The organism is Pseudohaliea sp., assembly GCF_054552115.1.
The window spans coordinates 1-54,064 of sequence record NZ_JBTOLW010000028.1 but is presented as its reverse complement, the minus strand read 5'-3'; the positions used below and the strand labels follow the sequence as shown (position 1 = coordinate 54,064).

Below are 54,064 nucleotides of genomic sequence, written 5' to 3'. Positions count from 1 at the left end.
GGGCGGATGGTGGGGGGTGCCCCCACCAAGCGTGTATCGGGGAGCGACTGGGGGTACCCCCCACCATCCGCCCCGGCAAGCCAGAAAGGGCCTGTTACACGAAGGGCCTGCTACACGAAGGGCCTGTTAAAAGGCGTGTCTCAAGCGGGTTCTTCCGCAAGCGGCTGCACCAGCACCCAGGGTGCGGCGACCACGGCCCAGAGCGTAGCGCCCGTCGCTTCCCAGTCCCGCGCGTCGTCGTCCGTGGCCGGGCGCACCTCGCCCGCCTCGGTCCAGGCCTGGAACCGGGCGACGTTATCGAGACCCAGCTGCACCGCCACCTCCACCAGATCCAGGGCCGGCGCGACACGGATCACGCGGCCGCCGGCAAAGTGCACGGCGAGGTCCTCCCAGGGAATGCGCGCCGTCTGGCCAAGGTAGGCGGCACGCAGCTCGGCGGCCCGCTCGTCGGCGGTACCTTGCTCGTCAGCCATAGCGGGGGTCGGCGACAAAGGGGTTGCTCTGGCGCTCGTGCCCGAGGGTCGAGGTGGGGCCATGGCCGGGGATGAAGGTCACGTCGTCACCGAGCGGGAAGAGCTTGTCGCGGATGCTGCTGATGAGCTGGTCGTGGTTGCCGCGGGGGAAATCCGTGCGGCCGATGGAGCCCTGGAAGAGCACGTCCCCGACCCAGGCCAGGCGCTGGCCGCGGTGGAAGAGCACGACGTGGCCCGGGGTGTGGCCCGGGCAGTGCAGCACTTCCAGTTCCTGGGCGCCGACCGTCACCCGGTCACCGTCTTCCAGCCAGCGGTCCGGCTCGAAGGCCTCGGCCCGGGGAAAGCCCGCCATCTGGCACCACTCGGGCAGCTTCTCGAGCCAGAAATCATCGCCCCGGCCCGGCCCCTCGATGGGCAGCCCCAGTTCCTCCCGGAGCTCGCCGGCGAGGGCGCAGTGATCCATGTGGGCGTGGGTCAGAATGATCTTTTCCAGTTCCACACCCAGCTGGTCCACGGCAGCGAGGATGCGCTCGCGGTCGCCGCCAGGGTCGAACAGCGCGCCGCGGCCCGTCTCCTCGCATTTCAGCAGGGAGCAGTTCTGCTGGTAGGGCGTTACCGGGACGATGGATACCTTGATGCTCACGCGACCTCCCGTTCCGTTGTTCCCTCGTCACGGTCCGGGTAGCGGTCCGCGTTCGGGTCCATGTACACATGCTCGTCCAGCTGGCCCTCGGAACTCGCCACCACCACGGACACGGTGGCGTCCCCGGTGACGTTGACCGCCGTGCGGACCATGTCGAGGAGCCGGTCGATGCCGATGATAAGGCCGATGCCCTCCACGGGGAGGCCCGCCTGCTTGAGCACCATGGCCAGGGTGATCAGCCCGACGCCCGGTACCGCAGCGGTACCGATGGAGGCGAGCGTCGCCGTGAGGATCACCGTGAGATAGGCCGTCAGGCTGAGGTCGAAGCCGTAGACCTCGGCGATGAACACCGTGGCCACGCCCTGCATGATCGCGGTGCCGTCCATGTTGATGGTAGCGCCCAGCGGCACGGTGAAGCCCGCAACGGAATTGTTCACGCCGAGGCGCTTCTCGACGGTACGCAGGGTGATCGGCAGTGTCGCTCCCGAGGAGGCGGTGCTGAAGGCAAAGGCCCAGACCGAGCGCATCTTGTTCAGGAGCATGGCCGGGGAGCGCCGGGCGAGTAACTTTAGAATGAGGCTGTAGACCACGAGCCCGTGGAACAGCAGCACCGCCAGCAGGGTGAAGAAGTACTTGGCGAGATCGGCGATGGCCGAAAGCCCCATGTCGGCGAAAAGCATGCCGAGGAGCGCGAACACGCCGTAGGGCGCAAGGCCCATGAGGATGCCCACCATGCGCATGACCACGGCCTCGAGGTCGCTGAAGAAGGCCGCGATGCGGCGTCCGGCCTCTCCCGCATGGGAAATCGCATAGCCGAAAAGCAGGGCGAAGACGATGATCTGCAGCATCTCGCCCTCGGCCATGGCCGCTATGGGGTTCGACGGGAAGATGTTGACGATCACGTCCTTGAGCGGCGGCGGCTCGGTGGGTTCGAAGGTGGCGCTGGTATCCAGGCTGACGCCGGAACCCGGCTCCACCACCACCGCCACGAACAGGGCGGTCGTCACCGCGACCGCCGTGGTGCACAGGTAGAAGAGCACGGTCTTGCCGGCAATGGGCCCCATGCGCGCGCTGTCACCGAGGGAACTCGCGCCGCAGATCAGCGATACCAGCACCAGTGGCACCACCAGCAGCTGCAGGGAAGCGACGAAGACACGGCCCACCACGTCGAAAAGCCCGTTCACGAGGTAGGTGCTGATGCCTTCGCGGACGATCTCCGGCGTGGCCCCGCTGCCCACGAGCAGGTTGAGCAGGGAGCCGACGAGGACCCCGGCGACCATGGCGAGAAGGATTCGGTTGGTCAGACTCAAGGCGGGTCTCCTGCGAACATCGGCGCCACCGGCCGGTGGCAGGCTTGAGGGCAGGCCATCAGCGGCCGCCGGCGCTGCCGCCGTCCTCGCAGGCCCCCGGCGCCCAGGCGGCGACGGCGTCATCCGCGCAGGCGTTACAGGGCGATGCGTAGTCGGCGCGGCCGCCGGCGATCAGCGTGGCGCAGACCGGGTCGTACACCATGGTGCAGACCTGCGGACGCGGCGCCGTGCAGGCGGTGACCGTGTCACCGGCGGGCGCTTTGCTCCCGGTGCCCGCGCAGGCCCCCAGGGCCAGTGCCAGTGCCGCGATGCCTGCGCGCTTCATGCCGCCTGTTCCTGCCCGTCGTCGAAGCGCGCAAGGATACCACTTCGCTATGGGCGCGTGCAGGCGCGCCCCGTTGGGGCGCGATCAGTCGAGGCGCAATCAGTCGAGGAAGGTGCCATCCCGGTACTGGGCGAGGGCCTGCTCGATTTCCTCCCGGGTGTTCATGACGAAGGGGCCGTAATGGACGACGGGCTCCCGGAGCGGGCGACCGCGCAGCACCAGTAGCCCCGCGCCCGCGGGACCCGCCTCCAGGGGCCAGCCACCGTCGCCGGCCGCCACCAGCAGGTGACCCCGGGAAACGCCCTCGGGCCCGATACCGGCCAGCTCGCCCTCGTAGAGATAGGCAACGACGTTCTCGCCCGCCTCGCTGGTCACGGTGACCGTCGCACCGGGGGCGAGGGAGAGGTCCGCAAGGGACGCCTGCGGGGACAGCTCCTCCAGCGCGCCGCTACCGCTCACACCACCGAGGCACCAGTCTCCGGCCAGCAGCGCGGCCTCGAAGCCCTCGCCCGCGAGCCGGGGCAGCGCTGCCCTCTCGATATCACGGTAGCGCGGCGCTCCGAGCTTCTCTGCCGCCGGCAGGTTTACCCAGAGCTGGAAGCCATGCAGGCCCGCGCTGTCCTGGGTCGGCATCTCGGCGTGGATGATACCGCGCCCGGCGGACATCCACTGCAGGCCGCCGTCGCGGATCTCGCCGCGGTTGCCCTGGCTGTCCTCGTGCGCGATACCGCCGTGCTTCATGTAAGTCAGCGTTTGCATACCCCGATGCGGGTGCGGCGGAAAGCCGGCGGCGAAGTCCTCGCGGTGCTCGGAGCGCAGTTCGTCGAGCATGAGCAACGGGTCGAGTGCGGCGTCGCCGAAGCCCGCCACCCGCTGGATGGCGACACCGGCACCGTCGCTGGTAGCCTGGGCACGCCGAAGCGCTGTGACCTGTCTTGGCATGATGATGCGCCTCCCTGTTCGTAATGACCTGAGCATAAGGTCGATATTATCGGTAGAAAAGCGCAAAATATCGGCCCAAATATTCGAACTTAGAGGACATCAGGGTGAGCAAGGCAACACTCGAGCAGTGGCGCATGCTCCGCGCCGTGGTCGACCACGGCGGCTTCGCCCAGGCCGCCAGGGCCATTCACAAGAGCCAGTCGAGCATCAATCACGCGGTGCACAAGCTGCAGGACCACCTCGGCCTGCCGCTTTTCGAGGTGGTCGGGCGCAAGGCCGTGCTCACGGACGCCGGGCGCCTCATCCTGAAACGCGCGGAACAGCTGCTCGACCAGGCGGACGCGCTGGAGGCGGTCGCCGACGGGCTTTCCACGGGCGTCGAGGCGGAGCTGCGCATTGCCGTCGACGGGGTCTTCCCCAGCGGCTGCCTCGCCGACAGTCTCGCCACGCTCGCCCGCGAGTACCCGCACACGCGCGTCGAGCTGCGCGAAACCGTGCTCTCCGGGGGCGCCGAGCTGCTCAAGGCGGGCGAGGTCGACCTCCTCGTGGCACAGCAGCTGCCGGAGGGCGTCCTCGGCGAGCGCGTGCTCGACACGGAGTTCGTGGCCGTCGCCCACCCCTCGCATCCGCTACACGCCCTGAACCGCCCCCTGGACTTCCGCGACCTCGCCGGGCACAGGCAGATCGTCGTGCGCGACTCCGCCCGCGGCCCGCGCACGGACGCCGGCTGGCTCGGCGCGGAGCAGCGCTGGACCGTCACCCAGCTCGCCACCTCCGTGGACATGATCTGCCGCGGCCTCGGTTTCGCGTGGCTGCCCCTCACCCGCATCGCGCCGCAGCTCGAGGCCGGCAGGCTGCGGGAGCTGCCCCTGGAGCGCGGCAGCCGGCGCCCGGTGACACTGCAGCTGGCCCGCTCCGACAGCGCCAGCGCCGGCCCGGCCCTGGCACGCCTTGCCGAGCTGCTACGGACCGCATAATTTCTACTATTTAGAATAAATTAGCCGTATTTTTGCGCTTTTCGATTCATAAAATAGAACTTACTGTGGCGCTCAGTCAGGACAGGTATCAACACGACAGGGGAGCTGCCCGATGGGACTACTGATCGACGGCCGGTGGCACGACCGCTGGTACGACACAAAGAAGAGCGGCGGGCGCTTCGAGCGCGAGGATGCCCGCTTCCGCCGCTGGGTCACGGCAGACGGGGCGCCCGGCCCCGATGGCGAAGGCGGCTTCGCCGCTGCGCCGGGGCGCTACCACCTGTATGTGTCCCTCGCCTGTCCCTGGGCGCACCGGACCCTGATCGTCCGTGCCCTGAAGGGGCTGGAGGATCTCATCGATGTCTCGGTAGTCAGCCCCCTCATGCTGGAAAACGGCTGGACCTTCGACGAGGCAGAGGGCTCTACCGGTGACCGGGTCGGCGGCCGCACCTTCATGCACGAGGTCTACACGGCAGCGCGGGCGGACTACACCGGCCGGGTCACGGTACCGGTGCTCTGGGACCGGGAACGCGCGACAGTCGTCAGCAACGAGTCCGCGGACATTATCCGCATGCTGAACACGGCCTTCGACGGCCTCACCGGCAGCACGCTGGACCTCTGCCCGGAGGACCTGCGCGCCGCCATCGACGAATGGAATGCACGCATCTACCCGCGGGTGAACAACGGTGTCTACCGGGCCGGCTTCGCCACCACCCAGGCCGCCTACGAGGAGGCCTTCGGCGAACTGTTCGCGGAGCTCGATGCCATTGATGCCCACCTGGCCGAGCACCGCTTCCTCGCCGGTGACCGCTTCACGGAAGCGGACGTGCGCCTGTTCACAACCCTGGTGCGCTTCGACGCGGTGTACCACGGGCACTTCAAGTGCAACCGGCAGCGCCTCGAGGAGTTCGCGCACCTGCCCGGCTACCTGCGCGAGCTCTACCAGCTCCCGGGTATTGCCGGGACCGTGGATTTCACACACATCAAGGGGCACTACTACCGCTCACACCCCACCATCAACCCGACGGGGGTGGTGCCCGCGGGGCCGGCGCTGGACTACGAACGCCCCCACGGCCGCGACCACTGACCCTTCCCGTCCCCTGCGCCCCGGTGCTGGCCCGTCCATGGCGGGCCCGTTTATACTCCGCAGCCAGCTCGAACTGCATCGCCAGCGACACAGGAAACCGCCATGCTCCGCTCCGTCAGCCTGCGTGACTACATGCTGCGCCACCCGGCCACCGTCAGGAGCGACGCCACGATCCGCGAGGCCATGCAGGTGATCGTGGACAACAAGATTTCCGGGCTTTGCGTGGTCGACGAAGCGGGGCAGCTGGTCGGCATCCTCTCGGAGCTGGACTGCCTGCGCGCCATCCTGGGCGCGGCCTATACCGAGTCCGACCCGGGCCGGGTGGCCGACGTGATGGCGAAGGACAACCTCGTCGTGGCCCACCCCGACGAGGATATCGTCGATGTCGCCCAGGACATGCTGATCAAGAACAAGCGCCGGCGCCCGGTGGTCGAGAACGGCAGGCTCATCGGCCAGATCACCTGCCGCCAGCTGCTCGAGGCCGTCAGCCAGTTCCAGCGCACGCCCTGAGCAGCCGCCCCGCTCAACACCCCTTTCCCAGTTTTCCAGGAGCGCCCATGACCATCGCCCAGCGCCTGGCGACGGAGCTATCCGTTCGCGAAGCCCAGGTGAGCGCCACGCTCGCCCTCCTCGAGGACGGCGCCACCGTCCCCTTCATCGCCCGCTACCGCAAGGAGGTGACCGGCGGTCTCGACGACAGTCAGCTGCGCGAGCTGGAGGAGCGGCACCGCTACCTCGCGGAACTCGAGGCGCGCCGCGAGACGATCCTCGACTCGATCCGCGAGCAGGGCAAGCTCACCGAGGCCCTGGAGGCGCAGCTGCGGGCCGCCGACAGCAAGGGCCGCCTCGAGGACCTGTACCTGCCCTACAAGCCGAAGCGGCGCACCAAGGCGCAGATCGCGCGCGAGGCCGGCCTCGAGCCGCTGGCGGAGGCCCTCTGGCAGGACCCGGCGCAGGAGCCCGCGGCCGCCGCGGCGGCCTACCTCAACGCCGACGCCGGCATCGCCAGCGCCGACGACGCCCTGGACGGCGCCAGGCAGATTCTCATGGAACGCTGGTCCGAGGATGCGGACCTGGTCGCGCGGCTGCGCGCCTTTCTCGCCGACAACGCCCTGCTGCGCTCCGCCGCCGCACCCGGGGCGGCCGAGGACACCGAGGCGGCCAAGTTCCGCGACTATTTCGAGCACTGTGAACCCCTCGCCGGCGTCCCCTCGCACCGTGCCCTGGCCATGTTCCGCGGCCGCAACGCCGGCTTCCTGCAACTGGCGCTGGTCATGGACCCGGAAGAGAAAGCGGGCGACGCCCACCCCTGCGAAGCGATGCTTGCCGATCACTGGGCGGTGAAGGACGAGGGCCGCGCCGCCGACGGCTGGCTGGGCACGACGCTGCGCTGGACCTGGCGCGTCAAGCTGCTCACTCGCCTGCAGACGGACCTCCTCGGCGACCTGCGCGAACGCGCAGAGACCGAGGCGATCGCCGTGTTCGCCCGCAACCTCAAGGACCTGCTGCTGGCCGCGCCCGCCGGGCCGCGGCCGACCATGGGGCTCGACCCGGGCCTCAGGACCGGCGTGAAGGTGGCCGTCGTCGACGGCACCGGCAAGCTCGTGGACCACGCCACGATCTTCCCGCACGCGCCGCAGAAGCGGGAAGCGGAGGCCGCGGCCACCGTGGCGGCGCTGGCCCGGCGCCACGGCGTGGAGCTCATCGCTATCGGCAACGGCACCGCCAGCCGGGAAACAGACGCCTTTGTCGGCCGCCTGCTGGGGGCGGAGCCGGCCCTCGCGGCCACGCGGGTCACCGTGTCGGAGGCCGGGGCCTCCGTCTACTCCGCCTCACAGCTGGCAGCCGAGGAGTTTCCCGACCTCGACGTGACCTTCCGCGGTGCCGTCTCCATCGCCCGGCGCCTGCAGGACCCGCTGGCCGAGCTGGTGAAGATCGAGCCCAAGGCCATCGGCGTGGGCCAGTACCAGCACGACGTCAGCCAGGTCGCGCTGGCCCGGCAGCTCGACGCGGTGGTGGAAGACTGCGTGAATGCCGTGGGCGTGGACGTGAACATGGCCTCGGCGGCCCTGCTCACCCGGGTTGCCGGCCTGTCCGCGAGCCTGGCGGCGGCCATCGTTGCCCACCGCGACGGCCACGGTGCCTTCGCCAGCCGGCAGGCACTGCTGGCCGTGCCGCGCTTCGGCGCCCGCACCTTCGAACAGGCCGCGGGCTTCCTCCGGGTGAACGGCGGCGAGAACCCGCTGGACGCCTCCGCCGTGCACCCGGAGTCCTACCCCGTCGCCGAGGCCATCGCCGCCAGCGCGGGCCGGTCGCTCAGCGCGGTGATCGGCGACAGCGCCTTCCTGAAGGGCCTGGAAGCGACGGCCTTCGTCACCGCCGAACGCGGCCTGCCGACCGTGCGCGACATCATCGCCGAGCTGGAAAAGCCGGGCCGGGACCCGCGGCCGGCCTTCCAGACCGCGAAGCTCCGCGACGACGTGCAGACGATGGCGGACCTCGTCCCGGACATGGTGCTCGAGGGCACGGTGACCAACGTCACCAACTTCGGGGCCTTTGTGGATATCGGCGTGCACCAGGACGGCCTCGTGCACATCTCCCGCCTCGCTGACCGCTTCATCAAGGACCCGCACAGCGTGGTCAGGGCCGGTGACATCGTCACCGTGAAGGTGCTCGCCGTGGACGCCCCGCGCAAGCGCATCAGCCTGACCATGCGTCTCTCCGACAACGCCGCCGATGCCGAAGAGGGCAAGGCCGCCGCAGACAGTCCCCGGGGCGGTCGCGGGCGCCGCGGCGACCGGCACGACAGTGGTCGGGGCAGGCAGGGAAAGGGCAGCAAGAGCGGCAAGGCCGGCGACAAGCGGCGGCAGCAGCCCGCCGGTGGCGGCGCCATGGCCGCGGCCTTCGCAAAGGCGCGGCGCGGAGACTCGTAGGCTTTCCCGCGCGCCCGCAGGCTCCAGCGGAAAGCCGGGTCAGTACGCGGCGACGGTGCCGTCCTTGCGCTTCTCCGTGGCGCCGGCGTAGGCGCCATTGGGCAGGCGCATGATCGCCTGGTAACCGCCGAAGCGGACGCCGTCCTCGATCACCTCGACGCGGTGGCCCATGGCCTCCAGCCGCTCGATGGTCACCGCCGGCACGCCCGGCTCCACCGCCAGCGTGCCGAGCGGATCGCCGTGCACGCCGGTGGGGTGGCGCCCGCCGTCGTGGTTGAAGCGGGCGGCGTCACCGGCCTCCTGCACGTTCATGCCGTAATCGATCAGATTGACCAGCACCTGCACATGACCCTGGGGCTGCATGGAGCCACCCATGAGGCCGAAGCTCAGCCAGGGCTCGCCGTCCTTCATCACGAAGGCCGGGATGATCGTGTGGAAGGGGCGCTTGCCCGGGGCGTAGGCGTTCGGATGCGCCGGGTCGAGGGAGAAGAGCTCGCCGCGGTCCTGGAACATGAAGCCGAGGCCGTCGGCGACCAACCCCGTGCCCATGCCGCGGTAATTGGACTGGATCATCGAGACCATCATGCCGTCACCGTCGGCGACCGTGAGGTAAGTGGTGTCGCCGTCGCTCTCCAGCCTGGGCTCGCCGGGGCCGAAGGCCGCTGTCGCGCGCGCCGGATCGATAAGCGCGAAGCGTTCGCGGCCGTAGTCTTCCGCGAGCAGCCCGGCCAGGGGCACGTCGGCAACCGCCGGGTCGGCGTAGTAGCGGGCCACGTCCTCGAAGGCAAGGCGCTTGGCCTCGACCAGGTAGTGGAAGACCTCGGCCGAGGCCCGCGGCCACTGCGCGAGATCGACGTTCCTGAGGATGTTCAGCATCTGCAGCGCCGCGAAGCCCTGGCCGTTCGGCGGCAGCTCAAAGACATCGTAACCCCGGTACTCCACGTGGCCCGGTTCCACCCACTCGCCGCGATGGCTGGCGAAGTCTTCGTAGCGCAGATCGCCGCCGATGCGCTTGAAGTAGGCGTCCATAGTGCGCGCAAGCTCCCCCCTGTAGAAGGCGTCCCGCCCTTCGCGGCCGAGGGTCTCGAGCGTGTTCGCAAGGTCCGGGTTGCGGAAGAGTTCCCCGGCCTGCGGCGCGCCGCCGGCGAAGTACGTGGCCCGGGCGTTGTCGAACTCCTCGATCATCGCCGCACGCGACTCGAAGCCGGCCAGGTTGCGCTGGAAGTAATAGGCGATCACCGGCGACACCGGGAAGCCCTCGCGGGCATAGCGCACCGCCGGCGCCAGCACCTCGGCCATGGGCAGGCGGCCGAAGCGGTCGTGGGCGGCAAACCAGCCGTCCACGGTGCCGGGCACGGTCACCGGCAGGGAGCCGTGGGAGGGAATGCCCTCGAGATCTTCCGGTACGGCCCCCGCGGCCTTGAGCCCGGCAATACGCGCCTTGAGCTCATCGAGGCTGCGCCCCCGCGGTGCGCGGCCGGAGCCGTTGTAGCCGTAGAGCTGCTTCGTCTGCGGGTCCCAGATGATGAAAAAGATATCGCCGCCGATACCGTTGCCCGTGGGCTCCATGAGGCCCAGCGCCGCGTTGGCGGCAATCGCCGCGTCGACCGCGCTGCCGCCGGCCTTGAGCACATCGATGGCCACCTGGGAGGCCAGCGGCTGCGCGGTCGCCGCCATGCCGCCGGCGCCGTAGACCGGGCTGCGGCTCCAGGGTTCGCCTACCGGGCGGCCCCCCGCGCCAAGCCCGGCCGCGGCAGCGCGCTCCTCGACCTGTTCCATGGTTCGAACCACCTCCGCGGGCCCCGCGGCACAGGCGGCGAGCCCCAGGGAGAAAGACAGGCAGAGAAACACGGCAAGGACAGGACGGCAAGACATGGCAATTCCCCCGGGACGAAAACTGCCCATTGTAGAAGCGACCCGCCGCCGCGGCCACCCGGGTGCAGGGCCTGCCGGCGCGGGGCTTTCTTTCCCCAGGCTTGCCCCGGGCTTGCCACAGCAGCTGTACCACGCCGGGGAGCCTTCCCTTAGAATGGCGGTGCGAATAACCATAAGGAAGTACCATGCGCTACCGCCTCGCCCTGCCCGCCGTGGGCGTACTCTGCCTACTCGCCGCCTGCAGCCGCGAGCAGCCCCCGGAAGCCCCGGGCCGTGTTACCGCCACAGCCGCACCGGATGTCGAGTGGCGCCAGCACGGCCTCGACAACGCCGAGACCCGGCACAGCCCGCTGGCGCAGATCGACACGGACAACGTCGCGGACCTCGGCCTCGCCTGGTACTTCGACTACCCGACGGCCCGGGGCAAGGAAGCGACGCCGCTGGTCATCGACGGCACGATCTACACCACCGGCTCCTGGAGCCACGTGTTCGCCCACGATGCCCGGACCGGCGAACTGAAGTGGTTCTACGACCCCGAGGTGCCGCGGGACTGGGCCGTGCACCTGTGCTGCGACGTCGTCAACCGGGGAGTTGCCCACAAGGACGGTCTCCTGTTCTTCGGCACCCTGGACGGCCGGCTGATCAGCCTCAATGCCGCCGACGGCAGCGTGCGCTGGGAAGTGCAGACCACGGACCGCAGCAAGCCCTACTCGATCACCGGCGCGCCGCGCATCATCGACGACAAGGTCATCATCGGCAACGGTGGCGCCGAGCTCGGCGTGCGCGGCTACGTGAGCGCCTACGATGTCGACGACGGCAGCCTGCGCTGGCGCTTCTACACGGTCCCCGGCGACCCGGCGGAAGGCTTCGAAAGCCCGGCCCTCGCACGCGCCGCCGAAACCTGGGGCGGCGGCCCCTGGTGGGAGATCGGCGGCGGCGGCACGGTCTGGGATTCCATGGCCTACGACCCGGCGCTCAACCTGCTCTACATCGGCGTCGGCAATGGCGCCCCCTGGAACCGGCAGCTGCGCAGCCCGGACGGCGGCGACAACCTCTACCTGTCCTCCATTGTCGCCCTCAACCCCGATGACGGCAGCTATGTGTGGCACTACCAGACCACCCCCGGTGACAGCTGGGACTACACCGCGACGCAGCACATGATCCTTGCCGACCTGGTGATCGACGGCGAGGAGCGTCCGGTGATCATGCAGGCACCGAAGAACGGTTTCTTCTACGTCCTCGACCGGCGCACCGGTGAGTTCCTCGCCGCCGAACCCTACGCCACGGTCACCTGGGCGTCCCATGTGGACCCGGAGACGGGCCGCCCGGTGGTCGCCGAGGGCGCGCGCTACGAAGACGGCCCCACCGGCCTGCAGCTGCCCGGCCCTATCGGCGGCCATAACTGGCACCCGATGAGCTACCACCCGGAGCACGGCCTCGTTTACATCCCCCGCCAGGACGTGGGCTGGGTCTATGCCGCCGACGAAGCGTTCGAGCACCGGCCCGGCTACTGGAACACCGGCACCGACTCGCGCCCCGCCGCCCTGCCCGACGACCCGGCCACGAAAGAAGCGGTGCTCAAGACCGTACGCGGCACCATCGTCGCCTGGGACCCGGTGGCCATGGCGCCGCGCTGGGAGGTGGAACACGCGGGCCCCTGGAACGGCGGCATGCTCTCGACCGGCGGCAACCTGCTCTTCCAGGGCAATGCCGAAGGCGAACTGGTGGCCTACCGTGCGGATAATGGTGGGGAACTCTGGTCCTTTGATGCGCAGACGGGCATCGTTGCACCACCGGTGACCTACCGCCTCGACGGTGAACAATACGTCGCCGTGGTAGCCGGCTGGGGCGGTTCCCTGCCCCTGGTCGGCGGCGAGGCACTGACCGCGGGCCCGATACCCAACCGCAGCCGGCTCCTCGTGTTCAAGCTGGGTGGTGACGCCGCCCTGCCGCCCGCCGAACGCGGCGAGCTGGTCATCGACCCGCCGCCGCAGACGGTGGACGCGGAAACAGTGGCCGACGGTAAGCAGCTCTACCTCCAGTACTGCGTCTTCTGCCACGGCGACGGCGCCGTGAGCGGCGGCGTGACCCCGGACCTGCGCGCTCTCACGGCGGAGAAGCACGCGCAGTTCCAGGCCATCGTCCGCGGCGGGCTGCACTGGGAAAAGGGTATGGTCGGCTTCAGCGACGAGCTCGGCGAAGCGGACGTGGAGGCGATCCGCGCCTACCTCATCGACCGGGCTCACTACGCCCTGGCCAGCGAGGGCGGCGACGCGGCCGACTAGCGTTCAGTAGTGATAGCGGTAGCGGCGGACCACGTTGCTGGCCGCGACCACTTCGCCGTCGCGCAGCAGCGGGCGGAAACGATAATTCTTGAGTAACTGGTAGAGCGCCGAGCGCGCTCCCGGCGCGTCGTCCGGCTCCAGTTCGAGGAACTCGATGCCGCGCACCTCGCCGAGGCGCGACACCTCGAAGCGCACCAGGGCCCGGGCCGGCTGCTGGTAGGGGTCCGGGGCGCGTCCCGTGGAAAAGGCATCCGCATCCGGCAGCTCCCGCGGGCCGGGGAAGAGCGCCGCCGGGTCCGTCGCAGGGTCGCCGTCGCCCTCATAGAGCACCCAGGCCTCCCGGTAGTTCGCCAGCGCCCGGCCCCGCTTGTGCCACCACAGGTACCAGTCGCCGAGGGCGATCTTTGCCGCGGCGAGGGCCTCGGTATCCTGCTCCCGCTGCGCTTCCAGGACCGCGATGATGCGCTCGAGGATTTGCCGGCCGTTGCGGAAATTGTGCTTCCGCAGGCGCCGGAAGCGGTCGGCATCGAGGTCGGTCGCGCTCTGGTAGTCCGCGAGGCCGACGCCCCCGGAGTGCACGTGCGTGACCGGTGAATTCTCGCCGGCATAGGTTGAGACGAGGTACTCCGCCTCGAGGCGATGGTAGAGATGCGGCACCTCGGCCAGCCCGTCTTCACCCTCGGCACGCAATGCGGCCAGGGCATCCTCGTGAACGTCGATCATGGCCAGCAGGGAGCGGTAACCGGCGGTGCCACCTGCGTCCAGGTAGCGCTCGCGTTTCCAATCGCTGTAGGCCGTGGCCGCGGCAAGACGTTCCGCCGGCCCGGCGGCGTGGTGCAGGCGCAGACGGTAGAGGTTGTCGTGGGTGGCGTCGGCAGCCTGCCGCAGTCCCAGGGCGAGCTGGCTCTCGAGCACCCGCTGCAGGAGACGGACCTGCGCCGGCGTGTCCAGGCCTTCGTTGATGCGCTTGAGGTGAATCGCGCGGCGATAGCCGCGCAGCGCTTCCCGATGCCTGCCCGCCGCCTGCCGGGCCTCGGCCTCTGCCAGCACGGCTTCCACGCGGACCGGGTCGTAGGCGGAGAGCACCCTGTCGGCAGTCGCACACGGCGAGGCCGCGGCCAGCATGGGCAGCAGAAGACAGCCGGGCAGCGCAGTCCGTAAGCGGCGCACGTTCCCTCCTCGCAATCCGCGCCCCGATGATAATCAAAGCCGCTGCGACGACGAAGTGGCTGCGGCCTGTCGGCCAGCTATACTCCGGGTAATGCACCGTGCAAGGAAGCGGGGATGCGAGCAGCGTGACCGAGACGGCGGCTAGCGACAGCGCCATCGTCCCCGTACTGTCGGGGGGCGGCGGACGCCTCAGCGCGCACGTCGGCGTCCTCCGCGCTATTGCCGATGTCGGCATCGGCTACGACACCCTCGTCGGCGTGTCCGGCGGCGGCATCGTCGGCGCCCTGCTTGCCGCCGGGCGTCCCATCGACGAGATTCACGATCTCGCTCGCCAGACGGACTTCAGCCAGTTCGCCACGCAGAACGTGGTCTCCCTGCTGCGCACCGGCGGGCTCTCCAGCGGCGACGCGTTCCAGCGCTGGATGGACCGGGAACTCGGCGGGCGCACCTTCAACGACCTGGAGCGGGATCTCCGCGTGGTAGCGACGGATGTGCGTAGCGGCGGCCCCGTGGTCTTCGACCGCGAGCAGCACGGCGAGATGCCCGTGGCGGAAGCCGTGCGTTACTCCATGTCCGTGCCGATACTGTTCAGCTTCAAGGAGTTTGAGCAGAAGCTGCTGGTGGACGGCAGCATTCTTTCCGAGGATGCCCTCATCCGGGACTGGACCGGCCGTGGCACACCGGTGGTCGTGTTCCGCCTGCGCAGTACCCACACGACCGCGGAACCGGCGCACGCCTTCCCTCCCGCGCGCGCCTACCTCGAGCTGCTCGTGCGCGCCTTCCTGACCACCCTGTCGCGCGAATACGTGAACGACGACTTCTGGCTGTCGACGATCGTGATCGATGCGGGCACGACCTCACCCATGGACCTGTCACTGCCCCCGGAGCGGAAGGAAGAACTCTACCGCGTAGCCTACGAGACGACCCGGGAGATCCTGCCGCGGAAGCTGGCGCAGCGGTTCGGCAAGGCGGGCGCGGCGTCCTGACAACCGGCTTTCGCGGGTCAGTGCGAGTCTCCGGGCCTCATCGTCAGCTCCGGGTGTCCTGTGGCGGGATCCATCCGCCGACCAAGGCGAGTACCGGCCAGCGGCAGCAGCGCGATTTCAGCCGTGGTCGCGACCGTGCAACCGGCACAGACATGGCCACCGCAGACGCCGCCGGCGGCGTCCGCAACCACCGCGTGAAGATGCGCGCCATCCACGGAGACCGTGCCGGCGAGGGAGAGCAGTTCCAGGGGGCCGGCGAGTGGTGACGGCGCCCCTGCCGCGGCAAAACGCAGCATGGCGACGTCGAGGCTGCCGATGCCGCTGATCAGGATCCAGCTCGCGGCTCGACGCAGGCTCTCTGCCTCGAGGGCCAGGCGCAGATCGTCGCCCGGATGCAGGCGCAGGACGAGGGGCTCGACCGGCGAGCCGGTGCTGGAGAGGGAATCGGCCACAGGAACAAGCTAGGCCGGTGACTCACGGCCGTCAACGGCTGTCGTCCGGGCAGCGGGAGGGAAACCCAGGGCGGCGGGCGCCCGCAGCAGCCAGCCACCGAAGAGCATGCCGGTCAGGAGATTCCCGGCTCGCCACGGCGGCGTCATGGCGCGAATGAAAGTGCAAATCACTTCGCCCGATGCATGGAATGCGTATACTCACGGAAAACGCCAGGATTCCCTCATGCCTCACGGTCGTCCCCGTCTTTGCCGGGCCGCTCCCCTTGCGCCCCACGCCGCCCTGCTGCCCCTGCTCGCCGCAACCTCGTCGGCCATTGCCGCCAGCGACGCGACCGCAGGCGCCCGGCTCGAAGAAGTGGTGGTGACGGCCAATCGCCGGGACCAGTCGCTGCAGGACGTCAGCGGCGCCGTCTCGGTGCTCAGCGGGGAGGAACTGGCGCTGCGCGGCTACGACCGTCTCGAGGACTACGTCGACAGCCAGCCCGGTATCACCCTGTTCCAGCCCCTGCAGAACCGGGCGACGATCACCACCCGGGGCATCAACACGGACATCGGCGACACGCAGCTGACCCAGGAGCCCACGGCGCTCTACGTCGATGAGATGCACGTGATGCCCCCCTACGCCGCCCTGGTAATGCCCGACCTGCGCATGTACGACATCGAGCGCGTGGAGGTACTGCGCGGGCCCCAGGGCACGCTCTACGGCTCCGGCTCCCTCGCCGGCGCGGTGCGTGTGATCACACGCAAGCCGGACGCGGGGCGCTTTGCCGCCAGCTTCCGCGCCGACGCGGCGGACGTAGCGCACGCCGGCCTGCGCCAGCGCTACAGCGGCATGGTCAATGTCCCGCTCGTGGACGAGCGCCTGGCTCTGCGCGCCGTGGCCTACCTCCGTGACGAGCCCGGCTGGGTGCGCAACATCGGCACCGGCGCCCGCAACAGCAACGATGACCGGGGCGGGCGCCTCGCCCTGCGTTGGCGCCCGGCGGAGCGCTGGCTGATCGATGCGATGGTGATGCACCAGGACAGCGAGCCGGAGGACGCCGATGCCTGGGACGCGGCCCTGGGCAAATTCATCCGCGACACGGACATCAACGAGGGACGCCAGGCGGAGCTTACCCAGGGTTCGCTGCGCATCGCCTGGGACACAGGCAGCGGGGACCTGGTCTCGGCAACGAACTTCCAGCGCACGAAGACGGGCTGGGTCGTGCAGGGCCCCGACTCCGGCCCCCTCGGCAGCCTGGTCAACCGGTCGACGCCCGCAAGCAGCGACATCCTCAGCCAGGAGCTCCGCCTGGTGGACCGCCGCGGCCGCTGGACCTGGACCGCCGGGGCCTTCGCCCAGACCGTGGACTACGACCTGCTATTCGACCTGGGTTTCACCAACCTCCAGGGGTTCGTGAACGGCATCGTGCCGGGGCTGCTCGACGGCAACAGCCTGCTGCGCGAGGTCTCGAAGACGGAGTCCGATGAGCAGGCGCTGTTCGCGGACGGCACCTACGCGCTCTCCGACAGCTGGTCCCTGACGGCCGGCATCCGCGCCTTCCGGACCGAGTCCAGCTTCCAGGCGGTCGACCGCTTCCTCTTTGACCTCGATACGCTGACACCGCTGGCGCTGCCACCCATCGACAACAGGACCACCGACGACGCCGTGAGCTGGCGCCTGGTCGCCGCCTGGCAACCGGACGAGCGCCGACACCTCTACCTGAACATCGCCCGCGGCTACCGCGTGGGCCAGGTCAACCCCTCTTTCGGGCCCAGCCCCGTGGACCCGGACGACGTGGTCATCCCCACCGGCTACGACCACGACAAGACGATCAACTACGAAGTCGGCTTCCGCACCCGCTGGCTCGACGAGCGCCTGGTGGTGAACGGCGCGCTCTACTACATCGACTGGCGCGACGTGCAGGTGGACGCACTCAGGCCCTCGGACCGGATCAACTTCATCGCCAACGCCGGCGACGCCGTGTCACAGGGCCTGGAGCTCGAACTCGCGCTGGCGGTCACGGCACGGCTGAACGTGAGCGCGAACATCGCCTTCCAGGACGCGGAGATCGAGTCGCAGACAGCGCGGCAGGCCTTCCTGAGCGGCGCCCTGGAGGGCGATACGCTGCCCGGCACCGCCGACGTGCTGGCGGCGGCGGCCCTTGACTACCGGCGTCCGCTCCCCGGCGGCCGCGAACTCAGCGCGCGCCTGGACCTGCGCTACCGCAGCGACAGCCCGAACCGCTTCAGCAACGCGCCCGGCACGGGGCTTGCGAACCCCAGCCTCGCGAAGAATGCCGACTACCTGGCCGTCAACGGCAGCCTGGGGCTTGCCAGCGGCCCCTGGCGGGCGACGCTCTACGTCGAGAACCTCACGGACAATGACGACGTGATCCTAGACACCGGCGCCGTCGCGACGGGCAACGCGCGCAACACGCAGGTGACCCTCACGCCTCGGACCGTCGGCCTGCGGCTGGATTATCGTTTCTAAAACAGGCGCTTACGTCTAGAAGAGGGGTTCCCCGCGCCGGGCCTCGAAGCGGCGCCGCTGTTCGGCCATGCGTATTTCCAGGCTGTCGATGACCGCAGCCAGGCGGGGGCTGTCGTGAAGCGGCGCCAGGCTCGGCGCGATCACGAACCAGCGCCAGGCGAAGGCCCAGCCATCGGCGACCAGCGTTTCAAGGGCGGACAGGGCGCCCGCCCCGTCGCCGCGCAGGGCGAGGACCTCCACCGACTCCATGCCCGTGAAGTAGCCCCCGCCGACCCGGGGCCGGTGCCGGGCGAGCCCCGCCTCGATCCGGTCGAGCAGGTCGCCGCAGAGCGGGCGGCGCTCGAGCCGGCAGGCGGCCGTCGCGCCCATGGTAGCGGCCCATACATTCAGGCTGTCAATCTCTGCATCGGAGAGCAGGCGCGGAAAACCGTCATCGAGCGCCTCGAGCACGCCGTCGTCATCCCCCGCGTAAAGCAGGAAATTGGCAAGCTGCATGACGCGGTAGCGATTGCCGGGATCCTCCGCAACCGACGCGCGGAAAACGGGCACGGCGGCCGCAAGCCCTCCGTCGGCCATGGCCGCATTCCGCCGCGCCGTGATCGATTCCGGGTGAGCGGCGGCGAACGCCGCGTAGCACTGCGCGGTCTCCGGCGCCTGGCCGAGCATCTCGCGGTAGAAACACTCGCCACCGAATTCGCCCCAGTGCGAAGGGCTCGCGGGGTCGAGACGACGCAGGGCCAGGGTCCAGCGCAGGGCCTCGTCGATCCGCCCGGCCTGCATCTCCCAGCGCGCCATGATCTTGTAGTTCGTCGGGTAGCCGGGATCGTCGCGCAGGTAGTCCAGCAGCTGCGCCCGGGCACGTTCCGCCAGCCCCACGGACCAGAGGGCTCTTGCATGCAGGGAGCGCAAGCGGGGAGATAGCGGGTCGAGTGCCAGCCCGTCCTCGACCACGTCCAGGGCACGATCAAACTCGCCGGCACGCAGCACCAGGAAGTTCGCGTACCAGTAATAGCTGTCGGCATGATTCGGCGCGAGGGCCAGCGCCTCGCGGAAGCGCTTGTCGGCCAGGTCCAGCGACGGGGTTGCGTAGGCCAGCAATGCCTTGGCCTCGCCGGAAGCCGGGTCGAGGCGCAGCGCCTCCTTCAGCAGCGGCACGATCGCGTCCCGCGTCCGCAGCGAGGGCAGGCCGGAATAGCTGTCCTGCAGGCCGAGGGCAATCTGATCCTGCAGGATCAGCGTTTCCGCGAGATAGGTACGCACCAGGGGATAGTCGGGCGCGAGATCCATGGCCTCGCCGAAAAGTCGGCCGGCCACTTCCAGGGAGCGCACGGTCTTGCGCTGGAGCTGTTCGCGCCCCCGGACAATGCGTTCGAAGGCCGCCAGCCCGGGCGCCCGGACGGCCGGCAGCGTCACACCGGCATCGCCGGCGGGCATGGAGGCAAGCACCGCGCGGGCCACCGACTCCTGCAGCGCGAACACCTCTTGCGTGCTGCCCCGGAAAGTCTTCGACCAGAGGTGGCTGCCGTTCACACCATCGATGAGCTGGGCAATGATGCGCACATCATCGCCGGCCTGTTGCACGCTGCCCTCGAGCACCAGCGACACATCGAGTGCGCGGGCGATTTCCGGGACCGTGAGTTCCCGCTCGGCGGCAACCGCGGCAGACGTCCGCGCCGCGACCCGGATGCTTCGCACCTGCGCAAGGTGGTGAAGGATGGTGTCGGAGACGCCGACCGCCAGCCAGGGCTTGCCGCCATCCTCGCTGAGGTCGAGAAACGGCAGGACCGCCACGGACGGCCCGGCAGCGGCGCCTGCCGCGGCCGCGGGTGCTTCCCCTCCGCCTTTCAGTGACAACACGGCAGCGAGGGAGAGGACCAGGAGACCCAACGCGGCATAGGCCCAGGGGCGGCGCCGTCCTGCGGCCGGGGGCGAGGTCGGCGGCAAGTCGGCGGCCGGGGGATCATTCGGCGGCGGTTCGGCGGCGGCCGGGTCCAGGGCGGGTCCGGCGTCCGGCGGGGGTGAGGGTGGGAAATGGGTGATATAGCCCTTGCGCAGCACCGTCTCGATGAAGGCGTGGATGTCTCCCGGTGTCAGGGTCTGACGCAGGATGGAAATGGCACGATGGATCGCGTCATCGGACACCACCCGCCCTCCCCAGACGGTCTCGATGAGCCGCTCGCGGGTGATCAGCTCGTTTTGGTGATCAAGGAAGAACACCAGGAGGCGGGCCGTCTGCGGCGGAAGCCGCCGGGCCACCCCCGGACCGCTCAGGTCACCCGTGTCAGCGTCGAAGCGCCAGTCGCCGAAACGGCGGCTGCTCTGCATCCGCATACCCCTGCGAAACACTGCCTCGGGTAATCATACAGCGATGGAGGCAAGGGAGGCAGTGGTAGTGGCAGTGGCAGTGGGAGCTTAAAGAGCCGCCCCGGCGCCGGCCGGCTGTTTCCGCAGCCGGCCGCTCGCCCGCGGGACAAACCGCGGTGCCGTACGCTACAGGGGAAAGCTGGCCAACCCGCGCGGCGCCGTGACGGAAAACGTTCGCCTGCCGCGTAAGCGCGGCAGGCTTCATGGCTCAGGGACAGCCGTTGACGATCAGTACGTCCTCGGCCTCGATTTTGACCGTGTCATCGAAGCTGTAGCCGTAGAGTTCCATGCGCGTATCACCGCAGGTCGCTCCCGTCGCGCGGATATTGACCCGCACCATCAGGTCGCGGATGCCGTCGCCATTAAGGTCCGGACGGAACCACCCTGACGGCACGGCCTCGCCGCGCCCTACGCGCACCGTCCTGGGATCGATGCGGTCCATACCAATGCCGGAATTGCTGGTGACACCCATCCAGAACTCCCTGTCGGCGTTAAGAAAGACCACATTGTCATTGACGCCCGGACGCGCAAAGCCCTCTGCAAAGAACACACGGCGCACGGTGGCCGTGCTATTGCCGAAGTCGACGACCGCCTGGGTGGGATCAAAGGGCTCGAACTGGACAAATTTCTGGAGCATGCCGCAATCGACCGCGTCGAAGCCGGCGAGCTCACACTGGAACCCGTTGACCGTGAGTCCCTTCTGACCGATCGCCACGGAGTTCGGTCGGTCGAAGGGGGTGAGCACGTAGCCTTCGTTCTCGCCATCACCGATCACCGGGCCGCCTTCCAGGTCGTATGAAAAATGCGCAAATACCGTGAAGTAATTATTGAAGGCTGCGTACTCGGTCCGGTCCCAGGTGGCCTCGAAAGCGGGATAGACACTGCTGCCCGAGAACTGGACATCGATCTGCCAGACCTCGTCGGCCGGGCTGAGCGCGCCGCCCGTCGAGGCGATGAAGTCCGGTGTATCAGGCACCGCCGCCAGTACCCCGTCGCCGTTCTCGTCCTCGCCGTAAACCTGGATGCGCACGACAGCGTCTTCCGTGAAACCTTCGTGGATGATTTCGAGCTTGATAGGCTCGGCACCGGCTCCCATACCCACACCGGCGAGGGCGAGGGTGCAAAAACTGTTGCGAAAGGCAGCGCGCTTACGGAAGACACTGGCCGCACCGGCGAGGCTGTTCGAATCGGGTTGGAACTCACTCATGATTAATCCCCTGTTGTGTAGCGAAAGGCGGTGTGCCGCAAGGCACGGGGGAAGCATGGGCAGGCGCACCCGGCAACGCCCGGAGCGGGCGCTGATCTCTGCCTGACTTTTTCCTGACCTTATATTTTTATCTTTAGTTTCAATAACCTGGGATAGAGAGGGGAGGGCAGTTGAAGCCAGCCCGGGAACGGGCCCCTCAGGCCAAAGCTGCCACCGCAGGGGGAAGGCAGCGTCTAGGGGACGGCGGGACCGCCAATCGGCGGCAAAGCGAAAGAAGGCCCGGGCGGCGGGCGCCGCCCGGGGTTGAGCGATCAGAAGTCGTCCATGCCCGGGGACGGCATGGCCGATGCCTTCGGCTCGGGCCGGTCAGCGATCATGACCTCGGTGGTGAGGATCATGCCGGCGATGCTGCCCGCGTTCTGCAGCGCCGAGCGGGTCACCTTGGCCGGGTCGATGATGCCCATCTCGACCATGTCGCCGTAGGCTTCCGTCTGCGCGTTGTAGCCGTAGCTGCCGTCGTGCTCGCGCACCTTGCCGAGCACCACGCTCGGCTCGACGGCCGCGTTGGCCACGATCTGCCGGAAGGGCTCTTCCATGGCGCGCAGCGTCAGCGTGACGCCGATGGCCTGGTCCTGGTTGGCCGTCTCGACCTTGCCCTCGATGGCATCGGCAATGCGCACCAGCGTGACGCCGCCGCCGGGCACGATGCCCTCCTCCACGGCCGCGCGGGTCGCGTGCAGGGCGTCGTCGACCAGGTCCTTCCGCTCTTTCATCTCCACTTCCGTGGCCGCGCCGACCTTGATCACCGCGACGCCGCCGGCGAGCTTGGCAACCCGCTCCTGCAGCTTCTCGCGGTCATAATCGGAGGTCGAGTTCTCGATCTCGGCACGGATCTGGGAAACGCGGGCCTCGATGTCGGCCTTCGCGCCGGCCCCCTCGACCACCGTGGTGTCATCCTTGGTGATGACCACGCGTCCGGCGCTGCCAAGATCCTCGAGGCTCGCACCGTCGAGGGACAGGCCGACCTCCTCGGAGATCACCGTGCCGCCGGTGAGGACCGCGATGTCCTGCAGCATCGCCTTGCGCCGGTCGCCGAAGCCCGGGGCCTTCACGGCCGCGACCTTGAGGATGCCGCGGAGCGTGTTCACCACCAGGGTGGCGAGGGCCTCACCCTCAACGTCCTCGGCGACGATCAGCAGCGGCCGGCCGGCCTTCGAGACTTCCTCGAGGAGCGGGATCAGGTCGCGGATATTGCTGATCTTCTTGTCGAACAGGAGGACGTAGGGGTTGTCGAGCTCCACCTGCATCTTGTCCTTGTTCGTCACGAAGTACGGCGACAGGTAGCCGCGGTCGAACTGCATGCCCTCGACCACGTCCAGCTCGTTCTCGAGGGACTTGCCCTCCTCCACCGTGATCACGCCGTCACGGCCGACCTTCTCCATGGCCTCGGCGAGAATCTCGCCGATATCCGTGTTCCAGTTGGCGGAGACGGTAGCCACCTGGCCGATGGCCTTGTTGTCGTCACAGGGCCTGGCCAGCGTCTTCAGTTCCTCGACGGCGGCCCGGACCGTCGCGTCGATGCCGCGCTTGAGGTCCATGGGGTTGTAGCCGGCGGCGATGGCCTTATGACCCTCGCGCACCAGCGCCTGGGCCAGCACCGTGGCGGTGGTGGTGCCGTCACCGGCCACGTCGGCCGTCTTCGATGCCACTTCCTTGAGCATCTGGGCACCCATGTTCTCGAACTTGTCCTTGAGCTCGATTTCCTTGGCCACGGTGACGCCGTCCTTGGTGACCTTCGGCGCGCCGAAGCTCTTGTCGAGCACCACGTTGCGGCCCTTCGGTCCGAGGGTGGCGCGGACAGCGTTGGCGAGGATATTCACGCCGGAAAGCAGGCGCTCCCGGGCGTCGTGTGCAAACTGCAGTTCCTTGGCGCTCATGCGGCTTTCTCCACAGCTTCTTCCTGTTCGATCACGGCAAGGATGTCCGACTCGCGGACGATGAGCAGTTCCTCGCCATCAATGGTGTGCTCCGTGGACGCGTACTTGCCAAAGAGCACGCGGTCGCCAACGGCGACGGCGACCGGCTGGACGTCGCCATTGTCGAGGGTACGGCCGGGGCCGACGGCAATGACTTCGCCCTGATTGGGCTTTTCCGCAGCGCTGCCCGGCAGGATGATGCCGCCGCTGCTGGTGTTTTCCGCCTCGAGCTGACGCACGACAACCCGATCGGCAAGGGGTCGAATGCTCACAGTGTGTTCCTCCTGAAGTCATCACTACTGCAACCATGGGAAAAGCGGTTGGTGTCCAAAGCGACACCTACCGACGTGGCGATTTGGGCACGGGCGGCAACTTTTCAAGAGTCTCGGGAGAAAAGTTTTCGCACCGCGCCGAGAGGGGGAGGGAGCAGAGCGGGTTACCGCTGGTGCCACTAGCACGGAGGGAGTGCGGGACACTTCTCTCAGTCGCTTCATCCCAATTGCTCCACGCCCGGGCACAACAGCTCAGATCATCCCGGGACGGGTGCTGGAGATACCCCCAGTCGCTCCCCATTTCACGCTTTGTGGGGGCATCTCCAGCACCCGCCCCTACCGCTCCGGCAAAGCGGCGGGCTTGGGGGGTGCGCAGGGCGTGAGGGGTGAGTGCGGGATACTTCTCTCACAAAGCGTGTATCGGGGAGCGACTGAGAGAAGTATCCCGCACTCGCCCCGTACTCACTGGCGACCGAGGTGTTCCGAACCACAGGGACTTTACCAGGGCGGGGCTTTGACGACGGCGCCTCTTTGCCTATATTGCGCTTGGGTGGACGTCATACAGGAGGTGGCATGCACGATCGCGATGCCGGACTTTCCCTTCAGGAACCGTCACTCGCCGCCTACTTCCAGCGGCGCCTCGCGGACTGCGCGAGGGACATCGACCCGCCTCCCCAGGAAGACACCTGCTGGTACTTAAGCCAGCTCCTCGACCGTTTCGGCCGGGCCGACAGCCTCTTCAGCTGGGAGGATGGCAGCTACGACCTGCGCCCCCTGGCGCTGCTGTACGGCGACGCGGTCGAGGCGCCGGACGACCGCCAGCGCTGCCTGCTGCTGCAGCAGCTCGGCGACATGGCGCTCTTCCTCGGCGCCCTGTTCCCGGAGCGCTATGAACGCAAGGGCATCGGCCAGGACTACTTCGTCGGCATGGGCGGCAGCGCCTACGACTACCTGGCGGACAACGCCCGCCGGGGCCGGCACGTGTTCGCCGAGCTCTCGGCGGCCTTCGCCACCATGCTCGACCTCGTCGCCGATGCCTGCTCGAGCGACGCCCCGGCGGACGACGGCGATATCCTCGCCCTCTACCAGCGCTGGCTGGACACCCGCAGCCCGGCGCTGGCGCGGCGGCTGAAGATCCTCGGCATCGAACCGGAACAGCTTGCCCGGCCGCACTGAGCGGCCGCGGCCGGGCGCTCAGCAGCGCGCGGCCGTGTACACCTGGCGCATCTCACCGCTCTCGCAGACCGCGCAGGCGGCCCGCCAGTTGTCGACAAAGTGCGCCGCCTGCTCGTCACCCAGCAGCGCCCTGAGGCGTGGCAGGAGGGGTCCGGCCAGGTCGTCATACTCCCGCCGCACCTCGCGCCGGTACCAGGCGGAGGCATCGCTGACCACCGGGTCGACAAAGCCCGCCGCCCGGAGGAGCGCAGCCTGCTCCTCGGCGGTAACCATCGCGTAGGTCAGGCCCTCGAGCGCCAGCCATTCGCGCATCGCCCCGCTGTATTCCCCCTCCGTCTTCATCCAGTCGTAGGCACGGAGGGCGCCCCCGGGGCGCAGGACCCGCCGGCACTCGCGGAACATGCCGGCCTTGTCCTCGACCTGGGTGAAGGCGCCGGTGCTGAGCACTACGTCGAAGCTGCCGTCGTCGAAGCAGAGTGGCCCGGGCTGCACCTGCAGGAAGCTGACACGGTCGTCGAGGCCCTCGCGCCGGGCGCGCTCCCGGGCGCGCTCGACCAGGTGACCCTCGAGGTCCGTCCCGACTACCCGGGCGCCGTAGCGCGCCGCCAGGTAGCACGCCGGGCGGCCCTGGCCGCAGCCGATGTCGAGCACCCGCAGGCCGGGGAGTGACAGGCCGGCAACCAGCTTGTCCACGTGCCCCTCGCCGCCCGGCGCCATGAAACCCTCGCCCCAGATGAGGTTCATGGCGGCCAGCATGGCGGTATCGTATTCGTCGCTGTGTGCCATGCGGCCAGTATAGCCCCGCTCCCGGCGCCGGCTACCGCTGGCGGGCTCGCGGCAGCCGTGCCATGCTCAAGCCAGCGCGCCCAGGAGGATCGCCATGAGCCGAGACGCCCCGAGGGCGGAAGTCGCGTCCACCTTCCGCGCCGCCGTCTGCCCGCTGGATTGTGCGGACACCTGCAGCCTGTCCGTGGAAACGAACGGCGACCGGGTGCTGCGCGTCCGCGGCAGCCACGGCAACCCCTTCACCCGCGGCAAGATCTGCGCCAAGGTGGCCCAGGGCCTCGCGCCGCAGGTGCACGGCCCCGACCGGCTCACGGCACCGCTGCGCCGCGACGGCCCCCGGGGCGGGGGCGCCTTCCGGCGCGTCAGCTGGGAGGAAGCCCTGGACGCGGTCCACGAGGGCTTCGAGCGGGTACGCTCGCGCTTCGGGGCGGAGGCAATCGCCCCACTCTATTACGGCGGCCCCATGGGGCTCCTCGCCAATGGCTCCATGGACAAGCGCTTCTTCCACCGGCTCGGCGCCAGCCGGGTCGATGCCTCACCGCTCTGCGCCGGCGTGTCGAGCGCGGCCTGGGACAGCGTGTTCGGCGACGTCGGCGGCATTCCCTATACCGAGCTCGGCGACGCCCGGCTCATCGTCGTCTGGGGCAACAACATCACCACCTGCAACCTGCACCTGACGACGCTGATCCGCGAAGCCAGGGACCGCGGCGCCCGCCTCGTGGTCGTCGACCCGAAGCGCATCCGCATCGCCCGGGAGGCCGACCTGCACCTGCCCCTGCTGCCGGGCACGGATGTGGTACTCGCCTACGCGGTCGCCGCGGAGCTCGAGCGCATCGGCGGCCTGGACGAGGCCTTCATCCGCGACCAGGTGCTCGGCGCCGAGGCCTTCCTCGAGGCGGCAAGGGCCTACCCGGTGGAACGGGCCGCCCGGCTCTGCGGCCTGCCCTCCGACGCGATCCGCCGGTTCGCCCGCTGGTGGCGGGACCTCGCGCCCGCCGCCATGAGCATCGGCGTCGCCCCCGAGCGCAACCGCAACGGCGGCGCCGGGCTGCGCGCGGCCTATGCGCTGCCCGCGCTGACCGGGAACTTCGGGCCGCGGGGCGCCGGCATCTGCGATGTCTCGGGCTTTTTCCCGGTCAACGAGGACGCCCTGGCCCGCCCCGACCTTGCCCCCGGCCCCTTGCGTGAACTGAACGTCCTCGACATCCCGCGGCTGGTTCTCGATCCCGGCGGGGAGACACCGCTGCGGGCACTTTTCATCTACAATCACAACCCGGTGGCGGTGCATCCCGAGGCCCGGGCCATGCAGGCCGCCCTCCGGCACCCGGACCTGTTCGTCGTCGGTTCCGACGTGTCCATGACGGACTCCATGGCGCTGGCGGACGTGGTCCTGCCGGCGACGACGCATCTCGAATACGGCGACCTGTACACGGCCTACGGGCATGCCTTCCTGCAGCGCTCGGAACCGCTGTTGCCGCCCGTGGGGGAGGCGCTGCCGAACACCGAGCTGTTCCGCCGGCTGGCGGCCCGCTTCGGCTTCCCGGAGGCCTGCTTCCGGGACAGTGACGAAGCGCTCATGGACCAGGCCATCGACGCCGACCATCCGGCACTCGCCGGCCGCCGGCCCAGCGAGCTGCCGGTAGACGAAGCCCTGGACATGGCCCGGCAGGGCACGGCGGCGGTCGTGCGCGACCTGCCGCCGGCAACGCCGAGCGGACGCATCGAGCTGTACAGCGCGGCCCTGGATGCGGAGTGCGGCGAGGGGCTTCCCCGCTTCCGGCCCCTCTCGTCACCGCGCCGCTTCATCCTCGTGAGCCCGGCCTCGGAGCGGCGTATCAACTCGACCTTCGGGGGCCTGGCGGCCCACCGCGACGACCTCAGCTGCGAGATGCACCCCGCAGATGCCCGGAGCCTCTCGTTGCCGGACGGCTGCCGGGTGGTGCTCTACAACAGCCAGGGCGAAGTCCAGTTGCCCCTGGCAGTGACTGACGCCGTGCGGCCGGGCACGGTTTTCGTCCCCAAGGGCGCGTGGCTCGTCGACAGCCCCACCGGGCAGACGGTCAATGCGCTCATCCCCGGGCACCGCGCCGACCTCGCCGGCGGCGCCTGCTATTACGACTGCACCGTAGACGTGCGCGCCGCGAGCTGAGCGCGGGCAGTCCCGGCGTATAGGCACGGTAGTCGCCTCAGGAGGCCGCGCTTAGGCTGCATCTTCTCTTGAAAGCCGGGACGCGTCATCGCGTGGAGCGCTACGACACCGTCATCATCGGGGCCGGCCACAACGGCCTGACCTGCGCCGCCTACCTGGCGCGAAAGGGGCAGCGGGTACTGGTCCTCGAGGCCGCGGAGCAGGCCGGCGGCCTGGCCGCCAGCCGCGAGTTCCATCCGGGCTTCCACGCCTCCGTCGCGCACAGCGAGTACCAGTTCGCCCCGGCCATTGCCCGGGAGCTAAGCCTCGAGCGCCACGGCTATCGCGGCGACACAGCGGCGCTCGCCACTATCGGTCTTGGCGCTGCGGGCGAACACGTCACCCTTACCCCGGACACGGTCGACGGTGTCAGCGACGCCGATCGTGCCAGCTACCGGCGCTACCGCGATGCGCTGGAGACCTTCAGTAAGGCCCTCGCGCCCTTCTGGCTGCAGGCCATGCCGGCCATCGGCAGCCGCAGGCCCGGCGAACTGATGACCTTCGCCCGGCTCGGGCTGCGCCTGCGCCGCCTCGGCCGGGACGACATGCTCGAGTTCTTCCGCGTGGCCACGCTGCCCATGCGCGACCTCATGGACGAGCACTTCGAGAGCGACCGCCTGAAAGCCGCCCTGGCCTGGGACGGCGTGATCGGCGGGCGCCTCGCGCCGCGCTCACCGAACCAGTCCGTGCTGCAGCTCTTCTACCGCCATGCGGGCGGCCAGGGCGGCGCCCATCGCATCCCCGCCGGCGGCCTCGCCGGCCTCGCCGACGCGCTCGCCGGCGCAGCGCAGGAAGCCGGCGCGACGCTGCGCACGGGCGCGCCCGTCGAGCGCATCCTCATCGAGGGCGACGAGCAGGGGCAGCGCGTCACCGGCGTCGTGTTGACCGGCGGGGAGGAGATCAGCGCGGGCCGGGTTGTCTCCTCCGCCGACCCGCGGCGTACCTTCTTCGACCTCGTCGGCACGCGCCACCTCGACATCGAGTTCACCAACCGCATCCGCCGGCTGCGCTGTGAGGGCTACGTCGCCAAGCTGCACCTGGCGCTGGCGGGGGAACCGGCCTTCACGGGCCTCGACCGCGCCGACGGCCGGCTGCTCATCGCCCCGGACCTCGACGCCATCGAGTTCGCCTTCGACGATGCCAAGTACGGCGAGTGCTCGAAGGACCCGGTCATGGAGGTCGTGCTGCCGAGCCTGCACCAGCCGGGCCTCGCCCCGGACGGGCAGCACGTGCTCTCCGCCCATGTCATGTATGTGCCGGCCACGCTGAAGGGTGGCTGGAACGATGCCGCCCGGGCCGCGCTCATCGAACGCCTGCTGACCACGCTCGAAGGCTACGCACCGGGGCTGCGCGAACAGGTGCTGCACGCCGAGCTGCTGACCCCCGACGATCTCGCCCGCGAGTACCGCGTGACCGGCGGCCACTGGCACCACACGGAGTTCGCCATCGACCAGCTGCTGATGATGCGCCCCACCTACGGCGCGGCGCAGTACGCCACCCCGATTCCCGGCCTCTACCTCTGCGGCGCGGGCAGCCACCCCGGTGGCGGCATCACCGGCGCACCAGGGCACAACGCGGCCAAGGTGATCCTGTCGTGAAGCGCTACGACGCCATCGTCATCGGGGCCGGGCACAACGGCCTGACCAACGCGGCCTACCTCGCCCGCGCCGGCCTCGATGTCCTCGTGGTGGAGAAGAACGACTACATCGGGGGCGCGGCGGTCACCCGGGAGATGCACGAAGGCTGGCACTACTCGAGCTGCTCGTACGTCTGCAGCATGATGCGCCAGGCCATCCACCGGGACCTCGACCTGTCGCGCCACGGCCTGCTCCTCGTGCCCTACCTCGGCACCGTGGCCTTCGGCGACAACGGCGAAACTCTCATCGACTACCCGACCGAGGAAGCCAGCTACCTCGAGCTCAAGCGGCACTCGCCGCATGACGCCGATGCCATGTCGCGCTTCCAGGCTGACCTCGGCCGCTACGCGCAGCTGATCCGCAAGACCCTGCTGCGCACACCGCCGGACCCGGCCTCCTTCAAGCCCCGGGATATCGGCGAGCTGCTCTGGCTGGCACGGGAGTTCTGGAAGCTGGGCGAGAAGGAGCTGTACGAGTACATCCGCTTCTTCACCATGAGCGCCGCGGACTTCCTGGAGGACTACTTCGAGAACGACCTGGTGAAGGCCGCCATGGCCAGCCCGGGCATCATCGGCACGGCCCTCGGGGTCGAGTCCCCGGGCTCCGCCTACATCCTGCTGCACCACGTCATGGGCGACGTCGACGGCAACGTCGGTGCCTGGGGCCTCGCCCGCGGCGGTATGGGGGCCATCTCCCACGCCATCGCCGGCGCCCTGCACGAGGCCGGCGGCGAAATCCGCACCGGGGCCGGCGTCGAACGCATCCTGGTGAAGGACGGCGCAACCGTCGGCGTCGTGCTGCAAAACGGCGACGAGCTCTACGCCGACATCGTCGTCTCCAACCTGGATGCGAAGCGCACCTTCACGCGGCTGCTGGCGCCCCGGGACCTGCCCCCGCGCATCCTCGAGCGGGCGCGCAATTTCAAGATCCGGGGCTCCTCGGGCAAGGTCAATATCGCCCTGTCGGGCATGCCGCGCTTCACCGGCCTGCCCGACAACCCCTACATCAATCGCGGCGGCCAGGGTTTTGTCGGCTCCCTCGAGACCATGGAGCGGGCCTACGACGCCTGGAAGCGCGGCACCTGGTCCGAGGACCCGTTCATCGAATCGGTGATCCCGAGCGCCTGGGACCCGACCGTAGCCCCGGCCGGCAAGCACTGGATGTCGAACTTCATCCAGTACTGCCCGCCGGAGCTCGCCGACGGCCCCTGGACGCCGGAGAAGCGCGATGCCTTCGGCCAGACCGTGGTGAACAAGATCGAGCGCTACGCACCGGGCTTCAAGGACCTCATCGTGCACATGGAAGTGCGTACGCCGCACGAGATCGAGAACGAGATCGGCCTCACCCAGGGCAACATCTTCCAGGGCGAGCTGACCATCGACCAGCTGCTCTTCAACCGCCCGTTCCCGGGCTACGGCCAGTACCGCATGCCGCTGAAGAACTTCTGGATGTGCGGGTCCTCGACGCACCCGGGCGGCGGCGTCTCCTCGGCCTGCGGGGCAAACGCTGCGCGGGAGATCCTGCGGGACCTGAAGAAACCGGATATCGTTCCCGACGACGACTGCTACGACGAGTAGGCTATGGCGAACCCAGACCCCTTTGCCGGCGAGCGACTCAAGGAATCGCCCTTTCACCCGCGGCAGGCACCCCTGAACCTGCGCGACGCCTGGTCGTCCTGGAACGGCTTCAAGTTCGCGGATTACTACTACGACACCGTCTACGAATACTTCTGCATCCGCAACTTCTGCGCCACCTACGACATCTGCCCCATGCAGAAGTACCTCGTCAGCGGCGCCGACGCCCTCGCCATGCTCAACCGCATGGTCACCCGGGACCTCGAGAAGCTGAAGGTGGACCGGGTCACCTACTGCTGCTGGTGCACCGACGAGGGGCGCATGATCGACGACGGCACGATCTTCCGCCTTGCCCAGGACCGCTTCATGCTGACCTGCGGCAGCCCCTGCCTGGCCTGGCTGCGCAAGAGCGTGATCGGCTTCGACGACGTGGCCGTGCGCGACGTCACCGAGGAGACCGCCGGCCTCTCGCTGCAGGGGCCGACCGCCTGCACGGTACTGAAAGCGCTCGGGCTGGACGGCATCGAGGCGCTGAAACCCTTCGGTATCCGGTGCTACCCTTTCCACGGCGACACACTCATGGTCTCGCGCACGGGCTTTACCGGCGGCCTGGGCTATGAGCTGTGGCTGCCGGAAGCGCTGGCGCTGACCCTCTGGGATGCGCTCTACGCCGCCGGCGGGGACTACGGCATTCATCCCTATGGCGAAGCGGCGACCAACATGGCGCGCCTCGAGGCGGGCTTCATCATGCCGGACATGGAGTTCAGCGAAGCGCTGAAGACGGTCAACTTCCAGCATGACCAGTCGCCCTTCGAGCTCGGCCTCGACTGGCTGGTGGACTTCCGCAAGCCGCACTTCAACGGGCGCGCCGCCCTCCTAAAGGAGCGGGAGCGGGGGCCGCGCTACCGGCTGACCAAGCTGGATATCGAGGGCAACAAGGTGGCCGAGGACGCGATCCTCTACAACAACAAGCGCTGCAGCAAGCCGGTGGGCTACGTCACCTCCGCCATGTGGTCGCCGGCCGCCAAGGCCAACATCGCCCTCGCCATGATCGAGAGCCGCCACCTCGAGGGCGAGATCTGGGCGGAAATCTACTACCCGAAGGAGTTGCGCCCGATCCGCAAGATGGCCCGCTGCGCGGTGCGTGAGAAACCCTTCTGGAGCGGGCCGGGGGCGCGGCAGACACCACCACCCCGATACTAGGCGCCCGCCGGCGTCTCCTCGATCTCCTCGCGCCACTCCTCGAGATTCCCGTCGATGGCGATGAAGCCAAGAATCCACAGGGCCTCGTCCCAGGCGAAGACCCAGTGTCCCCGGTAGAGCCAGTAGGCGGCACAGAGCCAGAGCACCGTGTAGAGCCCCGCCTTGCCGATACGCGCCGCGCGAAACAGCGTGCCCTGCGTGATGCCGCGGTCCTGCAGGCGCACCGCCAGCTCGATGAAGAACAGGATCAGCAGCCAGGCCACGACCTCGATCACGTCGATCACGGCGAGCTGACGCTCGATGGCAAGGCCGGCGGCGTCGGTCACCAGGGTGTCCTGCTCGATGAGGAAAAAGGCGGAGGCATCGGACAGGTTACGGCAGTTCGCGGCATCGAGCGGCGTATAGGCGAGGTTGAAGGCCCAGGCGACCTCCCGCTCCGCGAAGGCGCAGAGTTCCGTGCCCGCCACGGGAACCTCGGCCAGCGCCAGCGCGTAATCCGCAAAGGCGTAGACCGTGTGCGCGATGAACAGGTAGCAGACCAGGCGCAGCCCGTGGAGGAGCAGCACCCGTGCCCGGGTGAAAGCCTCGTCCGACAACAGGTAGGTTTCCAGTTCGAACAGGAAGAGCAGCACGAACCAGGCGGCCTCGTCGAGGGTAGTGGCGAAAGCGCGGGCCCAGTCGAGGAACGTCCAGTCCGGGCGCGCGGTGTGCCTGGCGACGGTCCAGTCATTGCCCAGGTAGACGGTGAAGTTCACCAGCAGCAGACCGTAGATCACGACCTTCAGGAGCTGCCGGGGCGGCAGTCGCAGATAGGAGGTTAGCCCCCCGCGCTTGTCCACCGCTTCCCTGGCCACCCTGGTCACCGCTTGCGACGTTCTACTGCCCCTTCTACGACGCGACGCCAGCACGCGCTTCCGGGCCTACACGCTGGCAGGCGCTTGGTGTAGTCTCGGCCTGAGACCCAGCGGCCCGCGCCGGAGGGCACAGTGCATGCTGTCAGCAGATTTCGTCCGCAGCTACATCGACGCCTGGAACCAGCGCAGCCCCCGGCGCGTTGCGGCACACCTCGCGCGGGATGGCACCTACCACGACATGGGCGAGCTCAAGCAGGTCACCCGCAAGGACTTCATCGCCCACCTGGAGGATTATTTCAGCCGCGACAGCAATCGCTACGTGCTCGTCGGGGAGGTGCTCGAGGGGGAGAACAGCATCGCCTTCCAGTACCTCGCCTGCCCCACCGGTGACAGTGCCGACGACGGCGGCTGGATGGGCGCGGAGTTCATCACCCTGGATGGTGACGCGGCGACGCGTATCGAGGACTACTACCGCGACCCGGCCCTGGCCAGCCGCGAGCGCGGCGGCGACAGCGCAGCCCGCTATGCCAAGTCCGGGCTCAGCCCGGCCGCCATGGAGGCCGTGCTCTGCCGACTGACGGAAGCCATGCAGGACGACCGGGCCTACCTCAATTCGCACCTCTCGCTGCCGGAGCTCGCGGCCAGCCTGGGCTGCTCGGTGAATCACCTGTCCCAGGCGATCAACGAGGGCCATGGCGTCGGCTTCTTCGATTACGTGAACGGCTTCCGCGTGCGGGATGCCACGGCGCTCTTGACCGAGGCGGGCCCCCGGGCCCCCTCCATTCTCGACGTCGCCCTGTCCGTGGGGTTCAACTCAACCTCGACGTTTTACGCCGCTTTCAAGCGGATCACGGGCAAGACCCCGGCGCAGTTCCGCCGCGAGGCCCTCGCCGCCGTCCCGGGGCCGGATTGACACGCAGGAACCGCTTCGGCTGAATGTAGGGGCGTCCGAAGCGACCGGAACAACGTAAGCACCCCATGCACGAGGCCATCAGCCGCATTCCTCCGTTCATCGCCTGGAGCCACTGGGCCCGCACCCCCGCGGCCTGGCAGGACATCCCCGGCGGCGAGGACGCCGACCCGGCCCGATCTCCCTGAGCATCCACGAAGGTGCCGGCACCGCCGAGGCTGCCGGCTACTGCCCCCAGTTGCTGGAGATCGACCATGCTTGGACTTCAACGTACCCGTGACACGCGCGAACACGCAGGCTCCTATTACGCCGCCAGCGCGCACCCCGACAACCGCTACCCGACCCTCGAAGACGATCTCAGCGCGGATATCGTCGTCGTCGGCGCCGGCTTCACCGGTATCAACACAGCCCTGGAACTCGCCGAGCGCGGCTACGAGGTCGTGCTCCTGGAGGCCAACCGCATCGGCTGGGGCGCCTCCGGCCGCAACGGCGGCCAGATCATCGGCGGCATCGGCCACGATCCGGAGCGTTTCGAGCGCCACATCGGCAGTGACGGAGTGAAGCGCATCTATCGTCTCGGCATCGAGGCCCGGGACATCATCCGTGAACGGGTCGAGACGTACGACATCGACTGCGATTTGAAGTGGGGCTACTGCGACGTGGCCCTGAAGCCTCGCCACCTGCGCCAGTTCGCCGAGTGGAAGGCCCACGAGGAGGCGATCGGCAATCCGCACAGCTACCGGCTGCTGGACCGGGACGAATTGAAGGAGTTCGTCGCTTCAGAGGCCTACCTGGGCGGGCTCTACAATACGGGCAATGGCCACCTGCATCCCCTCAACCTGTGCCTGGGAGAGGCCCGGGCGGCGGCATCACTGGGCACACGGATCTTCGAGCAGTCGCGTGTCGTCGAACTGGTGCCGGGGCCGCGCCCGCGCGTGCGCACGGAGCGCGGCAGCGTGACCGCCCGACGCGTGCTGCTTTGCGGCAATGCCTACCTGGGCAACCTGGTGCCGCGGCTTGCCAGCCGCATCCTGCCCTCCGTGAGTGCGGTCATCGCGACCGAGCCCCTGGGCCCTGCGCAGGCGCGGGCGCTGATCCCCGGCGACGTGGCCGTCTGCGATCCGCGCACGGCCCTGGACTACTTCCGGCTCTCGGCGGACCAGCGCATGCTCTTCGGGGGCCTGTCCAACTACACCGGGCTCGAGCCCCGGGACCTGGTCGGCACGCTGCGGCGCAAGATGCTGCGGGTCTTCCCGTCCCTCGCCGATGCCCGGATCGATTACGCCTGGAGCGGACGCATCGGCATCGGCCTGAACCGCATGCCACAGCTCGGCCACATCGACGAACAGATCAGCTACATCCAGGCCTACTCCGGGCACGGCGTTGCCCCGACCCATGTCATGGCGCGCATCACCGCCGCCATGCTCGACGGCGAACCGGGAGACTTCGATATCTTTGCTCGCATCCCGCACTGGCCGTTCCCGGGGGGCAAGCTGCTCCGGCGCCCGGGCCTCGCCCTCGGCATGGCCTGGTTCAAGCTGCGCGATGCACTCTAGCGCCGGTCCTTGAGGATGCGCCGGGCCGCGTTGTAGCCCGGCGCACCGGTCACCCCGCCGCCCGGATGCGTCCCGGAGCCGCAGAGGTAGAGCCCGGGCATCGGCGTTGCGTACTGGGCTGCGTCGGGATGGGGCCGCATGCTGTAAAGCTGGTCCGGTTCCATGCGCCCGTGGCAGATATCGCCGCGGGGCAGGCCGAACTCCCGCTCCAGGTCCAGCGGAGTGAAACACTGGGTGGCCACCAGGATCTCCGGCAGGTTGGGGATGAAACGGCCGGCCCAGGCGAGGATATCGTCCAGCACCCGCGCTTTCTCCGAATCCCAGTCCCGGCCCCCGGACAGTTCATAGGGCATGTACTTGCAGAGCATGCTCATGACGTGGGTGCCGGGCGCATCCGTGAGGGAGTCGTCGATCACGCTCGGGATGACCGCCTCGATGATCGGCGGCGATGCCGGCTCTCCGGCCCGGGCGCTGCGGAAGGCGGCGTCGAGGTGGCCCTTGTGCTCCATGAACACAATGGTCGACTCGTGCGCCGGCCCGGGGCCAGTGCCCCCCAGGGCCGCGAACTCCGGCAGGCCGCTGAGCGCCAGGTTGATGCGCAGCGAGGCCGACTCCTGGCGGAAGGCGCGCAGGTCGCGCACAAAGGCGTCGGGCAGATGCTCCTCGCCGAGAAACTCGAGCAGCGTGCGCTTCGGCTCCGTGTTCGCCGCGACCACCGGCGCGGCAAGCTCCTCGCCGCTCTCCAGGCGCACGCCACGGACACGCCCGTCCGCCACCAGGATGCGCTCTACCGGCGCCTCCGTTCGGATTTCCACGCCGCGGTCCCGGGCGGAAGCCGCCATGGCCCGGGTGATGCCGCCCATGCCGCCGCGCACCAGGCCCCAGGCGCCCTTGCGGCCGTCGATCTCCCCCACCGCGTGGTGCAGCATGGCCAGGCTGGCGCCGGGCTGCGACAGCGGCGCGAAGTTCGCCGGCATGAGGTGTGCCGCGATCATGGCCTTGACCTTGTCGCTCTCGAACCAGCGGTCGATGATCGACTCCGGCGCCCCGAGGAAGAACTGCATCAGCCGCCAGCGCCCCTCGGCGTCCAGCTTGCGCGCGTCGAGCCCAAGGCGCAGCGCCGCGAGAAGATCACCGATCCCGCCGCCGTGGAGTTTCGGCGGCTCGCGCAGCCACTGGCCGGCCAGCAGTTCACCGACGAGCTCGACGGAGTTCTCGAAGGCGAGGTAGGCGTCGTAGTCGGTGGCCGAGAACTTCTCGAACTCGGCGCGGTCGGCCGCCTCGTCACCGGTCAGCAGCAGGTAGTCACCGCGGGAATCGAGGTAGAGCGAGTTGGCCAGGAGCAGCGGCTCGTAGCCGTAGCGCTCAAGCTCCAGGTCACGCACAACCTCGGGGCGCAGCAGGCTGACCACATAGGAAGCCACGGAGTTCCGGTAGCCGGGGTGGAATTCCTCGCTCACCGCCGCCCCGCCGACGACGTGCCGGCGCTCGAGAACACAGACGCGCAGGCCGCCGCGGGCGAGATAGCCGGCCGTGGTCAGGCCGTTGTGGCCCGCCCCGATGACGATGGCATCGTAGCGGCGGCTCATGCGGCGTTGGCCAGGGCCGGCAGCGTCCGGCGCAGGCGCAGGAAAAGCCCGGCATAGATGGCGAAGGCCACCAGCGAGGCGCCGGCGCAGAACAGGAACACGGCGTTGTAGCCGAAGCCGAGAGCGAGCGTGGACGCCGCGAGATTGGGACCGACGATCTGACCCAGCCCCTGGGCGGCCGGCAGCAGCGAGGCGAAGCGGCCCGAATGGTCGACGTTGGCGACGGTCGCCATCTGGTAGACGTCGATAAAGATCCACAGGAAATTGAAGGTGTAGACGCTGATGAAGAAGGTCACGCTGGTCACCCCGCCGGCCAGCATGCCGACGATGGTCGCGTGCACCAGGAGCGTCACCAGCAGCGGGCGCAGGAGGCCGAAGCGATTGCTGATCAAGGTCGCGACGAGGCAGCCGAGCAGGCTCATGAAGGAGACCCACACGAGTACGTTGGAGACCCAGGCCTTATCCAGCCCCGCTCGCGCCGTCGCCAGCTCGATATAGGTCCAGTAGGCGCCGATATTGATGTAGGTAGCGGCAATCGCGGCGAGGCACAGCCAGGGCACCAGCGCCGGTACGTGGCGGTGCTCGACGACCGAACCCAGCTCCGGGTCCGGCAGTTCCACCTCCACGTCCAGGCCGGCCTCCACCGGCCGCGGCGGGACCCAGCGCAGGAACAGGAGGCCGAAAAGATAGGCGGCGACAAAGACCCCGTAGATCGCGTCCATCGACAGGCGCGGCAGCGTGAACATCTCTCCCGCCTGGGTGAACGCGAAGCAGAAGAGCATGATGTTGTAGGCCCGCGCCGGTTTCGAGCTGGCACCGAGGTTGGCCACGGCGATGGCCGTGTAGACCCCGCTGCCGGTGCCCGCGAGCAGCCGCAGCCAGAGCACCGCCTCGTAATCGACGAGCACCATGCACAGTGCATTGGCCGTGATCGCAACGAGCGCCGAAAGGAACACGAGAAGGCGCCGGTTGATCTGCGCTACCAGCAGCGAGGCGAGGACCGCGCCGAGGGCGAGCCCGCCGAGGTCAGCGCCGGCAACGCGGCCGGTCTGCACCTCGCTGAAGCCGAGCTGGGTGGCCCAGGCCGTGCTGATCACCGGGATGCCGGCGAGTACGCCATAGCCGACCAGGGTCATGTAAAGGGAGATGACCAGCGAGCGCCAGCCATCGAAGACGGAGCGTTCGTGGTGCAGCGCGGGCGCCGGGTTCGCTGAGGACATCGTTCAGTGTCCGACGGTACGGGAGAACAGGTTCATGACCAGCACACCGGCAAGGATCAGGCCGATGCCGGCCAGGGCCGGCAGGTCGGGCACCTGCCGGAACAGGGGGACCCCGAGGACAGCGATCAGGACCATGCCGACGCCGGACCAGACCGCGTAGGCCACGCCGACGGGCACGGTGCGAAGGACCAGGCCGAGAAAGTAGAATGACACCAGGTATCCAACGATGGACAGACCGGTCGGCCACGGGCGGCTGAACTCCTCCGAGGCCTTCAACGCCAGCGTGCCCACCACTTCGGCGGCAATGGCGAGAGCCAGGTAGCCGTAACCGCTCATGGATTGCCTTCCAGGTACATCATGGACACTCTCCCGCCCCCTGCGCCGCCGGGGCTTACTCCCTGGCGACCGACTTTTCCACCACCGGCCGCGCCTGTCTTCTGATCATATAGGAATCGAAGGCGCATAGCGTCGCCTGATCACCACCGTCGCCAGGATGCCGAGCGGTATGAACAGCAGCGCCGGCCCGAGGGCGAACCAGGGTTCAGCCTCGGACCAGTTGATCCCGCCGGCAACGCCGATGCTACCGCTACCGCGCTGGTAGGGCAGCACGTAGAACCGTAGCAGCAGGACCGGCATGCACGCACCGTAGGCTATCAGCAGCGCCGGTGCCAGCAGCGTGATACGGGTCTTGCGCCAGTCCCGGTCCCCTGCGGGCGTCTCGTGCAGGCGCTCCCGGTAGGCCACTTCCTTCGCCCCGGGGCTGCCGCGACGGGAAACGAAGACAATCGCAAGGAAGCTCGCCGCAGCACCGAGCAGGGCCGGGTCGGCGTAGCTCGGCAGGGCGATCACGCCCGCGTAGTCGAGCCCGGCGGGGACGACGTTGGCGAGCAGGCCGACGACCAGGCCCCAGGTAGCAGCGCGGGCCGTGATCCGCGCGCTCCACACGCTCATGAACGCCACGGGCCCCCAGGACGAGGCGAAAACCGTACCGATGAAGATCATGATCCAGAAGATGTTGGCCGGCACGAACAGGCTGAGCCCGAGTACCACCAGGGCTACCGCGCACATCACCAGGCGCGTTGTGGCGAGGCCCGCGACCCGGTCCCGGGCACCGAGGTCATTGCTCACGCTGAAGCCGACCAGCGACAGGAAGGTCGATGCGGAGGACAGCGCGGCGGCCACGATACCCGCCAGCAGGAGCGCGCCGAGAAACTCCGGGACCAGGTGCCGGGCCGCCCAGAGCATGACCGTTTCTGCCGGTTCGATGGCGGGGTTGGCAAGGTTGATCAGGCCGCCCGCACCATAGATCAGGTACTGCATGAAGATCACCGCGAAGCAGGCGTAGATCGAGGCGCGCAGCACCACGTGCTCGTCCCGCGCCATGAGATGGCGGCTCGACTGCCAGGGGCTGACGGCATAGACGATGCTCCAGGACAGGTCGATGATCACGAACCAGATGAGGAAATCGATCGCGGTGGGCCAGGGCGTGCCCTCGCCGATGATGCCGTGCCAGGCCGCGAGGCCGGGCTTGTCCTCCTGCCGCGCGAGGGCCTCGACCGCCCGGGGCACCCCGCCGAAGTCGTCCACCAGGAAGAAGACGAACAGCACCGTGGCCCCGGTGAACAGCAGGAACATCAGCGTATCCGTGATGATCACACCCCGCGATCCGCCATACAGCGTGAACAGCGTGTAGCTCGCCCAGGCGACCAGCACGGCGGCGGGATAGCTGAGCGCGGTGAGATCGGACAGCAAGAGCGCCGCCCCCTGGGTCACGACGAGCAGGTAGCCCCCGAGGCCGAGCACGATGGTCGCCCCCGCCGCCTGCTGGACGCGGCGGCTGTCAAAGCGGTGGCCGAAATAATCCGCAACGGTCGGCGCCCGGCTGCGGCGCAGGAAGGTGCCGAAGAACAGGGCACCGTAAATGTAGCCGGTGACCGCGATGCCCGGCAGGAGGAGGTAGGCACCGAGCTGCCCCTCGTAGGTGAAGCCCGCCTCGCCCAGGAAGATCGCCGTACTGAACACACTGGCGACCAGCGTGCCGAGAATCAGGAGCGTGGGCGCGCGCCGCCCGGCCACGTAGTAGTCCTCGACCGAATGCACCTTGCGGCCGCTGTAGTTGCCGATGGCAACGAACAGCAGCACGCTGACGGCGATGGTCAGTGTATAGGTGTCCACTGCCGGATGCTGCGGCTGAGGGAGCGCGGCCTAGTGGTCACGGAGGATCACCCGCGCAGCGTTGTGCCCGGGCAGCCCGCTGACGCCGCCCCCGGGATGCGCGCCGGAACCGCAGAGGTAGACGCCCTTCGTCGGCATGCGGTAGCCCGCGTGCCCGGGGATCGGGCGCAGGGAATAGAACTGGTCGAGGTGCAGGGCGCCGTGGAAGATATCGCCGCCGACCATGCCGAGGTCGCGCTCGATATCGAGGGGTGTCTTGATCTGCCGACCGACGACCGACGCCCGGAAGTTGGGCGCGTGCGCATCGATCGTGTCGATCACCACGCCGGCGACCTCCTCACGCACATCGTCCCAGCTGCGCCCATCGGGCAGGTGGCGGTTGAAGTGCTGGCAGAACAGGCTGGCAACATGGCCGCCGGGGGGCGCCAGGCTGTCATCCTGCGTGCTCGGGATCTGCATCGAGATGACCGGGCGCCGCGCCCAGCCCCGGTCCCGGGCATCGCGGTAGGCGGCCTGCAGGTAGCCGAGCGAGGGCGAAAACTCGATCGCGCCGAGGAAGTGGAAATCGTCCCGGCCCTGCATGGTGGTTAAGCGGGGCAGCTCCGACAGGGCCACGTTCATGCGCAGGGTCGCGGAGTGACTGCGGTAGGCGTCGATGCGGCGCCGGTCGTCGGCCTCGAGCGACTCCGGGTCGAGCAGCCGGGTCAGGAGCAACTGCGGATGCACGTTGGCGGCGATTGCGGGCGCGCGGAACTCGCGGCCGTCCTCCGTCACTACGCCGCAGGCGGCGCCGTTCTCGACCAGGATCCTGGCGACCGGCGCTTCCGTTTCTATGCGCACGCCGCGTGCCCGGGCGGCAGCCGCCATGGCGTCCGTGATAGCGCCCATGCCGCCGCGGGCAATGCCCCAGGCACCCGCCTTGCCGTTGACCTCGCCGAACGCGTGGTGCAGGAGGACGTAGGCGGTGCCGGCATCATAGGGGTCGCGGAAGTTGCCGATAATGCCCTCGAAGCCGAACAGGCCCTTCAGCGCCTCGCTCTCGAACCAGGCGTCGAGGTGATCGCCCAGGGAGCGCGTCATCAACTCGCCGAGCACCATCTGGTGCTTGCTGTCGAGCTTGCGCAGGGCATTGCCGCCCTTGAGGAGCGCGAGCGCATCGCGCCAGCCGCCGCCGAAGTTCGGCGGCGCTTCCGTCGCCAGGGCACGGAGCGCCATCGCCACCTCGCCGATCTCCGCCTCGAAGGCGCCGATGCGCTCGGCATCGCGTCGCGAAAAGCGCGCCAGCTCCTCGTGTGCCTGTTTTTCGTCACGCGTGAGTTGCAGGTGGTCACCATCGAGCATGCTCAGCGTGCCGGCGGGGCGCTCGAGCACTTCCAGGCCGTGGGCGGCGAGATCCAGGTCCGCCATGACCTTCGGGTGAAGCAGGCTGATGGAATAGGAATAGACAGAATTGCGGAAGCCCGGGTGGAATTCCTCGGTCAGCGCGGCGCCACCGATGCGGTCGCGGGCCTCGAGAACCAGCACCTTTCGGCCGGCGGCGGCGAGGTAGGCCGCACAGACCAGCCCGTTGTGCCCTCCGCCGATGACGATGACGTCCACACGCTCTGTCACAGGATTTCCCCCGCAGTCACTGCCTGGGTGAGTCTAGGGGCGGCCAGCGCCTGCAACCTCCGGGCCGATGGGCTAGGAAGCCCCCGTCTCTTGCAGTACTGCAAACTCTGTTCCACGCTCCCGCTAGCCTGACCAGAAGGAACTGCCATGAATTTCGCCGACCGCGGGGAACTGGACGACTTCCTGCGTACGCACCCCGAGGTGCAGCTGCTGGAAGTCCTCATGCCGGACATGAACGGCCTGCTGCGCTGCAAACGCATCCAGCGCCGGGAGTTTGCATCCCTGTTCGAGGGCGGCTTCACCGTCCCGGTGACCGTGCCCTACCTGGGCATCCGCGGCGATATGTATGCCGGCCAGGACCAGCGGATTATCGGCGGCGACCCGGACCAGCTCATCCTGCCGGTGGCCGGCACCCTCGCGCCGATTCCCTGGGTCGACTCGCCGACCGCGCAGGTGCTGACCGGCTTCGCCACCGGCGACGGACGCTATGCGGACATGGATCCCCGCGCGCCGCTCCTGCGTGTCCTCGAGCGCTATCGGGCCAGCGGCCTCAGCCCGGTGGTGGCAACGGAACTGGAGTTCTACCTCCTCGAGGACGGGGACGGTCCAAGGCCGTCGCCGCGGCTCGGCCGCATTCCCGGCACCGGCGAGCGCCAGCACGGCATCCAGTACTGCATGCCCGATGACCTTATCGAGTGCGACGCATTCCTGGAGGATGTGCGCGGGGCCTGTGAACGCCAGGCGGTGCCGCTCACGGCCATCCACAGCGAATTCTCGCCGGGCCAGTGGGAAATCAACACGCACCACCAGCACGATGCGCTCCTCGCCGGTGACCACGCACTGCTGCTCAAACGCATCATCAAGGGCGTCGCCCGCCGCCACGGCCTCGGCGCGACCTTCATGGCCAAGCCCTTCGCCGACCAGGGCGGCAGCGGCCTGCACATCCACGCCAGCGCCTACCGCGAGGACGGCAGCAACATCTTCGCGCACCACGAGGCGACCACGCCGCCGACGCTCACCGAACCGCTGCGTCACGCCATCGGCGGCCTGCAGGCCACCATCGACGAGGCGATGGCGATCTTCGCGCCGAATCCCAACTCCTACCGGCGCTTCACCCCCGGCGCCTTCGCGCCGGCAGGGCGGAGCTGGGGCTACGATCACCGGGAAGTGGCCCTGCGCATTCCCGCCTCCACGGAGCAGAACCGGCGCATCGAGCACCGCATTGCCGGTGCCGACGCCAATCCCCACTTCGTGGTGGCGGCGGTGCTGGCGGGCATACACTACGGGCTCGAAGCGGGCGCGACGCCAAGCGAACCGGTCACGCGGGAGATGGACCTGTCGGACAGCGAGGTGACGATACCGCAGCGGCTGGACACGGCGATCGGCCTCCTGCGCTCGGGCAAGGTGCTTCCGCACTACCTCGGCGAGGCCTTCATCGACGCCTTCGCGACCCAGCGCCAGGGGGAGAGCGACCTGTACCACGCGCAGGTCCCGGACCTTGATTACGCCTGGTACCTGCGCGCGCTCTGATCACGGGCGCCGAAGGTTCAACACGACCTTTGCCGCCCGCCGCCCTGCCCGCCATGCGCCCTGTGTCGTTCCCGGGTAGCGCCGGTCGGTTGCCTCTCCGGCAATCAGCAGACGATCAAGCACGGGGATGGCCAGCTCGTCCCGCTGCGACGGGCGCGCACCGACCCTGAGGAAGGAGTAGGCACCCAGGCTGTGGGGATCCTTCCCCCAACGCGTGACAATCGCGGCCTCGGGTTCCGGGATGGCGGGGCCATAGATTCGCCTGAGCACCGCCATCGCGTCCGCCACCGTGGCGTCGTCATCAAGATCCTCTACCGACACTGCCGCGTTCGCCGTGCAAAAGCCGAGCAGCACCGGCAGCCCGATCACGCGCGCGTAGTTGTACCAGGACAGCCAGCGGCCGCGCTCGGGATGCTGGTAGCCCACCACCTGCACCTCCTCGTCCCAGAAGATCCGTGGAAACTGCAGATACAGCTTGTTGCAGAGGCCCATGCCCAAGGCATCGATGGCCCGCCGCTGAGGCGCTGGCAGGGGCGGTACGATGCGCAGTCCACCACCTTTCAGCACGCCCAGGGGCACCGTGAGAATCAGCTGGTCCGCCGTGAAGCGGCCCGCCGACGTAGTGACCGTAACGCCATCCCCGCCCAGGTCGATCTCCGACACCGCGGTGCCGAGGCGGATGTCCAGCCGCGAGCACAACGGACGGTAAAGCGCGGCGTACCCGCCCTGGAGAATCGCATCGCCCCCGCGCATGGAGCGCCCCTCCTCCAGCGCCCTCGCAGCAAGCTCGTGGACGTCCGCTGCGTATTCTTCTTCCAGGACGGTCGCGACCAGGAAATCCCGGAGCGCTGAGGGCAGTTCATCACGCAGCCGGCCGTCCAGCCTCGCCATCCTGTCCTTCACCGAGTCATGGCGCTTCGCGCCACGGCCGAGCCGTTCGAGCGCCTCCTCGAATCGATCGATGGTATCGACAGGCGCTGTTTCGGGTTCTCCGCCGGCCCGGTAGAGCGCGGCACTGTCGTAGTCGAAGGGTATCAGGGCCAAGCCATTGGCCTGCGCCCGGTCATGGAGGGGGTGATCCCGGGTGCCGTGGAGCCAGCTCGCGCCCAGGTCGACCGGCCGGCCCAGCGCTTCGGAGGTGGCGGCACGGCCTCCGGGCCAGTCCTTCGCCTCGAGCACGATGACGCGAACGCCACGCTTCTCGAGGCGGGTGGCAGCCGCGATACCGGCAAGACCGGCCCCAACGACAAGGACTTCAGCGACAGCATTCATCGAGCGCTCCTTAAGGGACCGACTGTTGCGCCGCCCTCGCGCAGACTGCAAGATTGGGCTTCGACCCGTCAGGAAAGCACATGCAGCAAACCTCTTCCAGACCCACCGCGCCCTGGATGCAGGATGTCCTGCGCGAGGGCTTCAACCATCTGAACGCCGGCCGGGTCAACGACGCCTCACAGTGCTGCAAGAAGGTGCTCGCCGCGAAGCCGGACCTCGTCGAGGGCCATTTCCTGGTCGGCCTCATTGCCCTTGAGATCAAGCAGACTGCCAACGCCATTCGCGCCTTCGGGTCCGTCACTCAACTGGAGCCCACACACGGCGCCGCCTGGGCAAACCTCGCCAGCCTCTTCGTGCGCGCGGGCCAGGCCGGACGAGCGGATGCCGCGCTGGCGAAAGCGGTGGAGCATGCGGAGGAGAACCCGGTCGTCCTCGACCTCATCGGCACGGTCCATGGGCAACTCGGCGAACAGGAAGAGGCAGGCCGCTGGTTTCAGCGGGCCCTGGAGAAGAACCCCGGGAGCGTGACGCACCAGATCAACCTCGCGAACAACCACATGTTCCTCGACCGCCTGGACGAGGCGGAAACCCTGCTCGACGAAGTGCTGCATACCGTACCAAACCACCCCCAGGCACACTGGCTGGTCTCGGGCCTGCGCAAGGCCACTGATCGTCGACATATCGAAACGCTCGAGGCACTCGTCACGCGGACGCGGAACCCCCGCGGCCTCGCATTTCTCTATTACGCGATGGGTAAGGAGCTCGAAGATCTCGAGGCCTGGGATGATGCGTTCCGGGCTTTCGAAAGGGGTGCGGGAGAACGTCGCAAGACCCTCGATTTCGACGAGTCACGGGAAGTCGCGATGTTCCGGGCCTTCGCCGACACGTTCACCCGAGAGTGGCTCGAAAGCGGCCCGTCAGGCAACGAGGACCCGTCACCCATCTTCGTGGTCGGCCAGCCGAGAACCGGGACGACCCTCATCGAACGCATCATCGTCGCCCATTCCCAGGTTCACTCCGCGGGCGAACTCAGGCAGTTCGGCCACTGCCTGCGCCGCCTCGGGGACTACCGCGAAGCGAACGCCGTATCCCCGAAGCTTGCGGAGCTGGGCGCAACCATCGACCCAGCGAAACTGGGCGGGGCCTACCTGCAAACGACGGCCAAGCTGCGCGGGGACACCCCTCGCTTCGTGGACAAGCTGCCGCCCAACTACCTGTACATCCCACTGATTCTGAAAGCACTGCCAAACGCCCGGATCGTGCACGTGCGGCGCAGCCCCATGGATGCCTGCTTTGCCAGCTTCAAACAGCTATTTGCCGATGCCTATCCTCATTCCTACGAGCAGGCGGAGATGGCGCGCCATCACGCCCGCTACTTCAAGCTCATGGACACCTGGCGGGCGCGTTTCGGGGATCGTTTCCACGACATCTCCTACGAAGACACGGCGGCCAACCTCGAGCCGAACGCACGTGCGCTCATCGACTTCCTGGGCCTGCCGTGGGAAGACGCCTGCCTGCACTTCCACGAGCAGTCCGGCGCCGTGACCACCGCCAGCTCGGTTCAGGTCCGACAGCCAGCGCACACCCGCTCGGTCGGACGCTGGCGCCGCTACGAGCAGCAGCTGCGCCCAATGCGCGAAGCCCTGGAGCGTGAGGGTATCCCCCTAGAGCTCAGCGCCGGGGGATAGCAAGGCCAATCCGGTGCATGGCCCGCGTTGGCCGCACCAATTGAGCGCCGAATGCCGTGCGTATAGGCACGGTCGCAAAGGCGGCCTGTTTTCGTTATGACTCCCCAAGTTGCACCATGCCGTTCGCACGGCTAGTTTTCAGGAGAGTAGAGACCGGGACACAAATACAAGAGCTGACTCAGCGGGAGAAAACCATGGCGAAGCACCCACCGTCTTACAGCCGGAAGCGAGCGTATGTATACCATTCGGAACGCCCCCTCGGGCCAAGGTCGAGACTGGCCCAGGCGGTTTCCGTGGCGATTCTCACCGGGGCGGCGGCCTCGCCTCTCAGTGCCCAGCAACTGGAGGAAGTGGTTGTCACGGCGACAAAGCGCAGCGAATCGCTGCTGGATGTGTCGCTCTCCATCTCGGCGATTAGCGGCGCCGAGACACGCCTGCTCAACATCAACGATATCAAGGACCTGATCTCCTTCACGCCCGGTATCTCGGGCAACTCCAAGGACTCCTTCCTCGATACCGTCAACGTTCGCGGCATTCGGACAGAGCTGTTCGGCAACGGTGCCGAGCCGTCTGTCGGCTTCTACGTCAACGGCCTTTACCAGGGGCGTACGGGCGCCGCGGTGAGCAGCCTCTATGATATCGAACGCTCCGAGGTCCTCCGCGGACCCCAGGGCTTCCTCTTCCCACGAGGTGCCGTCACGGGCGCCTTCAACGTGATCACCCAGAAGGCCAGCACAGAAGGCGTCGAAGGCTACGGCGAACTCGACGTGGGCGAGCGCGGTGTCTTCGTGTTCGAGGGCGCAGTCAACCTCCCGCTGACGGACAACCTGGCCATGCGTGTGGCAGGCATCCATACAGAGGAGGATGGCTACGTCGAAAACCTCGCTGGCGGGGACGACCTTATCGCGCACGATAACGATTCGCTGCGTGTCAGCTTCCGTTACCAGACCGAGAAACTCACGGGCGACCTGATCTTCCAGTATGACGACCGGGACCAGGCCGGCTCCATCTACCGGGTCACCGGCGAGGGCCCCAATTTCAGCAGCCCGCCATCGCTGTTCCTCAACGGCGGCGAACCCTGGGAAGTCGGGACGGATCGCCAGGTGAACATCAACGATGAGATCAATTCGCGGGATGTCTCCGAGATTTTCTCCGTCGGACTGCTGCTGGAATACGACCTCGGCTGGGCGACCATCAGCTCACTGACCCACTACAAGGATCATGACTACGAGTACGGCGAGGATTTTGACGGGCTCCCCATCACGCTCTACGAGTACGAACAGTTCCAGTCCGGCGACTATTTCGAACAGGAACTGCGGCTGACATCGCAGAGCGAGGGACCGCTGGACTGGTACGTCGGAGCTTCCATCTACCAGGAGGATATCGACACCACCTTCGGCCAGATCCAGAGCGAGGATGTCTACTGCGACCTGTACCTGAACTACTACTACGCCGGCGACGCCTACCGCGGCTGCACCGGCTTCTATGAAGACTATCTCGGCTACGAGTTCACGCCCTCGACCAACGGCCTCATCAACGATTACAACGAGACCCTGGGCAAGTACGAGGGCTACTCGGCGTACGTCGAGCTGCGCTACAAGTTCAGCCCGAGTTTTGACGTCGCCGCGGGTGTTCGCTACCAGTACGACGAACGGGAATACTCCAACGAGACGCTCCCTGACCTGGGGGGGTCCCAGTTCTCCGGCGGCATCGGCGGGCTTACGCCTACCCCGGAGGGCCCCGTCTCCGATTCGGCGGACTGGGACGGCGTTACCTATCGGTTGGCGGCCAACTGGCACCCCACCGACAGCACGCTGCTCTTCGCGACTATCTCGACGGGCTTCAAGCCCGGTGGCTACGACGTATACGCATTTGAGAACCGCGCTACCGGCACCACGGTGAGCGGTCCGGCCCTGCCCGGCCGGGACCGCCCTGCGGACTTCGACGAGGAAACCGTCACCTCCTATGAAATAGGCTACAAGGGGCGATTCCTCGACGGCCGACTGGATCTTGCCTGGACGGCGTTCCTCTATGAATACAAGGATCTGCAGGCCTTCTTCACCGAACCGAACCCGAATGGACCAGGCTTCAGGACCGTTGCGGGCAACGTTGGTATCCTGGATGGCTGGGGCAGCGAGGTTGATATTCGCGCGGCAGTCACCGACAACATCACCCTGCGACTCGGCGGATCATGGCTCGATTCAGAGGCCAATGAAGTCCAGGCTTTCTGCGGTGCGGCGGTGGATCTCGGCGCGACCGTGGACGCGTGCGAGGGCGAGCCGCTTCCGCTCGCACCGGAGTTCACGGCCTTCGCCATCCTGAATGGCAGCTTCCCGGTAGGAAGCCGCGGAGGTCAGCTCTTCGGCAACATCGCCTACAGCTGGGAAGATGATGCAAAGGGTGACTGGATACCTGAAGACCTTGCCAAGCAGGAAATCCGCTTCCTGGACCAGACGGATATCGTCGTCGGTTACCAGGAGGAGAACTGGATGGTCAGCGGCTACGTGGAAAACGTCTTCAACAACAGCTGGGAGGACGGCACCTTCGGAGAAGGCTTCGACGGTACGCCCTATCCACAGTATGTCTTCGGCCCCTCGCGGCCAAGGACGGCCGGCGTAAGGGCCAGCTACAGCTTCTGAGCAAATGCCGGGGGCGCCGCCGCGACGCCCCCGGCGGTAGCGCCGGCACTGGCCTGACGGCAGGCTGCGGTAACGAAGCGAGCAGCGACCCCGATGCGAGATGAGTGAGAGGAATGCCGGTGACAGGGAAATCCGACGAGGCCTTGGGCATGAATGCGCCAATCAGCCGGCGCGACGTCCTGCACGGTGCGGCGGCCGCCGGCCTTGCTGCCGCGGTCCCCGGCCTCGATGCCATCGCTTCCGTTGCATCGAAACAGGTACCCACCGCAGCGGAGTACCCGCCAGTCCGCACCGGCATGCGGGGTTCGCACCCGGGCTCCTTCGAGGCCGCGCATGCGCTCGCACGGGAGGGGGCGTCCTTTCCCGAACCGCGGGACCTCGATGAAAGCTATGACCTCGTCATCGTCGGTGCCGGGATTTCAGGCCTGGCAGGGGCTCACTTCTATCGGGAGCGCTTCGGCTCCAGCTCAAGGATTCTCCTGCTCGAGAACCACGACGACTTCGGCGGCCATGCCAGGCGCAATGAGTTCCACCAGGCGGGCAAGATGCGCCTTTCCCTCGGTGGTACGCACAACCTCGAGTGGTGGCAGTTCAGCGATACCGTCGAGTCCTTTCTGGACACACACGGCGTTGACGTGGAAGCGATGCGGGAGCAACAGCAGTTCCGCTACGGCCGGACGGCACCCAACAGCCCGGCCATGTGGTTCGACCAGGAGACCTATGGTGTTGACCGACTGGTACCCCGTTGTGACCTGACGTTCCCGGGGCCGGCACCCGACATCATCGACCAGATCCCGATTTCGCCCGCAGGGCGCGAGCAACTCAAGGCTTTTTACCAACGACGGGAAAACGTGCTGGACGACATGGACGAGGAGGCAGCAGAGGCCTACCTGCGGTCTATCTCCTACCCGGAATTCCTGCAGCGGCACTGCGGCCTGGACCCCGAAGTGACCCAGCTCTTCGACAAGCTGGCCCACGGCAGCTGGGGCCTGGAGCTGCGGGCGCTTTCGGCGATGGAGTGCTTCTGGGACGGCTTCCCGGGAACGCACCTTCTCGGAGAGGAACCGGAGAGAGATGCATGGGACTACCCCGCTGCGATGTGGCCGGATGGCAACGCCAGTCTGGCAAGACTGCAGGTGGCCAGGCTGATCCCCGACGTGGCTCCGAAAACCGACGCGAGCAATATCGCTTTGGCCCGCTTCGACTACTCCAGGCTCGATCGGCCGGGTGCGAACGTTCGCCTGCGCCTCAACGCCACGGTCCTTAATACCAACGGGGATGACGACGGCGTCGCGGTGACCTACTACCGCGACGGCGGGGTTGAGAGAGTGCGGGCGAGGCACTGTATCCTGGCCTGCTACAACGCGATTATTCCCCACCTCTGTCCCGCGCTGCCGGAGACACAAAAGGACGCACTGGCCTACCAGGTCAAGCACCCCCTGGTCCTGACCAATGTGTTGATCCGCAATACCGACGCGCTCGACCGGCTCGGCATCGACGCCGTGGACTGCCCCGGCCGCCTGCACGCCAGCCTGTTCACCTTCCGCGGCATCAACAACGGCGGGTACCGGCATGACATCAACGACAGCGGGCCCGTATCGCTGGTCTTCTGGGGGACGATCTCGCCGCCGCCGGAAGCCGTCGACGTCAAGGCGCAACTGCGCGCCTCCCGGGAGGCGATGCTCCAGCTCAGCTTCGAGGATTACGAGCGGGAGGTGCGCACGGTGCTCGACGGGCTGCTGGGGTCGGCCGGTTTCGACGTGGCGCGCGATGTGCTGGCGATTACCGTGAACCGCTGGCCGCACGGCTACGCCTACGAATACCTCGACCTGTGGGACGAGGACTGGGCCGAAGGAGGGGCGCCGCACGAGATCGCTCGGCGGCCCTTCGGCCGCATCGCCATCGCCAACTCGGACGCCGGTGCCAGCGCCTACACCCATGTCGCGATCGATGAGGCGTATCGTGCGGTGACAGAGCTGCCCGGCCCGGCGACCTGAAACACTGCTGCCGGGACGAAGAGACGCTGTCGATCGCGCTGGCCACGTGAACAGCAGGAGTCTGAGGATGCACCGTTCCCCCTTGCAGGAACGCCGCGACCTGGCCCTGGGCCCGGGGGCGGAGCTCTTCTATGACGACCCCGTGGAGATCGTCCGCGGCGAGGGCTGTTACCTTTTCGACCGGGAGGACCGGCGCTACCTCGATCTCTACAACAACGTGCCCTGCGTCGGGCACGGCAACCGGGCCGTCGCCGAGGCCATGGCCACGCAGCAGGCCACGCTGAACGTGCACAACCGTTACCTGCACGAGAGCATCGTCGCCTATGCCGAGCGGCTCTGCGCTCTGCACCATAACGGCATCGAGAGCGTGGTGTTCTGCTGCACCGGTACCGAAGCCAACGAGGTGGCGCTGGCCATGGCCCGCGCTGTCACCGGGCAGGCGGGTATTGTCTGCAGCGATGCCGCCTATCACGGCAACGCGGGGTTGGTGGCCCGCCTGACGGAGGTCGGCACTGATACCCAGGGGCCGGCCGGAGTGGTGCGCGGCTTTCCCTATCCCGACGGTTATCGCCCGCTCGTGCCCGGTGCCAGTGAGGATGAGCTCTGTGCCGCCTACCTGGCGCGGGTGGAGGCGGCCATCGCGCGGCTCAAGCGCGACGGATACGGCCTCGCCGCCTTCATCGTCTGCTCGATCTTTGCCAACGAGGGCCTGCCGCGCGTCCCGGCTGACTTCCTCGCGGCGGCGACCGAACTGGTACACCGGGAAGGCGGGCTCGTCATCGGTGACGAGGTGCAGTGCGGCTTCGGCCGCACGGGTCATTGGTGGGGCTACGAGGCCATGGGCTTTACGCCGGACATCGTGGTCATGGGCAAACCCATGGGCAACGGGCTGCCCCTCGCCGCTGCGGCTTCATCCCGCGAAAACGTGGAGGCGTTTCGGCGGGAGACGGACTACTTCAATACCTTTGCCTCGACCCCGCTGCAGGCGGCCGTAGGCATGACGGTGCTCGACGAGATCGAGCGCCTGGCCCTGGTGGGCAATGCCGCCAGCACCGGCGCTTATTTGCTGGAAGCGCTGCGAAGCAGGCTCGCCGGCGCAGCGGGGGTGGGTGACATCCGCGGCTGCGGCCTGTTCCTGGCCGTGGAGATCGTGCGCGACCTCTTAAGCGGGGAGCCGGACCCGGCCGCAGCGAGAGCCCTTGCCAACCGGTTCCGCGCTGCGGGCATTTTGCTTGGCGCCGCCGGGGTGCATGGCAATATTCTGAAGCTCCGGCCACCGCTCGTCTTCGGCAAAGACGATGCACCTTACTTCCTCGAGGCCTGCGACACGGTGTTCGGCATCCGCAGTGAGCACTGAAGACCCAACCGCACCCTATCTTCCGGCAGCCCGGGAAGCGCTGGCGCAGTTCCCGGTGCGCCCCAGCAGGCTTGCGACGGCGGCGGTGTCCGAGAACGTCAGCTTCCGGGTCACGACAGAATCGGGCGAAGCATACGTTCTGCGGCTGCACCGGCCCGGCTACAACACGCTGGAAGAGCTCGAGTCGGAGCGCCGCTGGCGCGATGCCCTGGCAGCGGCCGGGCTGCGGATTCAAACCGCCCCCGCTGCCTGCGACGGTCGGCACTTCGTGCCGGTGTCGACCTCGGAGTCCGGCAAGGAAAGCTGGCGCTACGCGAGCATGGTCAGCTGGCTGCCGGGGGAGATTCTCGATGATGGTTACCTGGCAAAGGCCAATAGCCTGGAGCGCCGACGCTTGTTCAATCGCCTCGGGGCGCTCGCCGCCCGACTGCACAGCCAGGCTGCGGATTGGAAGGCGCCGGAAGGTTTCACGCGGCCGGCACTGGACCGGGACGGTCTTCTCGGTGAACAGCCGCGCTGGGGGCGCTTCTGGGAAAACGGCGGCCTCGGCGTCGACGAGCGGACGCTCGTACGGAAGGCACGAGACCGCCTGCGGGTCATGCTCGTTGATTACGGCGCGCACCGCGATAACTACAGTCTCATACACGCGGACCTTCATCCCGGGAACGTGCTCGTCGATGCGGAAGGCAACCTCGGCCTGATCGACTTCGACGACGCGGCCTACGGCTGGCATGGCTATGACCTGGCTTCCGCACTCATCGAAGCCCACGCGGACGGCGACTTCCCGGCCCTGCGCGAGGCGCTGCTAACAGGCTATCGAGAGGTGCGCCCGCTGGCGCCGCGGGATGAGGCTATGCTGCCGGTGTTCCTGCTTCTGCGGGGGCTGGCGCTGCTCGGTTGGGTGCATGAGCGGCCGGAGCATGGGGAGGATGAGTTTTTTGTGGGGGTTCGGGGGATGGTGGTGGAGGGGTGTGCGAGGCTGATGTCAGAGTCTTAAGGTATCGGCAGTTTGTTTTGGCTGGGTGCCACACCGATGACCTACTTTGGGTCGCGAGCGGTGCTCGCGATCGCTTCGCGACGCCTTCGGCGCCCCAACCCCGCACCTGCGGTGCAGGGGTTGTCACATGGGACCCGGGTTGTAGTGGCAGTAGATCCTCGGTTCCTAAAAGCAAAACCCCCGGTCCAACGGACCGGGGGTTTTCCTTTTTGGAGCCTGGCGATGACCTACTCTCACATGGGGAGACCCCACACTACCATCGGCGATGCATCGTTTCACTGCTGAGTTCGGGATGGAATCAGGTGGTTCCAATGCTCTATGGTCGCCAGGCAAACTGGCTGGGAACGGCCGTCGG

Annotated in this window: 40 protein-coding genes and 1 rRNA gene; 20 read left to right on the top strand and 21 right to left on the bottom strand. The window is 68.1% G+C overall.

Annotated elements, in window-relative coordinates; translation table 11 throughout:
- Positions 1-140: 140 nt before the first annotated feature.
- The 5 genes from ACX93N_RS13050 to ACX93N_RS13030 form a co-directional block, all read right to left on the bottom strand.
- Complete coding sequence (locus tag ACX93N_RS13050; protein ID WP_459428870.1) at positions 141-473, bottom strand: DUF2288 domain-containing protein; 333 nt, start codon at positions 471-473, stop codon at positions 141-143.
- Positions 466-1,116 carry an MBL fold metallo-hydrolase gene (locus tag ACX93N_RS13045; RefSeq protein WP_459428869.1) on the bottom strand — a complete coding sequence of 217 codons (651 nt, stop codon included), beginning with the start codon at positions 1,114-1,116 and terminating at the stop codon, positions 466-468. The genes ACX93N_RS13050 and ACX93N_RS13045 overlap by 8 nt, the downstream gene beginning before the upstream one ends.
- Positions 1,113-2,426, bottom strand: coding sequence for a dicarboxylate/amino acid:cation symporter (locus ACX93N_RS13040; protein WP_459428868.1), 1,314 nt, complete (start codon positions 2,424-2,426; stop codon positions 1,113-1,115). The genes ACX93N_RS13045 and ACX93N_RS13040 overlap by 4 nt, the downstream gene beginning before the upstream one ends.
- A 58-nt stretch (positions 2,427-2,484) precedes the next feature.
- Entirely contained in the window at positions 2,485-2,751 is a 267-nt protein-coding gene (locus ACX93N_RS13035) for a hypothetical protein (protein ID WP_459428867.1), read from the bottom strand.
- A 99-nt stretch (positions 2,752-2,850) separates the two neighbouring features.
- Positions 2,851-3,693 (bottom strand): pirin family protein, encoded by an 843-nt coding sequence (locus ACX93N_RS13030; RefSeq protein WP_459428866.1) that lies wholly within the window; start codon positions 3,691-3,693, stop codon positions 2,851-2,853.
- 104 nt (positions 3,694-3,797) lie between these two features.
- Here ACX93N_RS13030 and ACX93N_RS13025 point away from each other — a divergent pair, with 104 nt between their 5' ends.
- The 4 genes from ACX93N_RS13025 (at position 3,798) to ACX93N_RS13010 (ending at position 8,690) form a co-directional block, all read left to right on the top strand.
- Positions 3,798-4,670, top strand: coding sequence for a LysR family transcriptional regulator (locus tag ACX93N_RS13025; protein WP_459428865.1), 873 nt, complete (start codon positions 3,798-3,800; stop codon positions 4,668-4,670).
- 112 nt (positions 4,671-4,782) lie between these two features.
- On the top strand, positions 4,783-5,757 hold the full coding sequence (locus tag ACX93N_RS13020; protein WP_459428864.1) for a glutathione S-transferase family protein: 975 nt from the start codon (positions 4,783-4,785) through the stop codon (positions 5,755-5,757).
- A gap of 102 nt (positions 5,758-5,859) precedes the next feature.
- Complete coding sequence (locus ACX93N_RS13015; protein WP_459428863.1) at positions 5,860-6,267, top strand: CBS domain-containing protein; 408 nt, start codon at positions 5,860-5,862, stop codon at positions 6,265-6,267.
- 47 nt (positions 6,268-6,314) lie between these two features.
- Complete coding sequence (locus ACX93N_RS13010; RefSeq protein ID WP_459428862.1) at positions 6,315-8,690, top strand: Tex family protein; 2,376 nt, start codon at positions 6,315-6,317, stop codon at positions 8,688-8,690.
- A 39-nt stretch (positions 8,691-8,729) separates the two neighbouring features.
- Here ACX93N_RS13010 and ggt read toward each other — a convergent pair whose 3' ends face one another.
- Positions 8,730-10,565 (bottom strand): gamma-glutamyltransferase, encoded by a 1,836-nt coding sequence (gene ggt, locus ACX93N_RS13005; protein WP_459428861.1) that lies wholly within the window; start codon positions 10,563-10,565, stop codon positions 8,730-8,732.
- Positions 10,566-10,750: 185 nt separating this feature from the next.
- Here ggt and ACX93N_RS13000 point away from each other — a divergent pair, with 185 nt between their 5' ends.
- On the top strand, positions 10,751-12,850 hold the full coding sequence (locus ACX93N_RS13000) for a PQQ-dependent dehydrogenase, methanol/ethanol family (protein WP_459428860.1): 2,100 nt from the start codon (positions 10,751-10,753) through the stop codon (positions 12,848-12,850).
- Between the two features lie 3 nt (positions 12,851-12,853).
- Here ACX93N_RS13000 and ACX93N_RS12995 read toward each other — a convergent pair whose 3' ends face one another.
- Positions 12,854-14,020 (bottom strand): hypothetical protein, encoded by a 1,167-nt coding sequence (locus ACX93N_RS12995; RefSeq protein WP_459428859.1) that lies wholly within the window; start codon positions 14,018-14,020, stop codon positions 12,854-12,856.
- A 98-nt stretch (positions 14,021-14,118) separates the two neighbouring features.
- On the opposite strand from ACX93N_RS12995, the gene ACX93N_RS12990 reads away from it, so the two are divergent.
- Positions 14,119-15,006 carry a patatin-like phospholipase family protein gene (locus ACX93N_RS12990; protein ID WP_459428858.1) on the top strand — a complete coding sequence of 296 codons (888 nt, stop codon included), beginning with the start codon at positions 14,119-14,121 and terminating at the stop codon, positions 15,004-15,006.
- Positions 15,007-15,023: 17 nt separating this feature from the next.
- Here the strand turns inward: ACX93N_RS12990 and ACX93N_RS12985 are convergent, their stop codons facing one another.
- Positions 15,024-15,458, bottom strand: coding sequence for a PPC domain-containing DNA-binding protein (locus tag ACX93N_RS12985; RefSeq protein ID WP_459428857.1), 435 nt, complete (start codon positions 15,456-15,458; stop codon positions 15,024-15,026).
- Between the two features lie 223 nt (positions 15,459-15,681).
- Here ACX93N_RS12985 and ACX93N_RS12980 point away from each other — a divergent pair, with 223 nt between their 5' ends.
- Complete coding sequence (locus ACX93N_RS12980) at positions 15,682-17,931, top strand: TonB-dependent receptor (RefSeq protein WP_459428856.1); 2,250 nt, start codon at positions 15,682-15,684, stop codon at positions 17,929-17,931.
- 15 nt (positions 17,932-17,946) lie between these two features.
- On the opposite strand, the gene ACX93N_RS12975 is transcribed toward ACX93N_RS12980, so the two are convergent.
- From ACX93N_RS12975 to ACX93N_RS12960, 4 genes are all read right to left on the bottom strand, one after another.
- Positions 17,947-20,256, bottom strand: a complete 2,310-nt coding sequence (locus tag ACX93N_RS12975; RefSeq protein ID WP_459428855.1) for a tetratricopeptide repeat protein — start codon at positions 20,254-20,256, stop codon at positions 17,947-17,949.
- Positions 20,257-20,503: 247 nt separating this feature from the next.
- Entirely contained in the window at positions 20,504-21,502 is a 999-nt protein-coding gene (locus tag ACX93N_RS12970) for a hypothetical protein (protein WP_459428854.1), read from the bottom strand.
- A gap of 311 nt (positions 21,503-21,813) precedes the next feature.
- Positions 21,814-23,439 (bottom strand): chaperonin GroEL, encoded by a 1,626-nt coding sequence (gene groL, locus ACX93N_RS12965; protein ID WP_459428853.1) that lies wholly within the window; start codon positions 23,437-23,439, stop codon positions 21,814-21,816.
- On the bottom strand, positions 23,436-23,750 hold the full coding sequence (locus tag ACX93N_RS12960) for a co-chaperone GroES (protein WP_459428852.1): 315 nt from the start codon (positions 23,748-23,750) through the stop codon (positions 23,436-23,438). The genes groL and ACX93N_RS12960 overlap by 4 nt, the downstream gene beginning before the upstream one ends.
- Positions 23,751-24,323: 573 nt before the next feature.
- Between ACX93N_RS12960 and ACX93N_RS12955 the strand changes: the two genes are divergently transcribed.
- Entirely contained in the window at positions 24,324-24,926 is a 603-nt protein-coding gene (locus tag ACX93N_RS12955) for a hypothetical protein (RefSeq protein ID WP_459428851.1), read from the top strand.
- 18 nt (positions 24,927-24,944) lie between these two features.
- Here ACX93N_RS12955 and ACX93N_RS12950 read toward each other — a convergent pair whose 3' ends face one another.
- Positions 24,945-25,712, bottom strand: a complete 768-nt coding sequence (locus tag ACX93N_RS12950; RefSeq protein WP_459428850.1) for a class I SAM-dependent methyltransferase — start codon at positions 25,710-25,712, stop codon at positions 24,945-24,947.
- A 94-nt stretch (positions 25,713-25,806) separates the two neighbouring features.
- Here ACX93N_RS12950 and ACX93N_RS12945 point away from each other — a divergent pair, with 94 nt between their 5' ends.
- The 4 genes from ACX93N_RS12945 to ACX93N_RS12930 all read left to right on the top strand — a co-directional run bounded on the left by ACX93N_RS12945 (position 25,807) and on the right by ACX93N_RS12930 (position 32,314).
- Positions 25,807-27,861 (top strand): molybdopterin-containing oxidoreductase family protein, encoded by a 2,055-nt coding sequence (locus ACX93N_RS12945; protein WP_459428849.1) that lies wholly within the window; start codon positions 25,807-25,809, stop codon positions 27,859-27,861.
- A gap of 92 nt (positions 27,862-27,953) precedes the next feature.
- Positions 27,954-29,498 carry a phytoene desaturase family protein gene (locus tag ACX93N_RS12940; RefSeq protein ID WP_459428848.1) on the top strand — a complete coding sequence of 515 codons (1,545 nt, stop codon included), beginning with the start codon at positions 27,954-27,956 and terminating at the stop codon, positions 29,496-29,498.
- Entirely contained in the window at positions 29,495-31,114 is a 1,620-nt protein-coding gene (locus ACX93N_RS12935; protein ID WP_459428847.1) for a phytoene desaturase family protein, read from the top strand. The genes ACX93N_RS12940 and ACX93N_RS12935 overlap by 4 nt, the downstream gene beginning before the upstream one ends.
- Positions 31,115-31,117: 3 nt before the next feature.
- On the top strand, positions 31,118-32,314 hold the full coding sequence (locus ACX93N_RS12930) for an aminomethyltransferase family protein (protein ID WP_459428846.1): 1,197 nt from the start codon (positions 31,118-31,120) through the stop codon (positions 32,312-32,314).
- Here the strand turns inward: ACX93N_RS12930 and ACX93N_RS12925 are convergent.
- On the bottom strand, positions 32,311-33,168 hold the full coding sequence (locus ACX93N_RS12925; protein ID WP_459428845.1) for a hypothetical protein: 858 nt from the start codon (positions 33,166-33,168) through the stop codon (positions 32,311-32,313). The genes ACX93N_RS12930 and ACX93N_RS12925 overlap by 4 nt on opposite strands.
- Before the next feature lie 136 nt (positions 33,169-33,304).
- Between ACX93N_RS12925 and ACX93N_RS12920 the strand changes: the two genes are divergently transcribed.
- Both ACX93N_RS12920 and ACX93N_RS12915 read left to right on the top strand, forming a co-directional pair.
- Positions 33,305-34,081: a helix-turn-helix domain-containing protein gene (locus ACX93N_RS12920; protein WP_459428844.1), complete on the top strand. Its 777-nt coding sequence runs from the start codon at positions 33,305-33,307 to the stop codon at positions 34,079-34,081.
- A 251-nt stretch (positions 34,082-34,332) separates the two neighbouring features.
- Entirely contained in the window at positions 34,333-35,634 is a 1,302-nt protein-coding gene (locus ACX93N_RS12915; protein ID WP_459428843.1) for an NAD(P)/FAD-dependent oxidoreductase, read from the top strand.
- Here the strand turns inward: ACX93N_RS12915 and ACX93N_RS12910 are convergent.
- The 5 genes from ACX93N_RS12910 to ACX93N_RS12890 all read right to left on the bottom strand — a co-directional run bounded on the left by ACX93N_RS12910 (position 35,631) and on the right by ACX93N_RS12890 (position 42,229).
- The gene (locus tag ACX93N_RS12910) at positions 35,631-37,223 is read right to left on the bottom strand and encodes a phytoene desaturase family protein (protein ID WP_459428842.1); all 1,593 of its coding nucleotides are present in this window, start codon (positions 37,221-37,223) and stop codon (positions 35,631-35,633) included. The two genes, ACX93N_RS12915 and ACX93N_RS12910, sit on opposite strands and share 4 nt — an antisense overlap.
- On the bottom strand, positions 37,220-38,443 hold the full coding sequence (locus ACX93N_RS12905; protein WP_459428841.1) for an MFS transporter: 1,224 nt from the start codon (positions 38,441-38,443) through the stop codon (positions 37,220-37,222). Before ACX93N_RS12905 ends, ACX93N_RS12910 begins: the two co-directional genes overlap by 4 nt.
- 3 nt (positions 38,444-38,446) lie before the next feature.
- Complete coding sequence (locus ACX93N_RS12900; protein ID WP_459428840.1) at positions 38,447-38,779, bottom strand: DMT family transporter; 333 nt, start codon at positions 38,777-38,779, stop codon at positions 38,447-38,449.
- A 105-nt stretch (positions 38,780-38,884) separates the two neighbouring features.
- On the bottom strand, positions 38,885-40,618 hold the full coding sequence (locus ACX93N_RS12895; RefSeq protein ID WP_459428839.1) for a sodium:solute symporter family protein: 1,734 nt from the start codon (positions 40,616-40,618) through the stop codon (positions 38,885-38,887).
- A 30-nt stretch (positions 40,619-40,648) separates the two neighbouring features.
- Positions 40,649-42,229: a phytoene desaturase family protein gene (locus ACX93N_RS12890; RefSeq protein ID WP_459428838.1), complete on the bottom strand. Its 1,581-nt coding sequence runs from the start codon at positions 42,227-42,229 to the stop codon at positions 40,649-40,651.
- 147 nt (positions 42,230-42,376) lie between these two features.
- On the opposite strand from ACX93N_RS12890, the gene ACX93N_RS12885 reads away from it, so the two are divergent.
- On the top strand, positions 42,377-43,759 hold the full coding sequence (locus tag ACX93N_RS12885; protein ID WP_459428837.1) for a glutamine synthetase family protein: 1,383 nt from the start codon (positions 42,377-42,379) through the stop codon (positions 43,757-43,759).
- Here ACX93N_RS12885 and ACX93N_RS12880 read toward each other — a convergent pair whose 3' ends face one another.
- Positions 43,760-45,031 carry a flavin monoamine oxidase family protein gene (locus ACX93N_RS12880; RefSeq protein ID WP_459428836.1) on the bottom strand — a complete coding sequence of 424 codons (1,272 nt, stop codon included), beginning with the start codon at positions 45,029-45,031 and terminating at the stop codon, positions 43,760-43,762. It lies immediately after the preceding gene.
- An 80-nt stretch (positions 45,032-45,111) separates the two neighbouring features.
- Here ACX93N_RS12880 and ACX93N_RS12875 point away from each other — a divergent pair, with 80 nt between their 5' ends.
- From ACX93N_RS12875 to ACX93N_RS12855, 5 genes are all read left to right on the top strand, one after another.
- Positions 45,112-46,719, top strand: coding sequence for a tetratricopeptide repeat-containing sulfotransferase family protein (locus ACX93N_RS12875; protein ID WP_459428835.1), 1,608 nt, complete (start codon positions 45,112-45,114; stop codon positions 46,717-46,719).
- A gap of 293 nt (positions 46,720-47,012) precedes the next feature.
- Positions 47,013-49,358 carry a TonB-dependent receptor gene (locus tag ACX93N_RS12870; protein WP_459428834.1) on the top strand — a complete coding sequence of 782 codons (2,346 nt, stop codon included), beginning with the start codon at positions 47,013-47,015 and terminating at the stop codon, positions 49,356-49,358.
- A 113-nt stretch (positions 49,359-49,471) separates the two neighbouring features.
- Positions 49,472-51,355: an NAD(P)-binding protein gene (locus ACX93N_RS12865; protein ID WP_459428833.1), complete on the top strand. Its 1,884-nt coding sequence runs from the start codon at positions 49,472-49,474 to the stop codon at positions 51,353-51,355.
- A gap of 67 nt (positions 51,356-51,422) precedes the next feature.
- Complete coding sequence (locus ACX93N_RS12860) at positions 51,423-52,712, top strand: aspartate aminotransferase family protein (protein ID WP_459428832.1); 1,290 nt, start codon at positions 51,423-51,425, stop codon at positions 52,710-52,712.
- Positions 52,702-53,709, top strand: a complete 1,008-nt coding sequence (locus ACX93N_RS12855; RefSeq protein WP_459428831.1) for a phosphotransferase enzyme family protein — start codon at positions 52,702-52,704, stop codon at positions 53,707-53,709. The genes ACX93N_RS12860 and ACX93N_RS12855 overlap by 11 nt, the downstream gene beginning before the upstream one ends.
- Before the next feature lie 214 nt (positions 53,710-53,923).
- On the opposite strand, the gene rrf is transcribed toward ACX93N_RS12855, so the two are convergent.
- Positions 53,924-54,039, bottom strand: a 5S ribosomal RNA gene (gene rrf / locus ACX93N_RS12850).
- Positions 54,040-54,064: the final 25 nt, after the last annotated feature.

Bases quoted from the DNA above. Each gene is read 5' to 3' on its own strand.
- ACX93N_RS13035 (WP_459428867.1), bottom strand. From the start codon at position 2,751: ATGAAGCGCGCAGGCATCGCGGCACTGGCACTGGCCCTGGGGGCCTGC.
- ACX93N_RS12980 (WP_459428856.1), top strand. From the start codon at position 15,682: ATGCCTCACGGTCGTCCCCGTCTTTGCCGGGCCGCTCCCCTTGCGCCC.
- ACX93N_RS12885 (WP_459428837.1), top strand. From the start codon at position 42,377: ATGAATTTCGCCGACCGCGGGGAACTGGACGACTTCCTGCGTACGCAC.
- ggt (WP_459428861.1), bottom strand. From the start codon at position 10,565: ATGTCTTGCCGTCCTGTCCTTGCCGTGTTTCTCTGCCTGTCTTTCTCC.
- ACX93N_RS12865 (WP_459428833.1), top strand. From the start codon at position 49,472: ATGCCGGTGACAGGGAAATCCGACGAGGCCTTGGGCATGAATGCGCCA.
- ACX93N_RS12970 (WP_459428854.1), bottom strand. From the start codon at position 21,502: ATGAGTGAGTTCCAACCCGATTCGAACAGCCTCGCCGGTGCGGCCAGT.
- ACX93N_RS12930 (WP_459428846.1), top strand. From the start codon at position 31,118: ATGGCGAACCCAGACCCCTTTGCCGGCGAGCGACTCAAGGAATCGCCC.
- ACX93N_RS13000 (WP_459428860.1), top strand. From the start codon at position 10,751: ATGCGCTACCGCCTCGCCCTGCCCGCCGTGGGCGTACTCTGCCTACTC.
- ACX93N_RS12910 (WP_459428842.1), bottom strand. From the start codon at position 37,223: ATGAGCCGCCGCTACGATGCCATCGTCATCGGGGCGGGCCACAACGGC.
- ACX93N_RS13015 (WP_459428863.1), top strand. From the start codon at position 5,860: ATGCTCCGCTCCGTCAGCCTGCGTGACTACATGCTGCGCCACCCGGCC.
- ACX93N_RS13030 (WP_459428866.1), bottom strand. From the start codon at position 3,693: ATGCCAAGACAGGTCACAGCGCTTCGGCGTGCCCAGGCTACCAGCGAC.
- ACX93N_RS12860 (WP_459428832.1), top strand. From the start codon at position 51,423: ATGCACCGTTCCCCCTTGCAGGAACGCCGCGACCTGGCCCTGGGCCCG.
- ACX93N_RS12900 (WP_459428840.1), bottom strand. From the start codon at position 38,779: ATGAGCGGTTACGGCTACCTGGCTCTCGCCATTGCCGCCGAAGTGGTG.
- ACX93N_RS12920 (WP_459428844.1), top strand. From the start codon at position 33,305: ATGCTGTCAGCAGATTTCGTCCGCAGCTACATCGACGCCTGGAACCAG.
- ACX93N_RS13010 (WP_459428862.1), top strand. From the start codon at position 6,315: ATGACCATCGCCCAGCGCCTGGCGACGGAGCTATCCGTTCGCGAAGCC.
- ACX93N_RS12975 (WP_459428855.1), bottom strand. From the start codon at position 20,256: ATGCAGAGCAGCCGCCGTTTCGGCGACTGGCGCTTCGACGCTGACACG.
- ACX93N_RS12915 (WP_459428843.1), top strand. From the start codon at position 34,333: ATGCTTGGACTTCAACGTACCCGTGACACGCGCGAACACGCAGGCTCC.
- ACX93N_RS12875 (WP_459428835.1), top strand. From the start codon at position 45,112: ATGCAGCAAACCTCTTCCAGACCCACCGCGCCCTGGATGCAGGATGTC.
- ACX93N_RS12950 (WP_459428850.1), bottom strand. From the start codon at position 25,712: ATGGCACACAGCGACGAATACGATACCGCCATGCTGGCCGCCATGAAC.
- ACX93N_RS12945 (WP_459428849.1), top strand. From the start codon at position 25,807: ATGAGCCGAGACGCCCCGAGGGCGGAAGTCGCGTCCACCTTCCGCGCC.
- groL (WP_459428853.1), bottom strand. From the start codon at position 23,439: ATGAGCGCCAAGGAACTGCAGTTTGCACACGACGCCCGGGAGCGCCTG.
- ACX93N_RS13050 (WP_459428870.1), bottom strand. From the start codon at position 473: ATGGCTGACGAGCAAGGTACCGCCGACGAGCGGGCCGCCGAGCTGCGT.
- ACX93N_RS12880 (WP_459428836.1), bottom strand. From the start codon at position 45,031: ATGAATGCTGTCGCTGAAGTCCTTGTCGTTGGGGCCGGTCTTGCCGGT.
- ACX93N_RS13020 (WP_459428864.1), top strand. From the start codon at position 4,783: ATGGGACTACTGATCGACGGCCGGTGGCACGACCGCTGGTACGACACA.
- ACX93N_RS12955 (WP_459428851.1), top strand. From the start codon at position 24,324: ATGCACGATCGCGATGCCGGACTTTCCCTTCAGGAACCGTCACTCGCC.
- ACX93N_RS12905 (WP_459428841.1), bottom strand. From the start codon at position 38,443: ATGTCCTCAGCGAACCCGGCGCCCGCGCTGCACCACGAACGCTCCGTC.